Source organism: Actinophytocola sp. (assembly GCF_036378875.1).
Taxonomy (GTDB): Bacteria; Actinomycetota; Actinomycetes; order Mycobacteriales; family Pseudonocardiaceae; genus Actinophytocola.
Window position 1 is genome coordinate 56866 of sequence record NZ_DASUVO010000100.1, and the last position, 56832, is coordinate 113697.

Below are 56832 nucleotides of genomic sequence, written 5' to 3' on the forward strand. Positions count from 1 at the left end.
GCAAGGAAAGGCTCCAGACGCCGCGCCGTGTCCGGTGGCACCGGCGCACCAAGCGGATCCGCATGTGGGTCGAGGCGTTGCGGGAGAAGTGTCACCGCCACCCGAAATGGATGGTCGGCACGTACGGACTCAGCTCGGTGCTCGGCCTGCCGCCGTTCATGGCGACGTCGGTGCTGGCCGGCATGGTGCGGATGAGCCTCACCGCGTTCCTCGGCGCAGGCCTGGTCGGGCGTTTCATCAGGTTCAGCGCCCTGGCGGCGTCACCCGCCGTGTGCGCGGGCTGGTTCTTCTGAAAAATTCCTTGGCTGGGTTGTCGATCCGGTCGCGGCTCGTTCGACGTCGTGGTGAAGACGCCGAAACGCACCCGTTCGGAAGGACATCCAGTCATGACCGCGACCCTGCACACCCCGACCGCCACCAGCGTCTCCGCCGGCTCGCCCATCAGCGCGAAGCTGCCGTCCTGGGCAATCGCCGCGACCCGCGTGGTGGTGTCGTTCCTGTTCATCCTCCACGGCCTGGTCGGCCTGTGGGGCGCCTTCGGCGGTGTCGACGGCCAGGGCGGCACCATCGACCCGCTGAGCTGGCCGGGCGGTTGGGCCTCCCTCATCCACCTCGTCGCGGGCGCCCTGGTGATGGTCGGCCTGTTCACCCGCACCGCCGCGCTGCTGTGCTCGGGTGCGATGGCCTACGCCTACTTCACCGTGCACCAGCCGATCGCGCTGTTCCCCATCCCCAACGGCGGCGAGCCCGCCGCGCTGTACGCCTGGATCTTCCTGCTGATCGGTGTCCTCGGCCCGGGCGCGTTCGCCATCGACGCCCTGCGCCGCCGCCGCTGACCATCCGCGATGAAGCCCGGGTGACCGCTGGTCACCCGGGCTTCAGGCTTCCTCCCACGCGTCGCCGACGCAGCCTTCCTCGTAGGCCCAACGTTTGTCCTCCTCGCCCTCCCGCAGAAGCCGTTTCACCGCAACGAGGTCGGCGTCGGCCGGCACGTTGAGCGCGACCATGCCGTACTGCTCGACCCCCTCCCCCTCGACCCCGAGCGGCGCGAACGCGTCGAGCACCGCCTGTCGGTCACCGTGGAGGGGACCACTGCGGAACGGGATGACCCTGATGGTGCAGTTGCCGGACCACCTGATCGTCTTCTCCGCCCAGAAAACCCCCGCCTCGTCCTGGTTGACCGCGACGACGTCGAAGCACGCGACGCCACGCACGAAGAACGGGATGTTGTCCAGCACGACCACGTTGTCCCGCTGGGTCGTCGTGGCCCACATCCGCTCGACGGCCACCGGCGGCCAACCTTCCGCGTCCTGCTCCAACGCGAAGCAGACGCGCACCTGGTCCGTCATGGCGCACAGTCTGGCGTACGGGCGGCGGAACCGCAGATCAACCGCCCGTACCAGTGACTACACCAGGGCGACCTCTTCTTCCGGCACCAGTGCGACGCGAACCCGGTCCGGCTCGTACGCCAGCCTGGGCACCGCGAACACCGCGGTCGCCGGACCGGACGGGGTGCGGGCGGCGTAGGCCAGCAGGCGCCACTCTCCCTCGTCCCAGTGGTCCAGCAGGTCGGAGGTCAACTGCTCGACCACCGACTGGTACGCGGTGCTCTTCCACAGCTGCCGCACCGTCGACTCCACCGGCACCTCGACCGCGCGCGTCGTGGCCAGTGGATGCCGCACCCGGACCCGCCAGCGCCGCAACGGAAGCAACCACCGGTGGTCCAGTTCCGGCGACAGCGCGACCACGACGCCCAACTCGACGAGCACCACGCCCAGTGTCGCGAATGGACGGTCAGGTGCCCCGGTCGCCGTCGCGGCGAACGCACTCGTCACCAACAGCAGACCGGCACGCGCGAAACCGCGACCCCGCACGGGCGTGTGCTTCTCGCCGAGACAGCCACACGAGGAGTCCGGCGCCTTCCACTTGCCGTATGCCAGGTAAGCCAGCATGGCCGCGGACAGCACCGCCGCCGCGTACGCCTCCGCCGGATACGCGGGTGGCGCGAGCAGCAAAAGCGCGACGACGGCCTCGACGACACCGACCGCGCGGTACGCGCGAACAACCCTTTCCGTACCGACCAACTTGGCGAGCACGGACCGGCGCGCGGTCGCGGACGCGTTGCGGTGCAACAGTTTGAACCCGCTCGCCCACAGCAGCACCACGCCGACCACGACGTGTTGCGTGCTCGCGAGCCATTCGACGGCGACCATCAGGCCGCCGCGTAGACGGTGGCCAGCTCGACCTCGTTGGTGTCCGGCCGCCACGCGCCGATCACCTGCGCGTGTCTGCCCACCTCCAACAGCGAGAGGTCGCTGACCGCGGGCGTGTTGTTGTAGACCGCCGCGGTGGTACCGGAAACCACGTGCCCGACGATCCGGTCGCCGTGGTGGTCCATGTGCACCACGCTCCGGCCGATGGACGTGATGTGCACCTGGAGGTTCACGATGTTGAGCCAGATCGCGTCGGCGGCGAGCGTGCCGTCGGGCATCCGCACGCCGCGCGCGTAGAGGCCGTCGCCGACCTTGGCCGCGTCCGCGGTGGTCGGGCGCAGCTTCCACACACTGGTGGCCTTGGTGAGGTGGATCTGGTTGAGCGTGCGGTCCGACGAGGTGACGATCAACAGCCCGCCGGCGATGCCGGTGATCCGGCCCTCGACGAAGTTCGGGTCCGGTGCGCCGGCCTCGACGTCGAGCTTGGGATCGGCCATGGCCTCGGGGGCGACCGAGCCGATCGTCGTCGCCGTGACCACGGTCGCGGTCGTGCCGAGCACGGCGCTGGACAGGAAACGCCTACGTCCCAGGATGTCCGACATGGTCTCAGCTCCTCAGGGTGACGGGCATGATGCCGCTGGACAGGTTCCCGATCGCGCTGTACGCCGCCGGGGTCAGGTCCAGCAGGCGGTTGGTCGCACAGTTCCCGCTGCAGCACGAACGCTCGCCGCACCACAGGTCCGTCTGCGGCCCGCAGTCCGCGATCTTCACCGCGATTTCCGTTGTGCCGCAAAGGTTCTTGACGTAGAAGGTGTGCCCGCAGGTGCGGCGTAAGAGGTCGTCACCGCACTTGTCCGGCCTGGTGATGGCAAAGCACGCGTCGGACGTGTTGGGCCACGCGCAGTGCCGACTGCCGGAACTGCAGTTGCCACAGGCGCCGCCGCCCGCGGACCCGCACGGTCCCCAGCCTGCGCCGCAGCAGAACCACGACGCCTCGGACGTCGCCGGCGCCCTCGTATCTTGTGCCATGTGTCGCTCCCTTCGGGGATGCCCCGGGGAGCCACGTGCGTTCTCGGGCAGACGAGCAGGGGCGAACCCGCTCGCGCTCACGAGCGGACGCACCCTGATCTCTCGCCTGGCCCTCATCGCGCGTGGTCCCGGTTTGGGTGGGACTTTTGCACGAACAGACAAGAGTTAGTTATCAACTGACAGATCGACGCTACTTCGCGATCACCGATTCGCGCGCCCGCCAACTGGAGTAGTTCCGCATGTACCGAAGGGACCCTTCAGGACGTTGAGCCACCGATGGCTGGTGTCCTGAAAGACGCGATCGGGACGTTCAACGACACGAACGCGTCTTTCAGGACATCGCCCGAAACCGCTCAGCGGGACCACCGAGACCATCGGTGGTTGAGCGCCCTGAAGGGCCCCTTCGAGGTATGGGCGACTCAGAGCGAGAGGACGTTCTCCAGGCCTACCGTCAGGCCCGTGCGGTCCAGGATCTCTCGCACGCCGAGCAGGACGCCCGGCATGAACGACTTCCGGTCCAGTGAGTCGTGCCGGATGGTCAGGGTCTCGCCCTCACCGCCGAACAGGACTTCCTGGTGTGCCACCAGGCCGACCAACCGGACGGAGTGGACCGGGACGTCGTCGACCAGGGCGCCGCGGGCACCGTCCAGGGCGGACGTCGTCGCGTCCGGGGCCTTGCCGAGGCCGGCCGACGCGCGGGCGGCCGCGATCAGGGACGCCGTGTGGGCGGCGGTGCCGGAGGGGGCGTCCGCCTTGCCGGCGTGGTGCAGCTCGATGATCTCGGCCGACGGGTAGTACCGGGCGGCGAGCTCGGCGAACTTCATCGACAGCACGGCGCCCAGCGCGAAGTTCGGCGCGATCAGCACGCCAAGCGAGGGCTTGTGCGACAGCCACTCGCGGACCGTGTCCTGGCGGTCCACCGTGAAGCCGGACGTGCCGACCACACAGCGGATGTCGTGCTCCACGCAGAACCGGAGGTTGTCCATCACGGCGTCGGGGTGGGTGAAGTCCACGACCACCTCGGCGCCGGCGTCCGCGATGTCACCCAGCCAGTCGTCGGCGTCGACCTTCGCGACGATCTCCATGTCCGGCGCCGCCTCGACGGCGCGGCACACCTCCGCGCCCATCCGCCCACGGGCACCCAGCACACCGACACGGATCGGGTTGTCTCCAGACCGCGCCACTCGAGATCACCTCACCACTTCGGTCGGGACGTCGTCCGCGTGAGCGTAGGGGCCCACCAACGCCGTCGCGACCGGACGGTTCAACAGCTCCGCCGCCAGCTCGGCGACGTCGTCGGCACGGACCGCGTCGATCCGCTCCAGCGTCTGCTCCACGGTCAGGTATTCGTGGTAGCTCAGCTCGCCCTTGCCGATCCGCGACATCCGCGAGCTGGTGTCCTCCAGCCCCAGCACAAGGTTGCCCCGCAGCTGGCCCTTCGCCCGCGCGACCTCGGCGTCGGAGAACCCGTCAGCCGCGACCTCCGCCAGCACCGAGTGGACGACGCCCGCGACCGAACCGAGGCGGTCCGGCTGACAGCCCGCGTACACCGACAGGTGGCCGGTGTCCGCGTAGGACGCCACCGACGAGTACACCTGGTAGGCGAGCCCGCGCCGCTCCCGCACCTCCTGGAACAACCGCGAGCTCATCCCGCCGCCCAGCGCGGTGTTCAGGACGCCGAGCGTCCACCGGCGTGGGTCGTGGCGGTCGAGCGCCCGCATGCCGAGCATCAGGTGCGCCTGCTCGGTGTCGTCGCTGTGCAGCACGAACTTCTGCGGCTTGGCGATCCGCGCCCGCCCCGTCCGGGGTGCGTTCGGCGCCTGGTCGCCGGTCAGCCGGTCACGCAGCAACCGCCGCGCGTGCCGCAGCACGGTCGCGTGGTCGATGTTGCCGGCGGCGGCGATCACCATCTTCGGCATGGCGTAGCGGCGCCTGTAGAACCCGTTCAGCGCGGTCCGGCTCATGCCGGTGATCGACTCCTCGGTGCCGAGCACCGGCCGCCCGAGCGGGTGGCCGTTCAGCAGGGCCTCGCAGAACGTGTCGTGCAGCAGGTCCTCGGGGTCGTCGTCGCGCATGGCGATCTCCTCGAGGACCACGCTGCGCTCGATCTCCATGTCCCGCTCGGCGAGCACGGCGTCGAACACGACGTCGCACACCAGGTCCATGGCGAGCGGCAGGTCGGTGTCGAGCACGTGCGCGTAGTAGCAGGTGTGTTCCTTGGCGGTGAACGCGTTGAGCTCACCGCCGACCGCGTCGATCTCCTCGGCGATCTGCACCGCGGTGCGCTTCGCGGTGCCCTTGAACAGCAGGTGTTCGAGGTAGTGGGCGGCCCCCGCGACGGACTGCTGTTCGTCGCGGGAACCCACGCCCACCCAGACGCCGACCGAGGCCGACCGGACGCCCGGCACGTGCTCGGTGATCACTCGAAGACCGCCGGGGAGCACGGTGCGCTTGACCTCGCACCCGCTCTCGGTTCGCTCGAGCAGCCGGGTGCTTCCGTTCTTCGCCAACGTGGTTAGGCCTCGGCGGGGGTGTCGGACTTGGCGGGCTCGGCCTTCTCGGCCGGCTTGTCGCCCTCTTCCTTGACCGGCACCAGGCTGATCTTGCCGCGCTGGTCGATGTCGGCGATCTCCACGCGGAGCTTGTCGCCGACCTTGACCACGTCCTCGACCTTGCCGATGCGCTTACCGTTGCCCAGCTTCGAGATGTGGACGAGGCCGTCCTTGCCGGGCAGCAGCGAGACGAACGCGCCGAACGCGGCCGTCTTGACCACCGTGCCGAGGAACCGCTCGCCGACCTTGGGCAGCTGCGGGTTGGCGATGGCGTTGATCTTGGAGATCGCGGCCTCGGCGGACGGGCCGTCCGCCGCACCGACGTAGATCGTGCCGTCGTCCTCGATGGAGATGTCGGCGCCGGTCTCCTCGGTGATCGAGTTGATCATCTTGCCCTTCGGGCCGATGACCTCGCCGATCTTGTCGACCGGGATCTTCACGCTGGTGACGCGCGGCGCGTAGGCGCTCATCTCGTCCGGGCCGGCGATGGCCTCGGCCATGACCTCCAGGATCGTGTAGCGGGCGTCGCGGGCCTGGGCCAGCGCGCCGGCGAGCACGTCGGACGGGATGCCGTCGAGCTTCGTGTCCAGCTGCAGCGCGGTCACGAACTCCTTGGTGCCGGCGACCTTGAAGTCCATGTCACCGAACGCGTCCTCGGCGCCGAGGATGTCGGTCAGCGCGACGTAGCGGGTCTCGCCGTCGACCTCGTCGGACACCAGGCCCATGGCGATGCCCGAGACCGGCGCCTTCAGCGGCACACCGGCGTTGAGCAGCGACATGGTGGACGCGCACACCGACCCCATCGAGGTCGAGCCGTTGGAGCCCAGCGCCTCGGAGACCTGGCGGATGGCGTACGGGAACTCGTCCCGCTTCGGCAGCACCGGCACCAGGGCCCGCTCGGCGAGCGCGCCGTGGCCGATCTCGCGCCGCTTCGGCGAGCCGACGCGGCCGGTCTCACCGGTGGAGAACGGCGGGAAGTTGTAGTGGTGCAGGTAGCGCTTGTGCGTCTCCGGGGACAGCGAGTCGATCTGCTGCTCCATGCGCAGCATGTTCAGCGTGGTGACACCCAGGATCTGGGTCTCGCCGCGCTCGAACAGCGCCGAGCCGTGCGCCCTCGGGATCAGGGCGACCTCGGCGGACAGCTGCCGGATGTCGGTGAGGCCACGGCCGTCGATGCGGACCTTGTCGCGGAGGATCCGCTGGCGGACCAGCTTCTTGTTCAGCGACCGGAACGCGGCGCCGACCTCCTTCTCGCGGCCCTCGAACGCGCCGCCCTCGACCGCGCCCACCTTCTCCAGGGTGGCGGCCTTGATCTCGTCGATCTTCGCCTCGCGCTCCTGCTTGCCCGCGATCGTCAGCGCCTGGGCGAGTTCGTCGGACACGGCGGCCGTCACGGCCTCCAGTGCGTCCGGCTGGTACGCGGGGTAGGTCGGGTACTCGGCGGTCTCCTTCGCGGCGACCTCCGCCAGGCGCGCCTGCGCCTCGCACAGCACCTTGATGAACGGCTTCGCGGCCTCCAGGCCGGACGCGACGACCTCCTCGGTCGGCGCCTGCTGGCCACCGGCGATCAGGTCGAGCACGTTCTCGGTGGCCTCGGCCTCGACCATCATGATCGCGACGTCGGCGTTGTCGCCGTCACCGACCACGCGGCCCGCGACGACCATGTCGAACGCGGCCTTCTCCAGCTGCTCGTGGGTCGGGAACGCGACCCACTGCTCGCCGATCAGCGCCACCCGGACGCCACCGACCGGGCCGGAGAACGGCAGGCCGGCGAGCTGGGTGGAGGCGGACGCGGCGTTGATGGCCACCACGTCGTACAGGTCCTGCGGGTTGAGCGACTGGACCGTGATGACGACCTGGATCTCGTTGCGCAGACCGTCCACAAAGGACGGACGCAGCGGTCGGTCGATCAGGCGGCAGGTCAGGATCGCGTCGGTGGACGGCCGACCCTCACGGCGGAAGAACGAACCGGGGATCCGGCCCGCCGCGTACATCCGCTCCTCGACGTCGACCGTCAGCGGGAAGAAGTCGAAGTGCTCCTTCGGGTGCTTGGACGCCGTGGTGGCGGACAGCAGCATGGTCTCCTCGTCGAGGTAGGCCACCACGCTGCCCGCGGCCTGCCGGGCGAGCCGGCCGGTCTCGAAGCGGATGCTGCGCTTGCCGAAGCTGCCGTTGTCGATGACGGCGGTCGTCTCGTGAACTCCAGCTTGGCTGAAGTCGGTCATGTAAGAACTCCTCGTTTCTCACGGGCGCGCGCGCACCCCATACGGGGCAACAGGGCGTGGGATCGTGGTCCGAACGAGGCCGGTCTTCGATCGAAGTCCCCGGGGTTCTCATTCACCCGGAGACCACTACCGAGGACCGGCTATCTGATGATCCCCGCACGCGGCGAGCGCTCGCCCTATGTGTCTTTATCAGTCCGATATAGACGCGGGGGGAGCGGTCTTTGCTGACCACTCCCCCTCCGGGTCCCTATCGGCGCAGGCCGAGTCGCTGGATGAGCGACCGGTAGCGTTCGATGTCCACCTTCGTCAGGTAGTTGAGCAGGCGGCGCCGACGGCCCACCAGCAGCAACAGACCCCGACGCGAGTGGTGGTCGTGCTTGTGCACCTTCAGGTGCTCGGTCAGGTCGCTGATGCGCTTGGTCAGCATCGCGACCTGGGCCTCCGGGGAGCCGGTGTCCTTCTCGTGGACCCCGTACTCGCCCAGGATGCTCTTCTTCTGCTCGGTGGACAGCGCCACTCGTTGTTCTCCTCGGTTGAGATGTGCCGTGTCGGTTCCCGAAATCCGGGATATCGCAGGTGCCAGCCACCACGGACCGCAGCCGGACCCAAAGGCCAAGGTTAACAGGTGGGTAATCAGCGCTGCTTACCGGGCGCGCCGGACAGCGGCACCCGGTCCACCGGTGTGTACACCGGCCCGGCCGGTGTCAGGTCGCTTTGGAACAGCACCACCTCGTTGGTGAGCCACCACCGTCCACGATACCCGTCGAGCTCGGCGACCGCGGCCCTCGCGAGCTCGTTTCCTCCCCGCCCGCGCCGCCACCTGGCCACGGTGACGTGCGGGACGAAGTCCTCCTCGTCGGTGGGCGGGTCGATCAGAGCACCGGCCAGTGCGCGGAGGGCGGCGACGTCCTCGGTGTCGACGCCGATCCACAGCACACCGGAGAACCTGCCGGCCGAGCTCAGCCGCACCCGGCACGCGCGGTGTCCGGCGGCCCGCTCGCGGAACCAGGCGCCGCGCTGGTCGGCGTCCTCGTGGTTGCCGTAGAAGCCGAGCGTGATGTGCCACCGTTCCGGAGGCACCCACTTCAGTTCGGACGCACCGCCCCGCATGCCGGCCAACCGGTCGGCGAACTCGGCGCGGACCTCGTCCGGCAGCTCGATGGCGGAGAACAGTCGGGCCATGGACCGAGCATCCGCCATGTCCCCTACTGGGGCTGGCCGGCCCTCCGCAGCAGGTCCGCGAGCTCGGGGAACCGTCCGTTGAGCATGCCGGCCGCGGCGGTCAGGTCGGTGGCGTCGGCGACCCGGCGCAGCGCGGCGACCGCGACCCGGTCGTTGCGACCGATGTCCACGGGCAGGTTGTCCCTGGTCACCGACGGGCGGGAAGCGCGGACCTCGTCCAGCGCGCGGACCATGGCCTCCTTCTTGCCGGCCGCCACGTCCGGCACCAGGATCTTGCGCTCGAGCATGATCAGCCGGGCCAGCACCGCAGGGTTGCCGATCTTGGCGCGGCGGCCGCTCATCACCTGGCTGAGCATGGGCGCACTGATGCCGAGCACCTCGGCGAGGTATGCCTGGGAGATGTCGAAGGCCACGACGAGCCTGCGCACGCGGTCGCCAAGCGGCTCCCCGTACCACTCGCGTTGCAGCGCCAGGTTGCGCTGGACAATCTTGTGGTCCTCCACCTTTGGCAACTCCCCTGAGTCCCGCTCAGCTGACACAGTGCGTTCGTCCCCGACCTCAGAGCATCTTGCCAGTAGTGCGCCCGATACGTGGCAAATCCCGACAGCTGTTCGCATCTGTGCACGGTCACGACAGCAGGTCGCGAGTTCTCCGCACGTCCCGGTGCATCTCCTCCACCAGAGCCTGGGTGGAGGGGAACTTCTCCATGTCCCGCAGCTTCGCGACGAAGTCGACGGCGACCCGCTGGCCGTAGAAGTCCTCCTCGACGTCGAGGACGAACGCCTCGACGCGCCGCTCACGGCCGGAGAACGTGGGGTTGGTCCCGACACTGACCGCGGCCTTGAGCGGAGGCCGGCTGGGTGCGTTGAGCAGGGAGAACCATCCGGCGTACACACCGTCGGCGGGTATCGCGGCGTAGCGCGGGGTGGACAGGTTGGCGGTCGGGAAGCCCAGTTCGTGGCCCCGCCGGTCGCCGCGCACCACGATGCCCTCCAACCGGTGCGAGCGGCCGAGAGCGGCCGCGGCCGCGCCGACGTCGCCCGCGTTGATGCAGGCCCGGATGTACGTCGACGAGAACGTGATCTCCTCGCCGGCGCGGTGGTTGGGCACGGTCACGAGCTTGGCGCCCTCCACCGAGAACCCGAACCGCTGCCCGAGCTGGGTGAGCGTCGCCACGCTGCCGGCGGCCTGGTGTCCGAACCGGAAGTTCTCCCCCACGACCACGGCCGCGACGTGCAGCTTCTCGATGAGGATCTCGTGCACGAACTCGTCCGGCGGCACCTTGGACAGTTCGAGTGTGAACGGCAGCACGCAGAACACGTCGATGCCGAGCGCCTCGACCAGTTCGGCCTTGCGGTGCAGTGTGGTCAGCTGCGCCGGATGGCTGCCGGGACGGACCACTTCGGACGGATGCGGGTCGAACGTGAGCAGCACGCTCTTCACATCACGTTCCCGAGCGAGCGTCACCGCCCGGTGGATGAGCTCCTGGTGCCCGAGATGCACTCCGTCGAAGACCCCGATGGTGGCCACACATCGTCCCCAGCCACCGGGCAGGTCCTCGAGCCCTCGCCAGCGTCGCACGCGATCAGCCTACGCATCCCCGGTCGGCACGCGGGTGTGACGTCGGTCTGGACTCTCCCTCTGTAGGAGAGTCCATGCTGGCGCCGTGGACCCGGACCTGTTGCCGATCGGGCAGTTCGCCAGGTTGAGCCGGCTGAGTGTCACGCAGCTCCGGCACTACGACGAGCTGGGGCTGCTGGCGCCCGCCTATGTGGACGTCGGCACCGGCGCGCGCAGGGAAGGCAGGCGTTGTCGATCGGTCTGTTGCGCTCGCTGGACGTGCCGCTGCCGGTCATCGCCGAGGTGCTGTCGGGTTCGGCAGGTGCGCTGGACGGCGTGCGAGAGGAACAGGAGGCTGAGCTGGCCCGGCGCCGCCGAACCCTGGCCGCACTGGAACGAGTGCTGGCCGGGGGGTTGCCGACCCCGCCCGTGCGGGTGGTGGGTGGAGGATGAGCGGCCGGGCCTGGAGGTGCCACGCGAGCAGTGGCGGTGGCACATCCTGCTGCCGCTGTCGGCCGCGCCCGGGGAGGGCGCGGTGGAGTCGGCGCGCGAGGCGGCCCGCACGTCGTGCCGCGCCGTCGACCGGGTCCGGCTGGCCACGGTCACCGAGGGCCGGTGCGTCGAGTTGTCGCACGACGGCCCCTTCAGCGAGGAACACCTGTCGCTGAAGGTCATGGAGGAGTTCATGGTGGCGCGAGGGCTGGTCCCCAACGGCCCGCACCACGAGATCTACCTGACCGCCTTCGACGACCCGGCGCCGCGCACGGTCCTTCGCCAACCCGTGCGCGCCGCCTAGGAAACGCGGCGGCCGTTGTGCCAGACGGCGCGGATCCTGGTGTCCAGCGCCGACACGTCCAGGTCGGTGCCGTGCAGGACAACCAGGTCCGCCCGCTTGCCGTCGGCGATCTCGCCGCGGTCGTCGGACAGGCCGAGCAGGCGAGCGGCCTCCCAGGTCGCCGCACGCAACGCGCCGCCGGGTCCGAGTCCCGCCGCCGACATGTGGTGAATCTCGCGCAGTACCTCGGTGTGCGGCCGTTCCGGGTTGTCGGAACCCATGGCCACCGGCACCCCGGCGGCCAGCGCCAGCTCGACCGCCCGGCGGTGGGCCTCGGGGGCTCCTGGCGCGGCGGCGTCCGGGTCGGACTGGGTGACGGACAGGGTCGGCACCAGCCAGGTGCCGGCTTCGGCCATCGCCGCGGCGGCGTCCTCGTCCAGGTAGGTGCCGTGCTCGACACTGCGTGCCCCGGCCCGTGCCGCCGCCTCGATGGCACGGGCGCCGTGTGCGTGGACCATCACGCCACGTCCGCCCAGTCGCCGGGCCTCGTCGACCAGGGCGTGGAACTCGGCCTCGGTGATCTGGACGTCGTGTACCCCACGGCCCAGCGACATCGAGCCGCTGGCGGCCACCTTGATCCAGTCGGCGCCGGCCCGCACCATCCGCCGGACCACCGCACGCGCCTCGTCCGCCCCGTTGAACACCGGGTCGGGCATCGCCGGGTCACCGAAGAAGTCCACGGGCCCCGAACGCGGACCCCAGTGATCACCGATGCCGCCGGTGGTGCAGACCTGCCGCAACGACACGAGGATCTCGGGGCCCTCGACCCAGCCGCGCTCAACCGCGAGCCGCACTCCGGCGTCCGCGCCCCAGGCGTCCCGCACCGTGGTCACACCACGGCACAGCAACGTGGTCAGCACCGGGACCGCCGACAACGGACGGGCCGAGCGGGGCAGCCCGAACGGGTCCTTCTTCGTCTCCGCAAGGCAGACGTGGGTGTGGCAGTCGATGAAACCGGGCACCAGCAGGGATCCCGCGCAGTCCACCACCTCGTCCGCGTCCAGTCCCCGCCCCACCGCGACGATCCGCTCTCCCGCCACCACGACGTCGGCCTCGGCGACCTGTCCGGAACGGACGTCGAACACGGAACCACCGGCAAGCAGTTTCATGTCCTCGTTGGACTTTCTTACGAGGTCGTCAGCACGACGAGAGAGCGTGCGGCCGGGCCCTCGTCGACGGCGAGGGCGATCGCCCGGCCGTCCGGGTCGAACACGCCGTAGGTGCCCTTGATGCCGGCGGCAGGGAGGCGTTGCCCCTGCAGCAGTGCCTGCACCTGCGGGCGGGGCAGGTCGTGGCGCGGGAACGCGGCCGCCACCGCGTCGGACAGCGGCAGCGAGAGCGCGGGGTGCTCCGCCAGCTTCTCCAGCGTGGTGACCACGCGCAGGTCGAACGGGCCCACCCTGGTGCGGCGCAGCGCCACGAGGTGCCCGCCGACACCGAGGTCGGCACCGAGGTCCCTGGCCAGCGCACGAACGTAGGTGCCGGAACTGCACTCCACCATCACGTCCAGCTCCAGCCCGCTCTCCTCGCGCCGGGCGGACAGCAGGTCGAACCGGGACACCTCGACCGGCCGAGGCGGGATCTCCACCTGCTCGCCGGCGCGAACCCGTGCGTAGGCCCGCTTGCCGTCGATCTTCACGGCACTGACCGCACTCGGCACCTGCTGGATGTGCCCGGTCAACTTCGCGATACCAGCGGCGACGGCCTCGTCGGTCACCGCCGAGGTGTCCGAAGTAGACAGCGTCTCACCCTGGGCGTCGTCGGTCGTGGTCGAGGAGCCGAGACGGATCGTCGCGAGGTAGGCCTTGGTGTCCAACGCCAGGTGCCCCAACAGCTTCGTGGCCCGCTCGATGCCGAGCACCAGAACGCCGGTCGCCATCGGGTCGAGGGTGCCGGCGTGCCCGACCTTCCGCGTGCCCATGATCCGCCGCACCTTCGCGACGACGTCATGGGAGGTCATCCCATCGGGCTTGTCGATCACGACGAGTCCAGGAGGGACGATGACACGTTGTTTGGCGGCTGCGGGAGGCACGGTCAACTATCCTGACACATGCCCGAACGGCATTACCCCGCACGCCTGGCGGCGTTGCCCGGTGTGCTGTGAGCGAGCCGAACCCATGCGCTAGGCCGGGGCGAGGTCCCACGAGCGGCGGCGGATCTGGACCGGGACCTCCTCGCCACGGGAGGCTGCGTCGAAGACCGCCGCGCGGGCTCGGCGCCACCACACCGACGTGCGCCACAGGCCCAGTACCAGCACCGCCACCACCGACAGGAACGCGATGCGGAACCCGGTCGCCGGGCCGAGCGGTGCGGTGAGGTCCAACAACAGGCCCACGGCCAGCGCGGACACCGTGATCGCCACGAAACCGCCCACGTTGACCACGCCCGTCGCGGTGCTCACGCGTCGCATCGGGTTGTAGTCGCGGGCCAGTGCGAAGGCGATCGCCGAGGCCGGGCCGCCCATCGACAGGTGTGCGAAGGCGGCGACCAGCAGCCACAGCGGCACCTGACCGCCGGGCCAGCCGAGCAGCACGCCCCACACCGCCAGCGCCGACACCAGGTAGCCGACCACCATCGGGGTGCGCCACTCGGGGTGGTGGGTGATCACCGTGCCGATCGCGGGGCCGCCGACGATCGCGCCGACCACCAGGAGCGACAGCAGCAGACCGGCCGCCGGCTCGCTGAGGTACTGCGCCTGCACCAGGTACGGGAAACCCCACAGCAGGCCCAGCATCGCGGGCGCGAACATCGTGGAGAAGTGCACCCAGAAGCCGAGCCGCGTCCCCGGCGTGCGCCACGCCTCGCGGACCTGGGCGAGCACCGTGCCCAGCGTCTCGGTGCGGTCGACGGGCTCCGGCATGACACCAGCCGGGTTGTCCCGCACCCGCAGGAGCAGCACCACCGAGTACAGCGCCGTGACCGCACCGGCGACGGCGAACGTCCACGTCCAGCCTGCGTTCGCGAGCAGCAGTGACAGCGGCACGGTCGAGGCCAGGTTGCCGAGCGCTCCGATCGCCGCGGTGAACGAGGCGATCGCGGCGTAGCGGCGGACCGGGAAGTGCGCGGCGACCAGGCGCAGCACGCTCACGAACGTCATCGCGTCGCCGATGCCCAGCACCGCACGCGCGAGCAGGCCGAGCGGGTACGTCGTGGCGAACGCGAACAGGAGCTGCCCCAACCCCATGAGCACGGCGGAGGCGGTCAGGACCCGTCGTGCGCCGTATCGGTCGACCAGCATGCCGGTCGGCACCTGCATCGCCGCGTACAAGGCGATCTGGAGCACGGTGAACGTGCCCAGCGCCGCCGGTCCAAGGTGGAAACGCTCGCTCGCCTCGATGCTCGCCACGCCGAGCGAGGTGCGGTGGAACACCGCGGCGAGGTAGACCATGAGCGCGGTCACCCAGATGATGATTGCCCGTTTTGTGTGCTGCGGGGCCAAAACTCTCCGTTCACGGGTCGCCGGTGGACTGTCCACTTGCTAAAGCGCTTCAGAGCCGGAGATCGTTAGCCAAACTAACCGTGCGCTTCGCCACATCGTCACACCCGGACCGCGCCGACGACGGCCCAGCGTCCCGAACGTGTGCGGACGATCACCGCACCGAGGCGGACGAGCATGAAAAGCGACAGTCCACACCAGATCCCGGCGAGTCCCCAGTCGAACTCGAACGACAGCCACACGAACGGCAGGAACCCCACCGCCGCGGCCAGAATCGTTGCTGTGCGCAGAAAAGCGGCGTCACCGGCACCGAGGAGCACACCGTCCAAAGCGAACACCACCCCCGCGATCGGTTGCAGCGCCACGAAGAACCACCACGCGTGCGGGACCTCGCCGAGCACCGACGAGTCCGAAGTGAACACGTGCGGCAGCACCCCGGCCAGCACGGCGAACACCACACCGAGACCGCAGCCGAAGATCAGCCCGTAGCGAGTGACCTGCCACGCGAGACCACGGGCCTCCCGCTCGTCGTCCCGGCCGAGTGCCGCGCCGACGAGCGACTGCGCGGCGATGGCCAGCGAGTCGAGCAGCAACGCCAGGAACGACCAGAGCTGCAGGACGATCTGGTGCGCGCCGACGGCGGCCGTCGAGTGGTGCGCGGCCACGGTGGTCGCCGAGACGAAGCACGCCTGGAACGCGAGGCTGCGGAGCACGAGGTCACGCCCGACCGTCAGCTGCTCCCGCATCACGGCCGGCCGCGGTCGCAGCGGCACCCGCTCGACCCACAGCGCGCGGAGGAACAGCGTCGCGCTGATCACCTGAGCGACGACGTTGGCGACCGCGGACCCCTCGAGTCCCCGGTCCAGCCCGTACACCAGCACCGGACACAGCGCGGCGGAGATTCCGTTGCCCGCCAACACGTAACGCAGCGGCCGGCGCGCGTCCTGCACGCCACGCAGCCAGCCGTTGCCGGCCATGGTGACGAGGATGAACGGGATGCCGAACAACGCGATGCGCAGCCAACCGACCGCCGCGTCGGCGACGTCGCCCGGCCCCGCGAGGAGTTCCGCGACGGGTCGGGCGAGCAGCTGACCGATCCCGACGAGCACCAGACCGACCGCGATGGCGAGCCAGGTGGCCTGCACGCCTTCGGCGACCGCGTCGGCACGCCGGCCGGCGCCGTGCAGGCGGGCGGTGCGGGCGGTGGTGCCGTAGGACAGGAAGGTCAGCTGCGTGGAGACCTGGGCGAGCACGATCGCACCGATCGACAGCGCGCCGAGCGACACCGCGCCGAGGTGCCCGACGACGGCCGTGTCGACCAGCAGGTAGAGCGGTTCGGCGGCGAGAACGCCCAACGCGGGTACGGCGAGGCCGAATACCCGTTTCGGCGGCACGGTCACGACGCTCTCCCCGCGTAAGGTGTGCTCAGTAGCTTCACCCCTGACGGTAGCTGTAAGGATCGTTCATGGACAACGCCGATTACCTCGATGTGGCGCTCAGGTTGACGAACGCCACACTGCCGGACGTGCCGGCGCTGCGCGCGGCCCTGCACGAGGAGCCGTGGTGGTCGGAACGGGCTGGCGAGGAGGACCTGGCGGCGCTGCGGCCGGTGGCGGCAGGTCTGCGTAGGACACTCGCCCACGCGGTGGCCGCCGAGCACGACGGGGTGCTGCGCGAGATCAACGCACTGCTGGCGGCGCATCCCCTGCGACCGAGGTTGTCGGCCGGACACTCCGCGGAGCCGAACTGGCACATCCACATGGCGGACCCGACCGAGTCCCCCGCGACCGAGGTGGCGGCCGCGGCGGCGTGGGGGCTCGCCCACGGCATAGTCCACTATGGACTGGGCCGCTGGGGCCACTGCGGCGCGGACGGCTGCGACAACTACTACCTCGACACGTCGACCAACCGTGCCAAGCGTTTCTGCTCGCCCCGCTGCGCGAACCGCGTACACGTCGCGGCCTTCCGTTCCCGCCAGCGGGAAGGCTGACCGGCCGGCCTCCGGCCCCCGGTCACCAGCGTAGCGACCACCACCGACATTTCCGGCCCGCACCGCCCGCCCCTGTGGACAACTCGCGTGTCCAACACCCAGAACCCGCGTGTCCAACAGTGCGGACCGGTGAGTTCAACAAACCGAATTGTTGAACTCGCGGGTCTGGAGCGTTGGACACGCGAGTCGCTAGTCGTCGTCCTCCGGGGACGGGGTCGGGGCCTGTCGCTCGTAGGACTGCTGGATCTCGATCTGGGGATCGACGGCGGCCGGGTGCCAGATCTCGTCGATGACGGTCATGGCCGAGCTCATCGCCACACTGCCGACCCGGCGGCGCTGCATGCGCTTGCGCAGGCGGACGAGACCCCAGCACACGACCGACGTCCCGACCGCGACCAGCAGGAACGGCAACAACACGTCCATCTCAGCCCTCCGGGAAGACGACGGCGAGCAGGCCCGCCACGATGGCCGCGGCGTCGACCTCGGGGTCCATGCCGCGACGCAGGATCAGACCGCCGGCCGCCGCGCCCAGAAGCACGACCACGTCCGGCAACGGCAGCGCCGGGCGCAGACCCAGCCGGCGGCAATGTCGGTCCAGCACCGCGGCGATCTGCTCCTCGTGCCGGCGCTGCGCGGCGACGATCTCGGCGGCGGTGTCGGGACGACCGGCCACGGCGGCCACGAACTCAGCGGCCTCGACGCCCCACCGCGTGCCGTCGTCGGCGATCGTGGTCGGGGTGAGCGCCCGCACCAGACCCGGTTGGTCGGTCGCCTGCGCGAGGGCCTCGTCCAGCATCTCCAGGTGGGCTTCCGCCTGCGCGTCCACGATCGCCAGCCACAAGCCCTCCTTGCCGCCGAAGTGCTTGTAGACCGCGCCACGGGTGTACCCGGCCTCGGCCGCGATCTCGTCGACCGTCGTGGCGAGGAACCCCCGCTTCGCGAACACGGTCCGTGCCGCGCCGAGGAGCCGCTCGTGCGTCTGCCGCTGCTGTTCGACCCGCGTCAGCCTCGCCACCCGCACCTCATTCAGTAACGATGTGTTTCTAGAAACACTATGTTACTGGACGCGGCGAGTCGGTGCCCGGGTGCGGGTTCCGCCAGTGGCCTCGGGTGAAGTCCGGGAACGCGACCGACTGCCCCTTGAGCCGGATCGACTGCACGGACAGTGGGAACGGCGCGCTCAACGCCGCGCCGTCGTACACGTCGATGTCCGGCGGCAGGCCGAGGCGCAGTGTCTGCACGAGACGCCAGAACATGAGGTAGTCCATGCCGCCGTGCCCGCCCGGTCCCGGCCCGACGTCGGTCCACAGCCAGTGGTCGTAGGACGCGTAGGCGTCGAACGAGCCCCACTGGTGGTTGCTCTGCGCCGGCTCCAGGTAGATGCGGGGCGGGTAGTCCTCGAACACGCCCTTCGTGCCGGCCAGGTGGTTGAGCCGCGAGTACGGGTGCGGGGTGGACTCGCCGTGCACGAGATGGACGACCCGGCCGCGGGCGGTCTGGATCAGGCTCATGGTCACGTCGCCCTTGACGTAGCGCTCGCGCCAGGTCTCGTCGCCCGGCGGCATACGAGCGGTTCGGTACTCGGCCATCCCGAGTGCGGGGGTGCTCATCGACGTCATGTGCGTGAACCGGTCGCCGCGATGGAGGTCCATGTACGCGGCGACCGGGCCGAGCCCGTGCGTCGGGTACACGTCTCCGTTGAAACGGGTGTGGGCAGCCCGCCGCCACTGGCCGTGGAAGATGGTCTTGGAGAACAGCAGGGCACGCAGGTCGTGCAGGTAGGCGCCGGAGCCGTACAACAGTTCGCCGAACAGGCCGGCGTGCGCCATGCGCAGCACCCGCATCTCGTTGCGGCCGTAGCAGCAGTTCTCCAGCAGCATGCAGTGGCGACGGGTCGCCTCGGACGTCTCGACCAGGTGCCACAGGTCCCGGACCGTGATCCCGATCGGCATCTCGACACCGACGTGCTTGCCGGCCCGCATCGCGGCGAGCGCCATCGGCGTGTGCCACTCCCACGGGGTGGCGACGTAGACGAAGTCGACGTCGTCGCGCTGGACGAGGTTCTCGAAGTCCTCCTCGCCGTCGGTGTACAGCGCGGGTGCCGGGCGGCCGGCGTCGGTGATGATCTTGGCGGCCGCGCGCGCGTACGCGGGGCGGAAGTCGCACAGCGCGGTGACCCGCGCGCCGGGGACCCGCAGGAGCATCGGCAGTATCCCGGCGCCCCGGTTGCCGGTGCCGATGATCCCGAACCGCGGGTTGGCGAACCGCTCGAACGGCACCCCGATCATCGACGGGGCCCGGCGCGTGGACGCGGCGCCGGCGGTGCCCTCCGCGACGCCGAGCCCGAGCCCCGCGATGGCCGCACTCCGCAACATGGCTCGACGCGACACGTCCATTGCACGCTCCCTGATTACTTGTGCTTGAAAGTGCGCTGCTTCAAGCACTATCACACAGAGCGTGGTGGGGTGGCTACTATGTGAGGATGACCGAGCGGGTGAGATTGCGCGGCTCGTCGGGGTTCAGGCCGCGTGCCTGTGCCACCTCGGCCGCCAGCCGGTGGGCGCGAACCAGCGACACGAGCGGATCGCCGCCGAACAGTTCCAGGTGCGCGCCCGTGGCCAGCACATCCTTGGCCAGCCCGTCCGGCGCCTCGCCGAAGACCCACACCGCGCGACCCGGCGCGGCGATCGAGATCGGGCCGTGGCGGTACTCCATCGCGTGGTAGGACTCCGTCCACGCCTGCGCCGCCTCACGCAGCTTCAGCGCGGCCTCGTTGGCCAGGCCGATGGTCCAGCCGGTGCCGAGGAACGTGACCTGCTCGGCGGCCGTCAGCTCGGGTGCTAGCGGCGACTCGAGGGCCTGCCGCGCCGCGGCCGGTAACGCGGAGAGGGACTCCCCGAGCGAGGCACGCAGCAGGACCAGCGCCGTCGTGGCGAAGCGGGTCTGCACCACCGACTTCTCGTCCGCGAAGTCGAGCGGGATGACCGCGTCCGCGGCGTCGCTGACGGGGGTCGCCGGGTCGGCGGTCAGCGCCACCGTCGGGATCGAGCACTGGGACAGCACCGAGAGCACCTCGGTCGTGGTGCCGGAGCGGGTCAACGCGACCACGCGGTCGTAGTGCCGCCCGAAGGGGAACTCGGACGCGGGGAACGCGTCGGTCTCCCCCAGCGCGGCCTTCTCACGCAGGGCCGCGTACGCCTGCGCCATGTAGTACGACGTCCCGCACCCGATCACCGCCACCCGCTCGCCGGGTTCCGGTAGCCCCGAAACCGACATGTCCAGTGCGCGCGACCAGGTGTCGGGCTGGCTGGCGATCTCGTCCCGCAGGTACGTCATGTGCTCTCCCTCGTTGCTCGAACCTGCATGAACAGTATCAATTTCAATCATCATCGAGCAGTGGGCAGGGACAGCAAAAGGGGCCCGGGTCACCCCGGGCCCCTTTTGGGAAAACGAGATCAGTCAGGCAGGCGAGCGCCGGTCTCCGCGTCGAACAGGTGCACCGCACCCCGCTCCGGCACCAGACCGACCTTCTCGCCGCGCTGGAACGCCGACATGCCCGGCGCGCGCACCGTGATGGGCGGCGGGGCGGCCGTGTCGGCCTCGGACCCGTCGGAGTCCAGGTGCGCCGCGGTGGTCGAGCAGTACAGGAACTGGTCGGAGCCGAGCTCCTCGACGACCTCGACGGTCGCTGAGATGCCCTCGCCGGCCGGCTTCAGCGTCCAGCCCTCTGGCCGGATGCCGACGACCACGTCCTTGGTGGTCAGCGCCGAACGCTGCTCCGCGGTCAGCTCGATGGTCTGCCCGCCGATGACCGCGCCGTCACCGTTGACGGTGGCCGGCAGCAGGTTCATGGCGGGCGAGCCGATGAAGCCCGCGACGAACAGGTTCTTCGGCTTGCCGAACAGGCCGATCGGCGTGTCGCACTGCTGCAGGATGCCGTCCTTCAGCACGGCCACGCGGTCGCCCATGGTCATGGCCTCGACCTGGTCGTGCGTGACGTAGATCGTGGTGACGCCGAGACGGCGCTGCAGCGAGGCGATCTGGGTGCGGGTCTGCACACGCAGCTTCGCGTCGAGGTTCGACAGCGGCTCGTCCATGCAGAACACCTGGGGCCGGCGCACGATCGCGCGGCCCATGGCGACGCGCTGGCGCTGACCACCGGACAGCTTGGCCGGCTTGCGGTCCAGGTACGGCTCCAGGTCGAGCAGCTTCGCGGCCTCCTGGATGCGCTCCAAGCGCTCGGCCTTCGGCACCTTCTTGATCTTGAGGTGGAAGCCGATGTTGTCCGCCACCGTCATGTGCGGGTAGAGCGCGTAGTTCTGGAACACCATCGCGATGTCCCTGTCCTTCGGCGGGAGGTCGGTGACCTCGCGCTCGCCGATCCGGATCGCGCCCTCGTCGACGCCCTCGAGACCAGCGAGCATGCGCAGGGTGGTCGACTTGCCACAGCCGGACGGCCCGACCAGCACCAGGAACTCGCCGTCCTCGACCTCGAGGTTGAGTTGGTCGACCGCGGGCTTCTCCGTCCCCGCGTAGAAACGGCTGGCGCCGTCGAAGGTCACTGTCGCCATGGTGATCCTTTCCATTCGCCGGTCACAAGACCGCACCTCGTCGTCGCGGCCCGGTCGACAACCGGCGCGCGATGCCAATCTAGAACAACAAACAACTGAACACCACGATTCAGAATCACAAATTCGCGGAGCTTGCGGAGCGAATCATGGAGCACAGTCACTTCACCCCGCCCGCGGTCAGCCCGGACACGAGGTGCTTCTCGATCATGGCGAACAGTGCCACAACGGGCAGGATGCCGATGATCGACACCGCGAACACGTACTGCCACGCCGACTCGTACTGCCCGATGAACCTGGTCAGCGCCACGGTGAGCGGCTGGTTGGTGTCCGTCGGCAGCAGGATGAGGCTCGCCGCGAACTCGTTCCAGCACGCGATGAACGTGAAGATGACCGCGGTGACGATGCCCGGCCACACCAGCGGCAGCATGATCCGCCGCATCGACTGGGTACGGCTGCAGCCGTCCAGCCACGCCGCCTCCTCGATCTCCTTCGGCACGGTCGCGAAGAAGCTGTGCATGATCCACACCGCGAACGACAGGTTGAACGCCGCGTTCACGAGGATCATGGCGAGCCAGGTGTCGTTGATCTCCAGCGAGACGAACTCGCGGAAGAGGCCGGACGCGAGCACGGTCGGCTGCAGCATCTGCGTGACCAGCACGAGCAGCATGAACGGCAGCTTCAGCCGGAAGCTGTGCCGCGCCGTGTAGTAGGCGGCCGGCAACGCCGCGACCAGCGCCAACGCGGTGCCGCCCAACGAGATCACCACGGTGGAGAGCAGGTTGCTCGGCAGCGGCGTCTCCGGCGTGCTCCACATGTTGACGAAGTTGTCGAACCGCCAGTCGCCTGGCAGGTAGTCCGGCGGCACCTTCAGGATCTCGCGGCGGGACTTGAACGCGCCGGAGAGCATGATCAGGTACGGCGCGAGGAACACCAGCGCGACGATGGTGCCGACGATCGTCAGGCCCCACCGCTTCCGCTCCGGCTTACGCGGCACCGGCGGCTTCGCGGTGACGACGGTCTTCGGCGGATCGAGCACTGCTCCCCTGGTCACGCGTTCACCTCCCGCATCGGCTTGACGACCTTCAGGTAGATGCCGATCACCACGAGGATCACGACGAAGTTGACCACCGACAGTGCACTGGCCGTGTCGATCTGCCGGTCGGCCTGGATGAGCTTGAACATCAACGTGGTCGTGGTGTCGGCGTCGTTGCCGGGGATCGAGCCGGTCATGGTCTTGAGGATCGGCAGCGAGTTGAACACGTTGATGATGTTGATGATGGCCGCGACCGCGAGCGCGGGGCGCAGCATGGGGAACACGACCTGCCAGTACGTCTGTACCTTGCCCGCGCCGTCGATCTGCGCCGCCTCCAGCACGTCGCCGGGGACGGTCTGCAGGCCGGAGAGCACGACGAACGTCGTGAACGGCACCGACACGAAGACCGCGACCGCCATGGCGGACAGGAACCCGGACGTCGCGTTCTTGAGGAACCCGTACGGCTCGTCGAGGATCCCGAGGTCCACCAGGAGGTGGTTGATGATCCCGTAGAACGGGTCCAGCCCGTAGACGAACACGGTCGAGGTCATCACGACCGACGCCGCCCACGGCACGATGATCACCATGCGGAGGATCTTGCGGCCGGGGAAGCGTTTGTTCAGGAACTGGGCCAGCACCAGGGAGAGGAGCACGGTCGCCAGCACCGTGCCGAACGTCCAGATGAGCGTGTTGGTGAGCACCTTCGGCAGCGGGTCGAGCCCGAACACCCTGCTGAAGTTCTCGAAGCCGGCCCAGCCGCGGTCCTTGCCGAACCTCGACAGATCGCGCAGCGAGGTGTAGATCATGAAGCCGACGGGGAAGATCACCACCCCGCCGATGAGGATCAGCGCCGGTGCCAGCCACGGGAGTGCCTGCAACGTCGTCTGCCGGCGTGCGTGCCGTTTCAAGGCTTTGTTACGTGTGGTCGCCACGGAGCGCCTCCTGGGTGTCGGCGCGGGGTCCCGGTTTCGACCGGGATCCCGCGCCACCCGTTTCTCGTTCGTCCGCGGCTCAGCCGCTCGCGTCGGCCTTTTCCTGGATCGTCGCGAGGACCTCGTCGACCGGCTTCGTCTCGATCGAGCCCACGTCCGACTTGAACGCGCCGGAGGTCTGGGCCCACGCCGGGTTGGTCGCCGGGTAGAACTTGGCGTCCGGCAACGACTCGAGGAAGATCTTCAGCTCCGGCTTGCTGGCCGCCGCCTCTGCGCCGGACTTGGTGGCCGGGATGAAGCCCTCGTTGTCGTTGAACTTGACGTAGTTGTCCTGCTGGTAGAAGAAGTCCAGGAACTTGGCGATCGCTTCCTGCTTGTCGCCGCCGTTGTCGAAACCGACGAAGTAGTCCGCGACACCCAGCGTGACCGGCTCACCGTCCTTTGTGGGGCTCGGCGCGATGTCCCAGTCGAGATCCGGGTTCTTCTCGTTGATCTGACCGACGATCGGGGGCAGGCCCTCGATCATGCCGATCTTGCCCTGGATGAACACGTCCAGCAGGTTCGTGCGGTCGGTCGCGCCGGGGTTCGGCTGCGTGGCACCCTCGTCGATCATGCGCTTCATGAACGTGAGGGCTTCCTTGGCCTCCGGCGTGTCGATCGTCATCTTGCCGTCCTTCTCCCAGGACGCGCCGGCGCCGTACGCCCAGATGGACGTCTCCGCCTGCGCTTCCTCTGAGCCGAGCGGCATGCCGTAGCCGTACGTGCCGTTGCCGAGCGCCTGGATCTTCTTGGCCGCCTCGAGCAGCTCGTCCCAGGTCTTCGGCGGGGCGGTGATGCCGGCCTGCTGGAAGAGGGTCTTGTTGTAGAACAGCGCGCGGGTCGACGCGACGGTCGGCAGGCCGTACGCCTGGCCGTCGATCTTCGCGCTGTCGATGAACGACGGCTCGATGTCCGCGTAGGTCTCCTTGGAGACGATCTCGTCCGCCTTGTAGAGCATGTCCTCCGCGCCGTACGCGGGGCCGGCGGCGTCGAGTTCGAGGATGTCCGGCGCCTTGTCGTTCTGGATCTTGGTGTCCAGGACGGTGTAGATGTCGTCCCAGCTCTGGATCTCGAGCGTGACGTCGATATCCGTGTTCTTGGCCTCGAAGTCCTTCACCAGTTGCTCCCAGTACGGCTTCGTCTTGTCGCCGTACGAGGGCACCAGTAGGTCGAGAGCGACTTTGCCGTCGCTGCCGCTGCCTGAGTCGCTGCCGCAGCCGGCGAGCCCGAGCGCCGCGGCGGTCGCCACCGCGACAACTGTTGTGACGCGCCTCAAGATGTCCTCCGTTTCCGCCTGGCCGGTCCGGTCCGCCTGGCTGGGTCACCGTCCCCGACCGTGAGGTCCCGAACGGCAGATTGGTTTATACCACTTGTTCGCCACGCCGCCCTCCGATCGTCCTCAACTGGTTACGTGGGCACCGATTTTCGCAACACGACGCGAACACGTTGCGTCACCTCGTCGACGGTGCCGGTGGTGGTGAACCCCGCCGCGAGCCGGTGTCCGCCACCGCCGAGCGCCACGGCGACCGCCCGCACGTCGACCGCGCTCCTCGCCCGCAACGAGCCCGTCCACTCACCGGGTGTCATCTCCTTGAGCACCAGGGCGACTTCGGCTTCGACGGTCGTGCGTAGGACGTCCACAACCGACTCGACCTCCTCGAGCCGCACGCCCGCCATGTCGTCGCGATGGACCGACGTGTGCACGAAACCGAGCCCGCCCGCCTCGTCCGGCTCCAGCACGGCGCGGGCGAGCACACGCCCGAGCATCGGCAGCCACGCGAACGGGTGCGCGTCGAGCAGAGTCATCAGGCCCGGATCCGCACCGGCCTCGATCAGCCGGGCCGCGATCTCGTGGGTCCTCGGGGTGGCGCGGCGGAACGAGCTCGTGTCGGTGGCGAGCCCGACGTACAGGCAGCGGGCGATGTCCGCGTCCAGTTGCTCACCGAGCTCGTCCAGCACGGCGAGCACCAGCACGGCCGTGGCCTCGGCCGTGTCGTCGACGACATGGTGGGTGCCGAAGCGGGTGTTCGAGGCGTGGTGGTCGATGACCAGCACCTGGCCGCTCGTCGCCACCCGGTTCTCGAGCCAGCCGAGCCGGGCGGCGCTGGCGGTGTCGAGCGCGACGAGGAGCTTCGGATTCTCCGGGACCTCGTCCGCCGGCACGACCAGGCCGGCCACGTCGAGCACACGGAGCGTCTCCGGCACCTCGGCGGGCGGCCCGAACGACACCCGCACGGTCGCCCCGCGTCTGCGGAGGGCGAGACCGAGCGCGAGGGCGCTGCCGAGGGCGTCGGCATCGGGGTTGACGTGCGCGAGCAGGGTCACGTCGGTCGCGGTCCTGAGCAGCTCCGCGGCCGCGCGAAGATCGGCGGTCAGCACTCGCACAGCCTCACGCAACACGGGTGTTGGCGTCCAGCGCAGGATTTTGACAGGTACCTGTCAATGTGGCTAGTTTGTCCCGAGTGACCGGACTGAGCCCAGGTGGTTGGGCATTCACCGAGCTGCTGGTGGAGGTGTTCCGCGTCAACGGACTGCTGCTCGCGGCGGGGGACGAACTGGCCCGGCCGGCCGGGCTCACGAGCGCGCGCTGGCAGGTGCTTGGCGTGGTCGACCACGGCCCGTCGACCGTCGCGCAGGTGGCCAGAGCCATGGGGTTGACGAGGCAGTCGGTGCAGCAGACCGCCGACGCGCTGGTCCGCGACGGTCTGGTCGAACTCACGGACAACCCGAAACACCGCAGGGCGAAGCTGATGACGCTCACCCCGGCGGGCCGCTCCGCGCTGCGGTACGTCGAACGACAGCAGGCGGCGTGGGCGAACGCGGTCGCCGAGCGCCTGCCACACGCCGAGCTCCGCGCGTGCCTGAGCGTGCTCCGCGACCTGGGCGACTTACTGGAGGCACCCGATGGCGAATGAAGTGACCATTCCGCTGCTGCCGCGCTCGTCGATCGACGAGATGGTGGCGTTCTACGAGGTGCTCGGCTTTCGCCGCACCTACCGGCAGACGAAGCCGAACCCGTACGCCGTGGTCCGCCGCGAGGACTGGGAACTGCATTTCTTCGGCATCGACGGTTTCGACCCCGAGACGTCGTACGGCACCTGCGTCGTCCAGGTGCCGGACATCGGCGTGGTGCACGCGGCGTTCGCGGAGGGTTTGCGTGCCCGGTACGGAAAAGTGCCGGCACAGGGCATCCCCCGCATGACGAGACCACGCCGCCGCAAGAACGTGGACGAGGTGTCGGGGTTCTCGGTCGTCGACCCGGGCGGGAACTGGATCCGAATCTTCCCGGCCGGCAAGCCGACGGAGGATGCCGAGCCGGCGAGCAAACTGCGCGTGGCACTGGACAACGCGGTCGTACAGGGCGACAGCAGAGGCGACCACACCCAGGCAGCCAAAATCCTGGACGGTGCCCTGACCCGAAGCACCGACGCGCCCGCCGTGGATCGGGTGGAAGCACTTGCCTACCGAGTAGAAATCGCCAGACGAACAGGCGACACCACCCGTGCCGAGGCAGCACTGGCAGACCTACACGCCGTCCCCTTAACCGACACCGAACGCGCACAGGTAGCCGAGACTCTGAACGCCCTCGAAGACCTGACCTGCCCCCGCAAGTGTTGCCGCGCCCGCCGGACACATCGACATGCCCTCGGTTGCCGCACATGTCGCCAGCTCGCGTCGCCCCGCATGTCGCAGCTCGCCCCGAGGCCCCCGTTCTTGTCGGTGCCATGCCGTAACGTGAAAACCGGGGGCCCCCGGCGCACGAGAGTCCCATTCGCTCGGGTTCGCCGGGTGAACTCGTCCCCAGTTACCTTCCCGGAGTCACAAACCGTCGGTGGTTTCCGCTAGTGAGGAGCACCGGCAGTTCACCCCACCCAACCCGAGCGAAAGTCCCACTCATGCCGCCGGGGGCCCCCGATTTCCAGCCTAGTCGCGGGCACCGACAACCACGGCCAGGACAGTGCGTGGCTGTGGACAACTGGGGCAGCTGTGGACAACCGCGGTCTCGAGCAGCCGAAATGTCGGCGGCATGCCGTAGGCTGGAAACCGGGGGCCGGAGGCTACTCCGCTGTCAGGCACGGGGACTCCGCGCTCAGCAGCAGCTCGCCCTTCTCGTTGTCCCGCAACGACATCCGGAAGCCGTCCGACGCGCTCTCGACCCACACGTAGTGCCGTTCCGGGCGCAGGTCGTCCAGTAACTCGAAGCCGTGCGACTCCCACCACGTGAGCAGGCTGTCGAAGTGCCGGTCCTCGCTGACGACGCCGCGCACCCAGTAGGTGCTGGTGACCATCACCCGCTCCGGCTCACCCTCACAGGCCACAGAGGACGGTGGCGCGGCCGACTGCAGTTGGGCTTCCGAGGGCAGCGCCTCCGCGGCGCGCCGCACGTAGCTCTCCACGCGGTCGTAGGCCTCCGACTCGGTCACGGAGTTGGGCTCGGCCCGGCCCGCCCCGCAACCGGTCAACAGAAGAGCGACGATGAGCGCCGAGAACCGGCGCCTCATCGCGGGCGGTCTGGCCACGGTGCCCGCCTGCCGCCCTTCCGTGCCGCCGAGCCGAGTAACGCCGTCGAGACCACGAATGCCGCAACCACAAGCACAACCACCTTCATCGGGTCCAGTACGAGCCGTGCGTCGAGGGCGGAGACACGTGAATGATGTCGCTAACCGCGGCCGAGGTATAGACCTCGCCCGGCAGAACATCGCCAACGCCGGCAACGATTGGGACGCGCCCGCTGATGCGCTGGTGCCCGCCGGGGCGGAACTCGAGTAGAAATACCCCGGGCCGCGATGTCCACAGTAGACGGAGCCAAGTTCACGAAAACGCGGGGTTTAGGGCGTGAACAGGACTTTTGCCACCTCGCGGGCCGACGCGGTGACGTCTTCGCCCAGGTCGGCGGGGAGGGCACCCGTCTGCCAGAGGGTGGCGAAGCCGTGCACCAGGGACCACGCCGCCACGCCCGTCACCCGCGCGTCCCGGCCGGTGCGGGCGGTTTGGGCGTGGACGCCTGCGGTCAGCGCCTCCCGTGCCCGGTTACGGGCGGTTACCACCGCCGGGTCGTCGGGGTGGTAGGCGTCCGGGCGGAACATCACCTCGAAGTGCGCCTTGTACGTGACCGCGAACCGGACGTACGCGACCCCCGCCTCGACGAACTCGTCACCCGCCGCCGCGAGGGCGTCTGCCAGCAGCTCGTAGCCTTCCGCCGCCAAAGCGGTGAGCACGCCCGCCTTGTCACCAAAGTGATGGATCGGCGCCGCGTGGGAAACACCAGCGCGCCGGGACAACTCCCGCAGGCTCAACCCCGCCGACCCGTGCGCGGAGATCGACTCGATCGCGGCATCCAGAATCGCGCGACGCAGATCGCCATGGTGATACGGCATAGCCGCCATCTTACCGTTGTAAAGATAACGGTCATCACCCGATCGTGGACCGCAGTCGCCATGATGCACTTAGGAGACGTTGCAGCTGTTCGATTGGAGGCGAGCATCGTGTCGGTCGCGTACGAGCACCCCATCGGCCCGACCACGGTCGATGACTGGCTGACGCGAGAACATCCGACGGATGACTCGCGCCTCGAGCTGATCTTTGGATATCTTCACGTGAGCCCAGCACCAACCTCGAACTCGTCGTCGAGATCTGGTCGACGGGCAACACGCGAGCCGAGCGGGACACCAAGTCCGCCGTCTACGCCGATGCGGGCGTGCCCTACTTCTGGGAGATCAGCGACTCTCTCACGCTGGCTACGCACGTGCTCAAGGACGGTCAGTACGTCGAGGACCTGACCGCCGGGCCAGGGACCACGGTGACTGTCAACGCCGCGCCCGTGCCGGTGACCTTCGACCCGGCGATCCTGCATCCCTGAGCGTCAGTCGGCGTCGTCCTCCGGGCGGGGGGCCCGGTACGGGTCCGGGTCGCCGGCTGGTTTCGCGCCGTTGGCGAGGCGGGCCACCTCGGCGTCCGCCGCGGCAGCGCGGGCCAGGAGGTCGTCGATGTGCTTCGCGTCCTCCGGGACGGTGTCCGCGACGAACGTGAGGGTCGGGGTGAACCGGACGCCGGTGCCGGCGCCGACCATCGAGCGCAGCACGCCCTTCGCCGACTCCAGTGCCGCCGCCGCGCCCGCGAAGTCCGGTGCGGCGTCGATCTTGTCGCCCAACACGGTGTAGTACACGGTCGCGTCGTGCAGGTCACCGGTGACCTTGGTGTCGGTGATCGTCACTCGGGCGAGCCGAGGGTCCTTCACCTCGTGTTCCAGTGCGGACGCCACGATCTGTCCAATGCGCTTGGCGAGCTTGCGGGCGCGTGGTGCGTCAGCCACGACGAAACTCCTTAGTCCTCGGGGCCCAGCCAGCGACGGCGTGCCGACAGCAGATCCAGTTCGGGCCTACCCGCGACAAGCCGCTCACACGCGTCCAGCACGTCGTCCACGTGCGCCGCGTCGGCTGCCACCACGGCGACGCCGATCAGCGACCGGCGGTGCTTGTCCAGGTGCCCGGCCTCGGCCACGGTCACTTCGAACTTGCGCTTCAGTTCGGCGATCACCGGCCGCACGGCCGACCGCTTCTCCTTCAGTGAGCGGATGTCGCCGAGCAACACGTCCAGCTCGAGAGCCCCCACGTACAACGGAAATCCTTTGAGGAACGAGCCCGGTGCCGCCCGCGAAGGCGGCACCGGGGAACAGTCAGTCGCGTGGCTTCTCGCGCAGCTCGTAGGTCTCGATGATGTCGTCGATCTTGAGATCACCGTACGAACCGAGCGTCAGACCACACTCGAAGCCCTCCCGGACCTCGACCGCGTCGTCCTTGAACCGGCGCAGCGAGCTGACCGGCAGGCTCTCCTGGACGACCACGCCGTCGCGGATGAGCCGGGCCTTGGCGTTACGCCGGATCTCGCCGGAGAGCACCATGCAACCCGCGATCGTGCCGACCTTCGAGGACTTGAACACCTCGCGCACCTCGGCGCGCCCGAGCTCGACCTCTTCGTAGACCGGCTTGAGCATGCCCTTCAGAGCCTGCTCGATCTCGTCGATCGCCTGGTAGATGACCGAGTAGTACCGGATGTCGATGCCCTCGCGGTTGGCCTGCTCGGAGACCTTCGCCTCGGCGCGGACGTTGAACCCGAGGATGATCGCCTCGGAGGCGATCGCCAGGTCCACGTTGGCCTTGGTGATGCCACCGACACCGCGGTCGATGACGCGCAGCTCGACCTCTTCGCCCACGTCGATCTTCGTGAGCGCGTCCTCGAGTGCCTCGACGGTACCCGAGTTGTCGCCCTTGATGATCAGGTTGAGCTGGCTGGTCTCCTTCAGCGCGGAGTCCAGGTCCTCGAGGCTGACCCGCTTGCGGCGCTGGGCGTTGGCCGCGTTGCGCATGCGGGCGGCGCGCCGCTCGGCGATCTGCCGGGCAGTGCGGTCCTCCTCGACCACCAGGAAGGTGTCACCCGCGCCCGGCACCGACGTGAAGCCGATGACCTGGACGGGCCGCGACGGGGTCGCCTCGATGACGTCCTCGTTGAACTCGTCGACCATCCGGCGCACGCGGCCGTAGGCGTCGCCGGCGACGATCGAGTCGCCGACCCGCAGCGTGCCGCGCTGGACCAGCACCGTGGCGACCGGGCCGCGACCGCGGTCCAGGTGCGCCTCGATGGCGACGCCCTGCGCCTCCATCTCCGGGTTGGCCCGCAGGTCGAGCGCCGCGTCCGCGGTGAGCACGACCGCCTCGAGCAGCCCGCCGATGTTGATGTTCTGCCGCGCGGAGATGTCGACGAACATCGTGTCGCCGCCGTACTCCTCGGCCACCAGCCCGTACTCGGTGAGCTGCTGGCGCACCTTCTGCGGGTTGGCGCCTTCCTTGTCGATCTTGTTGACCGCCACCACGATCGGCAGGCCGGCGGCCTGCGCGTGGTTGATGGCCTCCACCGTCTGCGGCATGACGCCGTCGTCGGCGGCGACCACGATCACCGCGATGTCCGTGGAGTTCGCGCCTCGGGCACGCATGGCGGTGAACGCCTCGTGACCCGGGGTGTCGATGAAGGTGATGAGTCGCTCGTTGCCGTCGACCTCGACCGCGACCTGGTAGGCGCCGATGTGCTGGGTGATGCCACCGGCCTCGCCCTCGTGCACGGTCGTCTTGCGGATCGTGTCCAGAAGTCGCGTCTTACCGTGGTCGACGTGACCCATGACGGTCACGACCGGCGGCCGCGCCTGCAGCTCCTCCTCGCCACCGGCGTTCTCGCCGTAGGAGATGTCGAAGGAGTCGAGCAGCTCGCGGTCCTCCTCCTCCGGGCTGACGACCTGCACCTTGTAGTTCATCTCGGTGCCGAGCAGCTCGAGGACGTCGTCGGAGACCGACTGCGTCGCGGTGACCATCTCACCGAGGTGGAACAGCACCTGCACCAGCGAAGCCGGGTTGGCGTTGATCTTCTCGGCGAAGTCGGTCAGCGAGGCGCCACGCGGGAGACGGATGGACTCGCCGTTGCCCTTGGGCAGGCGAACACCGCCGACGCTGGGCGCCTGCATGTTCTCCATGTACTCCTGGCGCTTCTGCCGCTTCGACTTGCGGCCACGCCGGGACGGCCCACCGGGCCGACCGAACGCGCCCGCCGCGCCACCGCGACCACCGCCGGAGCCGGGACGGCCGCCGCCACCACCGCCGCGGTAGCCACCGCCACCGCCGGCCGGGGCACCGCCGCCACCGCCACCGCCGCCACCTGGGCGGAAGCCACCGCCGCCGCCACCGCCGCCACCGGGACGGAAGCCACCGCCGCCACCGCCACCGGGACCACCACGGGCGCCGCCACCGGGACCGCCTCGAGCGCCGCCACCAGGGCCGCCTCGGGCGCCGCCACCGGGACCACCACGTCCGCCGCCACCGGCGGGACGGGCCGGGCGGGGCGGCATCATGCCTGGGTTGGGCCGCGGCGGCATGTTGCCGGGCGACGGCCGGGGGCCGCCGGCGGGCGCGTTGCCGCCGCCACCGCCACCGCGCGGGCCGGGGGCCGGGCGGTTCTCACCTGGTCGGGCCGCGCGCTCGCCACCGGGCGCGCCCTGTCCACCCGGCCGGGGGCCGGGGGTGGGGCGAGCCGGCGGGGCGCCGGCGCCGACACCGAACGGGTTGTTGCCGGGCCGCGGCGCACGCGGGCCGGGCTTCGGCGACTGCCGCTTGGGCGGCACGACCTGGCCACCGCCCTGGTGGGCGCCACCGGCGTTGGGCCGGCTGGTGCCACCTGCGTTGGGCTGCTCGTCCCGCGCGGCCGCCGCCGGCTGCTGCGGCTGCGGTTGCTGCTGCGGCTGCTGCTGGTGCGGCGGCGTTGGCGCCGGCGGTTTCGGCCCCGGCCTGGGGCCGGACGGGCGGGGTGCCGCGGTCTCGGTCTTGGTCTCGGTCTCGACCTTCGCGGGGGCCGGCGTGGCCGGCTTCGGTTGCGCCGGACCCGGCTTGGCAGCCGGCTTCGGGACGACACTCTGTGGTGCCACCGGTTGGGTGACCTCCGGCATACTGGGCCTCGCCGCCGGCTTCGGCTGCGTCGGGGTGGGGGTGGGGGATGACCTGCGTGCGGATGCGTCGGACCTCGCCGAGCCACCCGCCTTGGGGTATGCGTCACGCAACCGCCGGGCCACGGGGGCCTCGACGGTGGAGGACGCCGACTTCACGAACTCACCAAGCTCCTTCAGCTTCGCGAGCACGTCCTTGCTGGTTACACCGAGCTCCTTCGCAAGCTCGTGTACTCGGGCCTTGCCTGCCACTGCTCTCCTCGTCCGAGTGAGGCCGGCGGCACACAGCCCGCGCGACCTCGTCCTATCGTCTGGCGTTCATGGCTTCAGCTTCACGGCTGACTCATGACGGGTCGACCTGCTTTCGTTCGTCCAGCCCGGCTCGAGAAGATCCCGTGCCGGTCGTGCGGTGAACCAGCGCCTCCAGCTGGGCTTGGAGGCGACCAGTGTCGAGCTCACCCGATGCGCGTAACGATCTGGCAAACGCGCGCCGTCGCTCGGCCTTGCTCAGACATCCGAGATCGGGATGTACCCACGCTCCGCGACCCGGAAGTGACCTTCTCAGATCGAGAGCGAGTTCCCCACCCGATTTCACGACTCGGAGCAACTCACCGGCCAAAGCCCTGTCCCGACAGCCGACACAGGTGCGCACCGGGCCGTTGGCCGGTGCAGACTCGTGCGGGGACGCCGGTCCAGTGCGATGAACCACTAGTGAGTCTATCTCGTCCCCCTCAGTCAGCCGAACCCGATGCCGGTGCGACCTGTCCCACTCCTCCGGACGGCCGGTGAGGGCCAGGTGAGTCGGTCGGGTCAGGTGGCGCGGCGTCGCTTCGGATGTCGATCCGCCAGCCGGTCAGGCGGGCGGCCAGGCGGGCGTTCTGGCCCTCCTTGCCGATCGCCAGCGACAGCTGGAAGTCCGGCACGATGACCCGGGCGGTCTTGGCCCGCTCGTCGATCACCCGTACCGAGATGACCTTCGCCGGCGACAGCGCGTTGCCGACGAACGTCGCCGGGTCGTCCGAGTGGTCGATGATGTCGATCTTCTCACCGAGCAGCTCGCTCATCACGTTGCGCACCCGTGCTCCCATGGGGCCGATGCACGCGCCCTTGGCGTTGACGCCCGGGACGGTGGACCGGACCGCGATCTTGGAGCGGTGCCCCGCCTCGCGCGCGACGGCCGGGATCTCGACCGTGCCGTCGGCGATCTCCGGGACCTCGAGCGCGAACAGCCTCCGCACGAGATTGGGGTGCGTGCGTGACAACGTGATCTGGGGTCCCCTTGTTCCCCGGCTCACGCCCAGCACGTAGCACTTGATGCGGGTGCCGTGCTCGTAGCGCTCGCCGGGCACCTGCTCGACCGCGGGCAGCACGCCCTCGGTGTCGCCGACCTGGACCACGACCATGCCACGCGAGTTGGCACGCGCGTCCCGCTGCACGACGCCGGCGACGATCTCGCCCTCCTTGGCGGAGAACTCGCCGAAGGTCTTCTCGTTCTCCGCGTCCCGCAGGCGCTGCAGGATGACCTGGCGCGCGGTGGTGGCGGCGATCCGGCCGAAGCCCTCTGGCGTGTCGTCCCACTCGCCCTGCGGCTCGCCGTCCTGGCCGAGCTCGTAGGCGACGACGCGGACGATGCCGGTGCGCTTGTCGATGTCGATGCGGGCGTGGGGCTGGTGGCCCTCGGTGTGCTTGTACGCGGTGAGCAGCGCCGTCTCGATCGCCTCGATCACCGTGTCGAAGGGGATGTCCTTGTCGCGCTCGATCGCACGCAGCGCCGCGATGTCGACATTCACCTCGATCCCTCCTCATGTGCCAGTTTGGCGATCTCGGCCGCTGGTGGCTCTTTGAACTCCACCTCGATGACGGCATGCTCTATCTCGGTGTACCCCACTCGGCGTAATTCACCGTCCACCAGTAGCTCGACTCCCGTGTCGTCCGCTTGGCCGACACGGGCGGTGAACTTCTCGTCGGCGCAGCGGACGGCGACCTTGCGCAGCCGTGCGCGGCGCCAGTGCCTCGGCTTGGTCAGCGGGCGGTCGAGTCCCGGGGACGTGACTTCCAGCGTGTAGGCGCCGGCGAGGACGTCGTCCTGGCTGTCGAGAGCCTCGGAGACGATCCTGGACACGTCGGCGACCTCGTCGAGCCCGATGCCGTCGTCACCGTCGACGACGATCTTGACGAGCCGGGTGCGGCCCGCCTGCTGGACCTGCACCTGTTCGAGCTCGAACCCGGCACGCGCGACGGCGGCCGCGACGAGCGGCTCCAGCCGTTCGCCGACGTCACCTGTGCTCTGCCGCTGACCGGGCACCTGCTGCTCCTTGCTCTTGTGGACGTTCACCTTGCGTGGTTGCCAAGCGTATCTCGTCTGCCCCGACCGCCTGGGTCCGAGCAGGCATGGTGCGTCCGACCGGGTGGTGGTGGGCCTGGCAGTATGACGGCCTGTGATGGTCTCCCGTCGTACGGTGCTGCGGTTGGGCGCGGTGGCGGCCCTGGTCCCGGTGGTGGCGTGTACGCCAGAACCGGAACCTCCCCCGCCCCCGGACCCGCTTGCCGACCTCGCCGCCCAGGCCCGTGCCGACGCGGCGCTGGCGAACGCGATCGCGTCCGCGCAGCCCGCCGTCGCCGCCGCGGCCACCGAGATCGCGCAGGCGCGTGCCGAGCACGCGAAGGTGTTGCAGGCCGAGGTGGACCGGGCCCGACCGCCCGTGTCCTCGTCGTCCTCGAAGGCGCCGACCGCGCCGCAGGCGCCCGCGGACGGCGTCACCGCACTGGTCGACGCCCTCACCACTGCGGAGAAGCAGGCCGCAGACCTGGTGCCGTCGGTGCCCCGCTACCGCGCCGGCATGCTGGGCTCGGTGGCGGCCGGGTGCGCGAGCCTGAAGGTGGTACTGACATGACCGCGCCCATGGACGCCGGGGCGGCGTCGGCCATTCAGGACGCGCTCGGCGCCGAGCATGGCGCGCTGTGGGTGTACCGGTTGGTCAGCGCGTTCCTTCCGAACGACTTCGACGCGGCGGTCCAGGAGGGCACGAACGCGCACCGCGCCCGCCGCGACGCGACCGAGTTGCTGCTCGGCAACGCCGGGCAGAACCCGAGGTCGGCCGAGCCCGCGTACGTCACGCCGCAGCCGGTGACCGACCAGGCGTCGGCGATCGCCGTGCTGGTGGTGGCGGAGGCGGACGTGACGGTCGCCTGGCGGGCGGTGCTGGAGCGCACGGACGACAAGGATTTGCGCTCATCGGCGCTGGCCGGGCTGACAGACGCCGCCGTGCGGGCGACCCGCTGGCGCCGCGCGGGTGGCCAGTCACCGTCCACTCCCCCGCTGCCCGGCGCACCCGCCTGAGAAGTCAGCTCGAGCCGGACTCGGCGTCGATCTCGGGGCCCTTGCGCAGCGCGTCCTCGCAGACGGCGTCGAGGATCTTCTCGTCGGCCGTCTCGTCGCCCTTGTCCTTCGGGTCGAAGTCGGCCTCGACGATGATCACGTCGCGCCCCTTCTGCGTCGACGCGTAGCCCCCACCGCCGGCGAGCGAGGTCAGGCCGTCGATCTTGACCAGCTGGTCCTTCACCACGTCACTGACGTTGCCGGTGCCGTTCTTGTCGGTGAGGTCGCGCAGCTCCGCGGCCTTGTCCTCGCTGGGCATGGTGACCACCGAGACCGACGCGTAGACCATGCGGCCGCCGTCGACCTCGGTCTGGAACAGCTGCCGGGTCAGGCGCTCGCACGGATTGGTCTGCAGGAACCGCTGGATGTCGTCGTACGCGTGCTTCGCGCAGTTCGTGTCGACGTCCGGCTTCGGCGTCCCCTTGTGCGGCTCCAGCGGGTACAGACCCGTGGACTGTGTGGGTTTCTCCTCGCCGGCCGGATTGGTCGGGGTCGTCGTGGTGTCATCGATGAAGTAGTTCCAGACCAGGCCGGATATCACCGCGACGGCGACGAGGCCGGCGATGCGAAGCGTCCACTGAAGGCCCTTGTTCTTGGCCGGTGGCGGTTCTTCCTGGCGGAACTGGATCGGCGGCGGCTGTTCGGGCCGCCACTGCGGTTGTTGCCCAGGGTGGTAAGGAGCCGACACGGAAGGCACCGTAACCGCATACACAATTGTGAACCAGGCGAGGCCCCCGATCGGCCCTGTGTCACGGTCATCTGGTAGCCAGCGCGCCGAGTACGCGGTCGACGTCGTCCTCGGTGTTGTACAGGTGGAAGGACAGGCGTGTCCTGCCCGCGCGGATGCTGCCGACCACGCCGGCCCGGGCAAGTCGTTCTGCCTGGTCAGTGCTCAGGTCGAGGGAGATGATCGCCGAGTCGGCCGTGTCGTGTCCGAGCTCGGTCAGCACCGTGTCGGCCAGTCCGGCGCAGTGGTCGCGCACCCGCGCCAGATCGAGGCTCGCCAGCCACTCCGTGGACGCGGCGGCACCCACTTGGGTGAACCATGCCGGGGACAGGTCCAGCCCACGCGGGCCGGCCGCGAGACGCAGCGGCAGGCCGTAGACGCTGTCCCATGGGTCCTCGCCGGCATACCAGTTGGCGGCGTGCGGGGTGAGCGCCCACGCGTCCTGGTGCACGGCGAGCCATGCCGCACCACGCGGGGCGAACAACCACTTGTAGCCGGCGCCCACGACGTAGTCCGCCCAGTCGAGCCGCAGCGGCAGCCAGCCGGCGGCCTGGCTGACGTCGAGCAGGACGGGCTTCCCCATGGCACGCAGGGCGTCCAGGTCGACGAGGGCACCGTCGGCGGACTGGGCCACACTCACGACGACGAGATCATGCCCGGCCACCGCGTCGAGCAGGTCCCTCGCCGGCGCCTCGGTGACCTTGACGCCCCGGTTCTCCTGCGCGGCGAAGGGAAACGTGACGCTGGTGAACTCGTTCTCCACGGCCAGCACACGCGTCCCGTCCGGCACACTCGCCGCCACGAGCCCGACCACTTGCGACACGCTCGCCCCGCTCGCGACACGCTCGGCCGGCACCCCGACGAGCCGCGCCCACCCCGCCCTGGCAGCGGCGACGTACCGGTCGTACTGCGGCGGCACCGTCGCCCCGACACGCCACTCGGCGACGGCCAGAGCCACCGCGTCCGCCACGGTGACCGACGGAATGCCGATGCTGGCCGTGTTCAGGTATCCGGTCGGCACGTCGAACCGCTCCCCGAAGGCGACCCGCCTCGTTGTCTGCGCCATGAGCTAATAACAGCATGGAAACCACCGAGATCCAGGTGCGGACCGGCGACCGCGAGGTCGTGCACGACCTGACCCGCGAGTGCGCGATATTCCTGTCGTCCGTCGACGCGTCCGACGGTCTGCTGAACGTCTGGGTGCCGCACGCCACCGCCGGTATCGCGGTCATCGAGACCGGCGCGGGCAGCGACGACGACCTGCTCGCCGCCCTTCGCGACCTGCTCCCCGCGGACGACCGCTGGCAGCACCGGCACGGGTCGCGGGGCCACGGGCGGGACCACGTGCTGCCGGCCCTGGTCCCGCCGTCGACCACCGTCCCCGTCGTGGGCGGTCAGCTGGCGCTCGGCACCTGGCAGTCGATCTGCCTGGTCGACACGAACGTCGACAACCCGACGCGGACAGTGCGGCTCAGCTTCCTGAGTTGACCAGCTGCCGCGTCTCGGCCGGGGTCTCCGTGGCCTGCCCGCGGACCGGCCACAGCATCACCACGAGCCCGGCGACGGCCATCGACGCGAGGACGATGACGCCGGTCCGCACGTCCGGCGCGTCGGGCACCCCCTGGAGCAGGCTGCGCAGCCCTTCCGTGGAGAAGCGGAACGGCGTCCACGACCACAGGATCGCGCGGTAGGCGGGGTCCAGCATCTCGGGCACGGTGCCGGCGACCGCGGGCGCCAGCAGGTACATCGGCCCCAGGATGGCCGCGGCACGCACGCTGAGCAGCCGCACCAGCGCGCCCTGGACGGACGAGAACGCCACGGCGGTGAGCACGAGGAAGCCGATTACCTCCCCGCTGATGTTCAGCGACGAGTCCCAGAGCTTCAGCAGTCCGACGACGGCGCCGGTGGTGAGCACGCTGACCGACGCCACCAGTGCGAGTCGTGCGCCGACGGGTCGGATGTCACGTCGCGCCAGTAGCAGGGCGAAGGCCATGGCCGCGGCCAGGCCGCCGATCCAGAGCAGTGCGCTGGCGGCGAGCGGTCCGGTGCGGCCGGCCGTGCTAGCTGGGTGGACGGTCTCCACCTGCGGTGGCGCGAGGCGGACGTTCGACTGCTGCTGGGCGAACCCGCTGAGGAGTCCCTGCGCGGCACCGGTCAGCACCTGTGTGGCGACCTGGGTGCCCTGCGGGTTGACGGCGCCGGAGGTCACGATCGTGATCGCCAGGCCCTGGTCGATCTCCAGGATGCCGTAGACCTCCTTGTCCTCGAGGAGATCGCGGGCGCGTGCGGGATCGGTGACCTGCCACTCGACGGTGTCGCCGCCGTGGCTCGCGATCTGGTCGGCGGCCTGGCGCAGGGCGGGGTTGTCCGGGGTGGCGACGGCCAGCGGGAGGTGGTCCGGCGCGACCGTGGCCTGAACGCCGAAGGTGAGCAGCCCCAGCACGGTGGCGACCACCGCTCCCACCAGGCCGAGGCCCACCGCGACCATGGTCGGGTTACGCATCGTTGCCTCGATTCATCGTGTGTTGAATTAGGGGAACGGTACGCCCGTCCCGCCCATTGGGTCAACCCGTGTTGAATTTCTGCTCCCGTGTCACGATGGCCAGGTGAGAACGCTCGTACTCTGGGACATCGACCTGACTCTCGTGGACTACTCCGGCGTCGGCAGGCGCTGGTACGAGGACGCGCTGGCCACGGTGGTGGGGGTGCCGCTGAAGCGGCTGCCGTCGTTCCCCGGCCGCACGGAACGGTCGCTGGCCCGCGAGTTCCTGGCCACACACGGCTTCGAGCACACCGACGAGCGGGTGGAGCAGTTCTTCGCCGCACTCACCGAGCTGGCGGAGCAGGACCGCCCGTCCTTACCCACGCTCGGCCGCGCACTGGCGGGCGCGGCCGAGATCCTCGCCGACCTTGCCGGCCGCGAGAACGTCGTCCAGTCGCTGGTGACGGGCAACCTGCCGCTGCTGGCGAACTACAAGCTCGCCGCGTTCGACCTGCACCACCACATCGACTTCGAGATCGGCGGCTACGGCTCCCTGTCCGAACACCGCCACGACCTGGTCGGCGCCGCGATCTCCCAGGCAACGGCGAAGCACGACGAGTTCGACTCGGTCGTGGTCATCGGCGACACCCCGCACGACGTGGCCGCGGGCCTACACCACGGCACGACGACGGTCGGCGTGGCCACGGGCCGCTTCACGGTGACGGAGCTGGCGGAGTCCGGCGCGCACGTCACCCTCACCGACCTGGCGGACACGCCCGCGGTGGCGCGGGCACTCCTGCCCTGAGTTGTCCACAACCACGCATGGCACCGACCGTGACTGTCGGTGCCATGCCGTAGCGTCGAACCCGGGGGCCGGAGGCCGGCCCCCGGGTACTCGCCCAGTTGCCGCGTGACCGCGACCAGCAGACCCAGGCACGCGAACGCCGCCGGCACGAACCAGGCCACGCCGAGCCCAGGACCGTCCACGAGCGCGCCCGTGACCACCTGCCCGATCGCGGTACCGACCGGCCCACCCGCGCCGAGCATCGCCAGGGCGACCGGCAGACGGGCCGGTGGCGCGATCATGTCAGTGAGCGCGTAGAGCGTGATCATGTACGGCGCGATGCAGCATCCCGCCACGAGAATGCCCAGCCGCCGCGGGCCCAGCGGCAACGCCGCCATGCCGAGCACCAGGGTCACGCTGAACACGACGTAACCGGTCTCCACGCGGAACGACCTCGGCAGCCACCCGTAGCCGACGCCGGACACCGCGCTGCCGACACCGAGGCACGCGTAGAGAACGCCGGCGTCGCTCGCCGAGTACGCGGTGGTCGCCGTCTGTATGGCGCCGAAGATCGCACCGACCGCGACCATCGACGCGACCGGGGACGCCATGCCCCGCAACCGTCCCGGCCGAGGCAGCGCCTGGACCACGCCGTGGGTGTACATCGCCGCGAACGGCAGCGTGGCGGACAGCAGCAGGAGCCCCATGCCCAGCAGCGGCCCGTCACCCGGCCGGACGGCGGCGAAGAACGCGACGACGGCCGGACCGATGACGAAGCTCAGCTCGTCGACCGCGCTCTCGTAGGCGAACGCCGTGCGGAGACCGGCGGTGCCGCGACCGAGTGCGCGCGACCAGTGCACCCGCACGAGAAGGCCGACGTGTGGCTGGGTCAGCCCGACCAGGACGGCGCAGCAGACCATCGCGGGTCGCGACCCGGACGTGCTCGCGGCGACGAGGAGCGCGACAGCCGCCGCGTTGAGCACGGCCAGTGTGAGACCGAGCCGGCGGGCGCCGACACGAGCGACGAGCCCGCCGGCGGTCAGCCCCGCCGCGGCGATGGCAACGCTCTGTGCGCCGGCGGCCAAGCCCGCGAAGGTGTGACTGCCCGTCGCGTTCCGCAGCACCAGCAGCGAGCCGAGCGGCGTGATCGCGTACGGCAGGCGGGCGAGTAACCCGAGGGGAAAGAAGGCAGCAGGCGCTGAGCGCGCCAGCACGCGGTAGGACATGCGCGTCTCCGTGACATGCGTCGGAAACGCGCCTGCCCAGCCACCTGGCGCGTGTCTGTCCCGTTTCTGGGGTCGAGACTACGCGCGGACGAGCTCCGTCAGGTGCCGCACCGCGTCGTCCACCGCGACGTCGGAGCGTTCACCGCTGCGACGGTCCTTCACCTCGACGACGCCCTTCGCGAGCCCTCGGCCCACGACGACGATCGTCGGCACGCCGATGAGGTCCGCGTCCGCGAACTTCACACCCGGCATCGCGGTGCGGTCGTCCAGCAGCACCGACAGGCCCGCCGCGTCCAGGTCCGCCGCGAGCTTCTCGGCACCGGCGCGGATCGTGTCGTCCTTGCCAGCCATGACCACGTGCACGTCCGCGGGCGCGACGCCCCTCGGCCAGATCAGCCCGTGCTCGTCGTGCGACTGCTCGGCGATCGCGGCGACCAGGCGGGAGACGCCGATGCCGTAGGAGCCCATGGTGATCCGGATCGGCTTGCTGTCGGCGCCGAGCGCGTCGAGCTGGAAGGCGTCCGCGTACTTGCGGCCCAGCTGGAAGATGTGGCCGATCTCGATGCCCCGGGCGGCGACCAGCGTGCCCTGACCGTCCGGCGAGGGGTCGCCCTCGCGCACCTCGGCCGCCTCGATGGTCCCGTCCGGGGTGAAGTCACGGCCGACGACGAGGTCGACGATGTGGTGGTCGGCCTTGTCCGCGCCGGTCACCCACGCGGTCCCGGTCACCAGCCTGGGGTCGACGAGGAAGCGAACCCCGTTGTCCTGCAACGCCTTCGGCCCGATGTAGCCCTTCACCAGGAAGGTGTTCGCCGCGAAGTCGGCCTCGTCGAGGATCGCGACCTCGCGTGGAGCGAGCGCGGCCTCCAGGCGCTTCATGTCGACCTCGCGGTCGCCGGGCACGCCGACGGCGAGCAGCTCCCACTTCTCCTCGCCGGGGGCGCGGGTCTTCAGCAGGACGTTCTTGAGCGTGTCCGCCGCCGTGAACGTCCGGCCAAGGTCCGCCTTGTTGAGGAAGTCGACCAGGGTCTCGATGGTCGGGGTGTCGGGCGTGTGGTGCACCTGCGCGGCCGGCTTGTCCTCGATGGACTGCGCGGGGGGCACGGGGGTCAGGACCGCCTCGACGTTGGCCGCGTAGCCGGACACCGTGCTGCGGACGAACGTGTCCTCACCGCTCTCGGCCTCGGCCAGGAACTCCTCCGACGCGGACCCACCCATGGCCCCGGACATGGCGGAGACGATCACGTACTTCAGGCCGAGCCGGTCGAAGACCTTGATGTAGGCGTCGCGGTGCTTGTGGTAGCTCGACACAAGCCCGTCGTCGTCCAAGTCGAACGAGTACGAGTCCTTCATGAGGAACTCGCGCCCGCGCAGGATGCCAGCGCGGGGCCGCGCCTCGTCGCGGTACTTCGTCTGGATCTGGTACAGGATGACGGGGTAGTCCTTGTACGAGCTGTACTCGCCCTTCACCGTGAGGGTGAACAGTTCCTCGTGCGTCGGGCCGAGCAGGTAGTCGGCCTTCTTGCGGTCCTTGAGCCGGAACAGGCTGTCGCCGTACTCGGTCCAGCGGCCGGTCGCCTCGTAGGGCTCGCGCGGCAGCAGCGCGGGGAACTGGATCTCCTGCGCGCCCATCGCGTCCATCTCCTCGCGGACGACGCGCTCGATGTTCCGCAGGACCCTGAGGCCCAGCGGCAGCCAGGAGAAGCCGCCCGGTGCAACTCGGCGGACGTAACCGGCGCGCAGCAGCAGCTTGTGGCTGGGCACCTCGGCGTCCGCCGGATCCTCACGCAGCGTGCGCAGGAACAGCGACGACATCCTGGTGATCACGGCAGTACTCCTCGATAGGAAACGTGCGATAGAGGGTAGTGAACGCCGGTCTGCCAGCGCATGCGGGTTACGCCGGACGCTCTCCCAGCGCCGGGCGCACGAGCCGGTCCTCGGTCACGATGGCGGTCACCAGGTCCGCCGGCGTGACGTCGAAGGCCAGGTTGAGCGTCTGTGTGGCCGGCAGGTCGCCGAGTATCTCCCGCCCGTCACGCACCTCGATCTCCACGTCCGCGCCCGCGGTGAGCGCCGGGTCGATCGTCGACTCCGGCGCGGCGACGAGGAATGGCACCCCGGCTCGCGCGGCGGCGAGCGCCAGCGGGTACGTGCCGACCTTGTTGACCACATCGCCGTTCGCGGTGATCCGGTCCGCACCGACGACCACGGCGTTCGCGAGCCCTCTGGCCAGCACCGTCGCGCCCGCGGAGTCGACGACGAGCGTGTGGTCGACACCCATGCCGGCCAATTCCCACGTCGTGAGCCGGGCTCCTTGGAGCAGCGGTCGGGTCTCGTCGACGTAGACGTGGCGGAGCAGCTTGCGCTCGTGCAGCGACCGCACGACGCCGAGCGCCGTCCCCCATTCCACGCAGGCGAGCGCGCCCGCATTGCAGTGCGTCTGGACCGCGATGGGGCCGCTGACCTGCTGTGCCAGCCACTCAGCGCCACGGTCGCCCAGGGCCCGGTTGCGTGCCGCGTCCGACTCGAGGAGATCGAGTGCGGCGGCGAGGACGGCGTCCACACCTTCCGGCAGCTTCGCCAGCACGCGGTCGACACCCCAGGCCAGGTTGACCGCGGTGGGCCGGGCGTTGCGCAGGGCGGCGAGATCACGTTCGCGCTGGGACGGTTCGTCTCGCACCGCCATGGCCGCGCCCAACGCTCCCGCTACTCCGAGTGCCGGAGCCCCCCGAATGGCGAGTCGCTGGATCGCGGCAACGAGGTCCTCAACAGTGAGAATCTCCAGGATGATGACTTCGCTCGGTAGTTTCGTCTGGTCGATCGCCACGATGTGGTGATCCTGCCAATCAATGGTCCGCACGACGCCCATTTTTGTCGGTGCCCGGCCGTAACGTCCCGCCCATGAACAAATCACTTGCGGTCCGGCAGCGGTGGCTGCCATCCTGCTCGCCAGTTCGTTTCGCGCCGGTGGGTTTCGCCGGCGGACGTGAGGGAGGTGCCCTGTGGCTAAGACGGTCGCCTGGACGTGGCACGCCCGCGTCCGCCCGCCCCGCTGAGTGCGGTCTGCCTTCTGGCACACGCCTTTGGTGGGGCGTCACATCCTTTCTTGAGGGAGAACCCACCAGTGCGTCTGCACGACATCGAAGATTTCTACGACGACGAAGACGGTTTCGAGGGCCGCCGCTCGCGCCCACGCAAACCGAAGCGCAGCGAGGCCGACCGCTTCGCCGCCTCCTCCGGCGACCCCGAGGAGGTGTTCGACCCGCAGTCACCCCGTTCCGGCCGGCTGACCGAGCAGGAACGGGCGAGGCTGGCCGCGGTGCGCGAGAGCGCGCTCGCGGGCCCACCCTTGCCTCCGGGCGCGGACCGCTGGTCCACCTGGGGCGACGGTGAGCAGGGTCCGCACCCGAGGCCGGAATGGGTGGTCACGGAACTGGCCGCCGCCGACAGCGAGCTGGGCATCCTGAAAACAGGCAAGGAGGCCGACGTCTTCCTGATACAGCGGGCGGTGCCGGACACCAACCGCGGCTGCCTCATGGCGGCGAAACGCTACCGCTCGAGCGAGCACAAGCTGTTCCACCGGGACGCGGGCTACCTCGAGGGTCGGCGTATGCGCCGCAGCCGCGAAATGCGGGCCATCGCGAACCGCACGTCGTTCGGCCGCAACCTGATCGCCGAACAGTGGGCGGTGGCGGAGTTCGCCGCTCTGTCGAGGCTGTGGTCCATCGGCGCCCCGGTCCCGTACCCCGTGCAACGCAGTGGCACGGAGTTGCTGATGGAGTACCTGGGCGACGACGACGGGTCGGCGGCCCCGCGCCTGGCGGAGCTGCGCCCGGACCAGGAGGAGCTACAGGACCTGTGGCTCCAACTGGCGGAGGTGCTGCGGCTGCTGGCGGGCGAAGGGCTGGCCCACGGCGACCTGTCGGCATACAACCTGCTGGTCCACGAGGGCAGGCTGATGCTGATCGACCTCCCCCAGATCGTGGACCTGGTGGCCAACCCGAGAGGCCTGGAGTTCCTGTCCAGGGACGTGGCGAACGTGGCGTCCTGGTTCCACTCGAAGGGCCTCCCGGAAGAAGAGACCGACCCCATGACGTTGACCGAGGAGCTGATGGAAACAGCAGGTCTGACCTAAGACCACCGAACGGGGGAGGTGACCCCCGCCGGCCGGCCACCACACGCCGGTCGGCGGGGCCACCCTCGCCAGCCACCGACAGCTCACCGAGTGTGTCGAACATCATGATCCGGATCCGTCCCCGACGTCGTGGCCACTGGTTCTTGTTCTGTCGAACCACTCGGGAGCAGGCCGGAAGGCGCCGGAGGTCGACTCCGGAGCGTGATCCCGCTCCCGCCCCACACCGGGCGGTCGGCGGGTCGAGTACTCTGGTGATCGCCACCGCGAGCGGACCCTGTGCCGCTCTCCTGCCCGGCACGAGGCCGGTTCGGCGGAAGCGGTGACCACCACACATTTCGGCGTAACGTGCGCCGGGCTCGTCCGTGTCCCTGTCCTGCCAGGGTTCCCCGGGACGTGCCATGTCCTGAGAGGACCCTAGTGACAGTGATGCACGACCGGTCGGCGTATGCCGGCCGCGGCCCCCGCTCGACGCGCAACCGCGCAGGCGGTGGCAAACCCAACGGCACGCACAACCGGCGCCCGCGTGCTGACCGCACGCCCGCTCCGCAGCTGCCGGTGCTCGACACCATCCCCACCTCGCCGATTCCGGACGTGGACTCGTTCGACGAGCTCGGTCTGTCGCCGAAGCTGTCCGCCGAGCTCGCCAAGGCCGGCATCGCCAAGCCGTTCCCCATCCAGGCCGTGACGCTGCCCGACGCCCTCGCAGGCCGGGACGTGCTCGGCCGCGCCCAGACCGGCTCCGGCAAGACGCTCGCGTTCGGACTCGCGCTGCTGTCCCGGCTCGAAGGCGGCAAGGCACGCCCGAAGTACCCGCGTGCCATCGTCCTCGTGCCGACCCGTGAGCTCGCGATGCAGGTCAGCGACGCGTTGACGCCGCTCGCGAAGTCGCTCGGCCTGTGGTGCCGGACCGTCGTCGGCGGCCTGTCCTTCTCCAAGCAGGCCGACCAGCTCCGCCGGGGCGTCGACCTGCTGATCGCCACCCCGGGCCGGCTGTCCGACCACGTCCGGCAGGGCACCTGCGTGCTGGACGAGGTCCATTTCACCGCCCTGGACGAGGCTGACCAGATGGCGGACATGGGCTTCATGCCGCAGGTCCGCGCGATCCTCGACCTGACGCCGGACGGCCAGCGCATGCTGTTCTCGGCCACTCTCGACAACGACGTCCAGCAGCTCGTCCAGCGCTACCTGCACGACCCGGTGACGCACTCGGTGCAGCCGGCGACGGCCAGCGTGACCACGATGGACCACCACGTGCTGCTGGTGTCCAAGGAAGACAAGCCGGACGTGATCGCGGAGATGGCCGCGCGCGACGGCCGCACGATCCTGTTCCTGCGCACCAAGCACCACGTGGACCGTCTGACGGCGAAGCTCCGCTCGATCGGCGTCCGCGCCGGCGCGCTCCACGGCGGCAAGACGCAGGGCGCTCGCAACCGGGTCCTTGACGACTTCCGCGAGGGCTCACTCCCCGTCCTGGTAGCGACGGACGTGGCCGCACGTGGCATCCACGTGGACGGCGTCAGCCTCGTCGTGCACGTCGACCCACCCGCCGACTCGAAGGCGTACCTGCACCGCGCCGGCCGCACGGCACGCGCGGGCGAGTCGGGCACCGTGGTCACCGTGGTCACCCACCAGGAGCGCCGCACGGTGTTCCGGATGACCGAGCAGGCGGGCGTGCGCCCGACGAGCACGAAGGTCAGCCCCGGCGCCGACGACCTGGTGCGCATCACGGGCGCCCGCATCCCGAGCGGCGAGCCGATCGTCGAGCAGGAGCAGGCGAAGCGCCCACCCCGCACCCGCCAGACCGGCGGCGGCTACCGAGGCCAGGGCGGCCGCAAGCGCTTCACCCCGCGTCGCCCCCGCTCGGACGCCTGAGCGAACGACCACACAGCAGCCGCGCCGGGGTTCCCGGCGCGGCTGCTGTCGTCAGGGCTCCTCAGTCACCCAGTGCGGCGACCGGGCCGATCACGATGATGGCCGGAGGGCGGATCTCGTGTGCGGCGACGTCGGCCGCCACGGTGTCCAACGTGGACTTCACGACGCGTTGGCGGGCCGTGGTGCCTTCCTGGATCACGGCCGCCGGGGAGTCGCCCGGGCGGCCGCCGGCGAGGAGGGCCGCCGCGATCGCGCCAATACGGTCGACCGCCATCAGCAGGACCAGAGTTCCGCGCAGCGCGGCCAGCGCTGGCCAGTCCACAAGCGACGACGGGTCGCCGGGGGCGACGTGGCCGGACACGACCACCACCTCGTGAGCGACCCCGCGGTGGGTCACCGGCACGCCGGCAAGCGCCGGCACCCCGAACGCCGACGTGACACCCGGCACCACCGTGACCGGCACGTCCGCCGCAGCGCAGGCCAGCAGTTCCTCGAACCCCCGGCCGAACACGTACGGGTCACCGCCTTTGAGGCGGACCACGAAGCGACCTTCGCGGGCGTGCGAGATCAGCAGGGCGTTGATCGCCTCCTGGGACGCCGCCCGCCCGTACGGGAGCTTCGCAGCGTCGATGACCGTCACTGACGGTGATAACTCCTCGAGAAGACTGGCCGGGGCCAGGTGGTCGGCCACGACGACGTCCGCCTGCCCGAGCAGCCGGCGGCCACGAACCGTGATCAGGTCCGGGTCGCCCGGACCACCGCCGACCAGCGCGACCCCGGTGGGGCGGGCCAGGTCGACCGGCAGCGAGCCGGCGCGAAGGGCGGCCAGCAACCCGTCGCGGACCGCGGCCGACCGCCGGAACGCACCGCCCGCGAGCACCCCGACCAGCAGCCCGTCGTGGTTGCCGGTCGCGGGTGTGACGGCGGTGCCCGCCTCCCCCGCGTCGGCACGCACGCAGAACACCCGGCGGCGCTCGGCTTCGGCCGACACGGCCTCGTTGACCGATGGCGACGAGGTGCAGCAGAGCACGTACCACGCGCCGTCGAGGTCACCGTCCACGTAAGACCGCTGGTGCCACACCACGGCGCCGGAGGTCACGAGCGCCTCGACGGACGGCGTGACCGACGGTGAGATCACCTCGACAACGGCTCCGGACGACACCAGCCGGGGCAACCGGCGCTGGGCAACCGTCCCACCGCCGACCACCACGACCCGACGTCCGGCCAACGCCAACCCAGCCAGGTAGTGCGACTCAGTCATGGCCGACAGCATGCCCCACGGGCGCGAGCGCGGTGAGGTCATGGTCGCCACACCCCCACCGGGCGGCCTCCGGCCCCCCGGTCACCAGAGTACCGACGAGCACCGACAATTCCCGAGCCACGAACGCCCACTGGCAACGAATTCACCCACCAACCCCGACGAAAGTCCCATTCATGCGCCAGGGGCCCCCCGATTTCCACGCTACCAGCGAGCACCGACACTCCACGGCACACGAACCCCACCTGCCCACAACCCCCGCGTGTCCAACACTCCAGACCCGCGTGTCCAACGCTCCAGACCGCTGAGTTCAACAAAACGCGTCATCCGAACAGCGCGAGCGACCTCGCGGCCCAACCCGCATTGTTGAACTCAGCGGTTCAGAATGTTGGACACGCGGGTCCGTGGTGTTGGACACGCGAGGTGTTCGCGGGCGCTACCACTGGGGGCCGACAGTCCGCGGTGCTGTGATCTCCGCTGTGGACAGTCGCCTGGGCTGTGGACAACCCGGGGCCGCGAGGGCTTCCGCGCCGGTCCGTGTCGGTGCTCCACGGTAGGCTGGTGATCGGGGGCCGGCGGCCGCCCGCGCACCGGATTTTCCTGTTGGGCAAGGGTAAGGCCGCCCCACAGCGGCGGAGCGGCCTTCCCAGAATGCGAACTCAGCCGATCTGGTCCTGCAGCACGTCGTGGAACGCCGACACGCGGCCGTAGACGCCGTAGAAGTCCGGCTCCGCGCAACCCTGGCCCCACGACACGATGCCGATCAGCTTCCGGGTGCCGTCGGCGGCGGCTCCCACCAGCGGGCCGCCCGAGTCACCCTGGCAGCTGTCCTTGCCGCCTTCGGCCAGCCCGGCGCACACCATGCTCGCCGCGTCGAACGAGTCGGCGTACGACTCGGCGCACGTGGCGTCCGCCGTCACCGGGATGTCGACCTTACGCAGGGTGTCCGAAGTGGAGCCACTTTCGGTGACGCCCCAACCCAGCACCGTGCTGTTCGCGCCCGCCGCGTACAGGTCCGCATCGGACGGTGACGCCAGCGCGACCGGCGCCTCGGACAGCGACGCGTCGAGCGTGAGCACCGACGCGTCGTTGCTCAGTGCCTCCGAGTCCCAGTCCGGGTGGATCCAGATGTCGGTCACACCCGCCGTCGTGCCCCCTCCGGCGCTGAGCGACGTGCGGCCCGCCACCACCTTGATGTCCGACGGCGACTGGCCCTCCGTGCAGTGCGCGGCGGTCAGCACCTTCGTCGGCGCGACGATCGTGCCGCCGCAGAACTGGAAACCGTCCGGTGTGGTCAGTGCCACCACAAACGGGTTCTCCTCGATCGTGGTCTCCTCGCCCCCGATGATCATCGGCTGGAAATCCGACGACGGCTCCGCCGCGCTCGCGGTGGACACCGACGCGGCGACGCCCAGCGTGGTGAGGGCCGCTGCGGCAACCCCGATAAGGCGATACACACGCCTTGCCTCAGCCATGCCTGCCTTCTCCCTTGTTCAGGCTCGTTGTGGCCACGAGCTCACTCATAGCTACAAGGCGCTCACAAGGCACCACAACGGCTGAAGGTCGTAGGCCGAACGGGTGAAAAAGGTCAAAAACGAGGCCCTGACCTGGGAGAAGGCACCAACCCGACGAACGGATGGACTTTGCTGGCCGGGCGTGGCGCACCCGGCCAGCAAGTGCCTCAGAGATCGGCTTTCTCGAACACGATGTCCTTCGCGGCGTCCGAGGTGAAGTTGTACTTGACTGTCTTGAGGCCGAACGGCTTCGTCGGGTCGACCGCGAAGATCGTGCTCGTCCTCGGCGGGTTCCTGGTCTCCGCGGGACCGTACTTGTAGTCGCCGGTGAGCCCGTTGAACTTGACCGTGCCGAGCTCGTTCGACGCCTTGAGGATGCCCTCGCGCGACAGGTCGCCCAGCTCCACGGCCTTCTCCAGTACCGCGGTCATCGCGCGGGCCTGGTTGTAGCCGAACGCGAAGTAGTAGTCCGGTGCCTGGTCCGGCGCGTACTTCGTCACCGCGGCAACCATTTCCTTCATCCCCGGCACCGACTCGTCACCCCACTCGGTCCCCTCGGCGACGATCAGCACCGACTGCTGCATGTACGGCGCCACAGCGGACTTCGCGAGCGCACCCGTATAACTCGGCGACTGGCCGAACCACTGCGGTGCGAACCTGGCCTGCGCCGCGGTGCCCCAGATCTTCGCCGCGTCCGACGGAGTGGCCACGAGGAACACGACCTGGCACTTGGCACCGGCGAGCGCGCCGATCTGCCCGGCGTAGTTCTCGGTGCCCACCTTGAACCTCTGGGTGTTGGCGACCTTGAAGCCGTACTTCTCGGCGGCGAAGTCGATGCCCGACTGCCCCGCCTCGCCGTACACGTCGTCCTGGATCATCGTGCAGATCGTGTCGCTCTTCGACCCGCCGCCGTCGGTGAAGTAGTACTCCATCGCGTTGACGGCCTGGACCTGGTACGGCCCGCCGACCGGCAACAGGTTCTCCTCGCGGACCCACAACGCGTCCAACGACGCGGGCGCGGCAAGCATCTTGTCGGTCTTCAACTGTGGCAGCACGGCGAGCGTCGGCGCGGTGCCGAGCACCTGGGTGAACGCGACCACGTCGCCCTTGATCTTGTTGTACTTCTGGACCGCGACGTCGGTCTTGTACTGCGAGTCCTCCTGTACCAGCTCGACCTTGTACTTGCCGGCGACGCCACCGGAGGCGTTGAGCGCCTCGAAGAACACCTCGTTGCCCGCGGTCAGCGGCTGGCCGATCACCGCGACCGTGCCTGTCAACGGGGTGAGGACACCCAGCTTGATCGTCTTGCCGTCGAAGCCGGCCGTGTTGCTCGGCGCGCCTGCCGCGCCGCCACCCGCGTCGTCGTCCTCCCCCGCACCACCGCAGGCCACCAGGATCAGCGAGAAGCCGATCGCCAATGCACCTTTGAAAACCCGCATGTGACGCCTCCTTGCGTCAGTAGGAAAACGGCCAGGCCTTGAAGTAGGCCTTGACCCGAAACCAGATGCCGGCGAGTCCTCGGGGCTCGAACACGAGGAACAACACGATCAGCAAGCCGAAAATGGCCTGGTTGAGCGCGAACACCGAGATGAAGCCGTCGCCGCCCGCCTCGGTCGAGACACCGGGGATGACACCGGAGTACTCGTCGATGAGCGCGGGCAGGGCGCCGACGAAGATCGCGCCGAGGATCGAGCCGAAGATCGTGCCGAGGCCGCCGACGATGATGATCGCGATGTACTGGATGGACAGCAGCAGCGTCCAGTCGTCGGGACTCACGTGTTGCTGGTAGGAACCGAAGAGCGCGCCGGCCATGGCGGCGATCGCGCTCGACACCATGAACGCGCCGATCTTGTACCGGCCGGCGCGGACGCCGATGACCTCGGCGGCCTGGTCGTGGTCGCGGACCGCGCGCAGCGCCCGGCCGGGCCGGGTACGCACGAGGTTCTTGGCCAGCAACGCGACGATCGCGACGAGCCCCCACACCAACCAGAAGTAGCCCTGGTTGCGTGAGTAGTTCTCGCCGGCGATCTCCAGCGCGCCGAGGTCGACCGGGCCGAGCGTGGCCTGCGCGCCGACCGAGGTGCCGTTGTTGCCGCCGGTGACGTCGCGCAGGTTCCGCCACAGGTGCTCACCGATGAAGATCAGCCCGAGCGTGACGATCGCGAGGTAGTGGCCGCGCAGCCGCAACGTGAACGGCCCGATGAGCCCGCCGAGGACCGCGCCGATCGCGGCGGAGGCCAGTAGCCACACGGGAAGCGGCAGCTCGAGGTCGCCGCCGACCACCGCCGCCGCGTACGCGCCGGCGCCGATGAAGAACGCGTGGCCGAGCGAGATCTGTCCGGTGTAGCCGGTGAGCAGGTTGAGACCGATGGCGCCGATCGCCGTGATGCCCGAGTAGATGAGGACGGACAGCCAGAAGTCGTCCTGGACGATGGTCGGCAGCACCACGAGGGTGCCGAGCATGAGCGCGAGACCGACCTTCGCCATGGGTGAGCCGAACAGGCGCAGATCTTGGTCATACGACCGTATGAGGTTCCTGTGGGGCTTCATATCCGCCTCACCTCCTTCGTGCCGAGTAGCCCATACGGTCGTATCAGCAAAATGACGATCATGAGCAGGTACGGCACGATCAGTGAGACGTTCGCGCCGGCCCAGGAGAACAGGTCGTCCTGGTAGCCGCGCGTGAGGGCTTCGGCGAGTCCGATGATCACGCCGCCGAGCACCGCGCCCGCCGGCGAGTCGAGGCCGCCGAGGATCATGGCGGGGAACGCGGCCAGCGCGATGAAGCTGATCGACGGCTGGAGCCCGCCGGGCCCGGCGGCGAGCGTGATGCCGGCCAGTGCGGCGAGGGCGGCGGCGATCGCCCAGCTCGTGGCGTACACCCGGCGAGCGCTGATCCCTTGTGCGAGCGCTGCTTCCGGATCGAACGCGGTGGCCCGCATCGCGAGCCCCATACGTGTGTACCGGAAAAAGAGGAAGAAGCCGATCACCACGACGGCGGTGATGCCGATGGTCCACAGGTCACGCACGCCGAGCACGAGCGATCCGATTTGGACGGTCTGGATGTTCCACGGGTTGTCGACGGGCCGGTTGTCGAATCCCCAGATCGCGGTGATGAGCGGTTCGATGACGAACAGCAGACCGATCGTGATCATGATGACCGCGAACGGCGGCTGGCCGACCATCCGACGCAGCACGAGCCGTTCGACACTCGCGCCGACGACGGCGGCGGACGCGCAGGCGAGGAGGATCGCGACACCGAACGCGACCGCGAGGTCGTTGGCGAAGGTGTACCCGAGGTAGGCACCGAGCGCGAGCAGTCCACCCTGCGCGAAGTTGATGACACCGGTGGATTTGTAGATGACGACGAACCCGAGCGCGACGAGCGCGTAGGTGGACCCGAGCGCGAGCCCGGCGAACACGTTGGTGAGAAACCCGGTCACCGGCCCACCCCCGAGTTGTCCACAGCGACCGAGCTGTCCACAACCAACCAGTAACAACCCGGAACTGTCACCCCCACCCGGTAGACTGGCACGGCGGGACGCCCCCGGGATCGGGTGGGGGCTGCAGTGACATACTGCATAGGGCCGCCGCCTTTTGTGATCATTTGTACATCGCCTCGATTTCGGGGTCGAAGCGTTGTTCCAGCGCGCGGCGTTTGACCTTCTGCGTGGCGGTCAGCTCGCCGTCCTCGTGGTCCAGTTCCTTGCTGATCAGTGTGAAGCGCTTGATGCGTTCCACCTGTGCCAGTTCGGTGTTCGTCTCCTGCACCACGCCGTCGATGAGACGCCGGACCTCGTCCTTTGTGGTCAGATCGGCGTAGGTCGTGTAGGCCAGGCCGCGCCGGGAGGCCCAGTTGCCGACTGTGTCCAGTTCGATGCCGATCAGCGCCGTCACGTACCTGCGGCGGTCGCCGATCACCACCGCCTCCCGCACGTACGGGGACACCTTCAGGCGGTTCTCGATCTCCGACGGGGAGATGTTCTTGCCGCCCGCGGTGATGATGATGTCCTTCTTGCGGTCGGTGATCCGCAGGAAGCCGTCCGCGCTCAGTTCGCCGACGTCGCCCGTGTGCAGCCAGCCCTCCTCGTCGACCGTTGCCTTCGTCGCCACCGGATCGTTGAGGTAGCCCTGGAACACGCCCGCCGAGCGGGTCAGGATCTCGCCGTCCGGCGCTATCCGCACTTCCACCTCGGGGAGCGGCTTGCCCACCATCCCCAACCGGATGTCGCCTTCCGGGGTCAGCGTGCAGACCGCCGTGTTCTCGGTCTGCCCGTAGCCCTCGCGTACGGGAATTCCTATGGCCCACAGGTATTCCAGCACCTGCGGCGCGATCGGCGCGGCGCCGCTGATCGCCGACCGCACCCGCGACATGCCCAGTTTCTCCCGCAGGGCATGGAAAACCAGCACCTCGCAGGCGGCCAGCACGAACCGGTCGAACACGGTCAGCCGCTGTGCCATCCGGCGGGGCGCGATCCGCCGGCCCTGCCGCATGCATGCCCGGTACAGCAACCGCTTCAGCCGTGAGGCGTCCGCCATCCTGATCTCGACAGTCGCCAACATCTTCTCCCACACCCTTGGCACGCCAAGGAAAACGGTCGGCTGCACGTCCCGGAGGTCCTGTGGGAACGATGGTCCACCCTCGCCGAAGTTCACCACCAGGCCGACCCACACACCGTCGACCACGGAGATCAACCGCTCCGCGACGTGGCACAGCGGCAGGTAGCTCAACACCTCGTCGTCCCGCCGCGCACCGAGCACCACCGCGGTCTCGCCGGCCGCGACCAGGTTGGCGTGCGAGATCATCGCGCCCTTCGGCGGCCCGGTCGTACCTGAGGTGTACACGAGGATCGCGGTGTCGTCCGGGTCGAGCGCCGCCACCGACTCCTCGTACGCCGCAAGGGATCCGCCGCGCTCCTCCAGCGAAGCGAACGTCGGCACGTCGCCGGACACGCCACGCGGGTCGATCACCACCACGTGCCGCAGCAGCGGCAGTCGCGACCGCACCTCCAGGGCCTTGTCCAGCTGTTCCTCGTCCTCGGCGATCAATACGGTCGTCTCGGAGTGCGCGAGCACGTACTCCACCTCGGCGGCCGGCGACGTCGGGTACACGCCGACCGTGCACGCGCCGATGCCCTGCACGGCCAGGTCCGCGATCACCCACTCGGGCCGGTTCTCCGAGTGGATCGCCACCCGGTCCCCCGGCCCCACTCCCAGCGCACGCAAACCTTCGGCCACCGATGCGATCCGCTGCGCGTACTCCGCCCATGTCCACGAGCGCCAGACCCCGCGGTACTTCTCGCGAATGGCGACCTCGCCGCCCCGCTCCCGCACGTGCTCCAACAGCCGCGCGCACAACGTCGCCGTCATGCCGCACCTCCGAGATAGGCCTCGACCACCTTGGGATCGCGCTGGATGTCCTCCGGGCTTCCGGTGGCTATCGGGGTGCCGAAGTCCAGCGCCAGCACCCGGTCGGCGAGGTCCATCACGAGTCGCGTGTCGTGCTCCACCAGGATCATCGCGAGGTTCAGCTCTCGGCGGACCTCAACGAGGTAGCGGGCCATGTCCTCGGTCTCCTCGACGTTCATCCCGGCGACCGGCTCGTCGAGCAACAACAGCGTCGGGTTCATCGCCAGCGCCCGCCCCAGCTCGGCGCGCTTCGCCACGCCGTACGGCAGGAGCCCGGCAGGCGTGCGGCGGAACGGCTCCAGCTCCAGCAGCTCGACGATCTCCTCGACGGCGGCACGGTGCTCGACCTCCTCGCGCTTCGCACGGCCCCACCACGCCATCCCGGCGAGCATCCCGGTGCGCATGAGGTGGTGGCGGCCGAGCATGAGGTTCTCGATGAGCGTCAGCTGCTCGAACAGGCCGAGGTTCTGGAACGTCCGCGCGACGCCCATGCCGGCGATGGTCGCGGGTGAGCGGCCGTTGAGCCGCTTGCCGTCCAGGGTGATCGTGCCGCGCTGCGGCCGGTAGACGCCGTTGAGGCAGTTGAAGATGGAGGTCTTGCCGGCACCGTTCGGGCCGATGACGGCGAACAGCTCGCCCTTCCCGACGGTGAAGCTGACGCCATTCAACGCGGTCACGCCGCCGAAGCGCAGCGTCAGGTCCCACACGTCAAGAAGGGGCTCCCGCTCTACGCGCTCCATCGCTTCTTCCTCCGGTAGCTCTTGACCTCCGCGAACGAGCGCCTGCCCGCGTCCGGGGTGGCGCCGAGGTAGAACTCGCGGATGTCCTCGTCGTCGAGGAGGTCGGCAGACAAGCCGTCGCGCACGACCTTGCCGACCTCCAGTACGTAGCCGTAGCTCGCGATGGACAGCGCCATCACCGCGTTCTGCTCCACCAGCAGGACGCTGGTGCCCTGCCCGTTGATC

The 56832-nt window shown here is 69.6% G+C and carries 60 protein-coding genes and 1 pseudogene (2 of these 61 cut by a window edge); 16 read left to right on the forward strand and 45 right to left on the reverse strand.

Going from position 1 to position 56832, the window contains the following annotated elements:
* A protein-coding gene (locus VF106_RS28475) for a hypothetical protein (RefSeq protein WP_330842938.1) crosses the window boundary here: on the forward strand, positions 1–293 show its 3' portion. The gene continues 217 nt to the left of window position 1, outside the view; only the last 293 of its 510 coding nucleotides appear in the window; the start codon falls outside the window, past its left edge; its stop codon occupies positions 291–293.
* 93 nt (positions 294–386) lie between these two features.
* A complete protein-coding gene (locus VF106_RS28480) occupies positions 387–836 on the forward strand; it encodes a DoxX family protein (RefSeq protein WP_330842939.1) in 450 nt (149 codons plus the stop codon).
* 42 nt (positions 837–878) lie between these two features.
* Here VF106_RS28480 and VF106_RS28485 read toward each other — a convergent pair whose 3' ends face one another.
* The 11 genes from VF106_RS28485 to VF106_RS28535 all read right to left on the reverse strand — a co-directional run bounded on the left by VF106_RS28485 (position 879) and on the right by VF106_RS28535 (position 10782).
* Positions 879–1349, reverse strand: coding sequence for a DUF4265 domain-containing protein (locus VF106_RS28485; protein WP_330842940.1), 471 nt, complete (start codon positions 1347–1349; stop codon positions 879–881).
* A 57-nt stretch (positions 1350–1406) separates the two neighbouring features.
* Positions 1407–2213 carry a MauE/DoxX family redox-associated membrane protein gene (locus VF106_RS28490; RefSeq protein ID WP_330842941.1) on the reverse strand — a complete coding sequence of 269 codons (807 nt, stop codon included), beginning with the start codon at positions 2211–2213 and terminating at the stop codon, positions 1407–1409.
* Positions 2213–2815 carry a cell wall protein gene (locus VF106_RS28495; RefSeq protein WP_330842942.1) on the reverse strand — a complete coding sequence of 201 codons (603 nt, stop codon included), beginning with the start codon at positions 2813–2815 and terminating at the stop codon, positions 2213–2215. Before VF106_RS28495 ends, VF106_RS28490 begins: the two co-directional genes overlap by 1 nt.
* Positions 2816–2819: 4 nt before the next feature.
* Positions 2820–3242: an RlpA-like double-psi beta-barrel domain-containing protein gene (locus VF106_RS28500; protein ID WP_330842943.1), complete on the reverse strand. Its 423-nt coding sequence runs from the start codon at positions 3240–3242 to the stop codon at positions 2820–2822.
* A gap of 419 nt (positions 3243–3661) precedes the next feature.
* Positions 3662–4426: a 4-hydroxy-tetrahydrodipicolinate reductase gene (gene dapB, locus VF106_RS28505; RefSeq protein ID WP_330842944.1), complete on the reverse strand. Its 765-nt coding sequence runs from the start codon at positions 4424–4426 to the stop codon at positions 3662–3664.
* 6 nt (positions 4427–4432) lie between these two features.
* Positions 4433–5752, reverse strand: a complete 1320-nt coding sequence (locus VF106_RS28510) for a M16 family metallopeptidase (RefSeq protein ID WP_330842945.1) — start codon at positions 5750–5752, stop codon at positions 4433–4435.
* 5 nt (positions 5753–5757) lie between these two features.
* Complete coding sequence (locus VF106_RS28515; RefSeq protein WP_330842946.1) at positions 5758–8019, reverse strand: polyribonucleotide nucleotidyltransferase; 2262 nt, start codon at positions 8017–8019, stop codon at positions 5758–5760.
* Between the two features lie 247 nt (positions 8020–8266).
* Entirely contained in the window at positions 8267–8536 is a 270-nt protein-coding gene (gene rpsO / locus VF106_RS28520; protein WP_330842947.1) for a 30S ribosomal protein S15, read from the reverse strand.
* A 116-nt stretch (positions 8537–8652) separates the two neighbouring features.
* Positions 8653–9201, reverse strand: a complete 549-nt coding sequence (thpR, locus tag VF106_RS28525) for an RNA 2',3'-cyclic phosphodiesterase (protein ID WP_330842948.1) — start codon at positions 9199–9201, stop codon at positions 8653–8655.
* A 23-nt stretch (positions 9202–9224) separates the two neighbouring features.
* Positions 9225–9704 carry a helix-turn-helix transcriptional regulator gene (locus VF106_RS28530; protein WP_330842949.1) on the reverse strand — a complete coding sequence of 160 codons (480 nt, stop codon included), beginning with the start codon at positions 9702–9704 and terminating at the stop codon, positions 9225–9227.
* 124 nt (positions 9705–9828) lie between these two features.
* Positions 9829–10782, reverse strand: a complete 954-nt coding sequence (locus VF106_RS28535) for a bifunctional riboflavin kinase/FAD synthetase (protein ID WP_330842950.1) — start codon at positions 10780–10782, stop codon at positions 9829–9831.
* A gap of 85 nt (positions 10783–10867) precedes the next feature.
* On the opposite strand from VF106_RS28535, the pseudogene VF106_RS28540 reads away from it, so the two are divergent.
* The 3 genes and pseudogenes from VF106_RS28540 to VF106_RS28550 form a co-directional block, all read left to right on the forward strand.
* A pseudogene (locus tag VF106_RS28540) lies at positions 10868–10954 on the forward strand (MerR family DNA-binding transcriptional regulator); the annotation flags it as partial.
* Positions 10955–11010: 56 nt separating this feature from the next.
* Complete coding sequence (locus tag VF106_RS28545) at positions 11011–11214, forward strand: hypothetical protein (protein ID WP_330843055.1); 204 nt, start codon at positions 11011–11013, stop codon at positions 11212–11214.
* Positions 11204–11557, forward strand: a complete 354-nt coding sequence (locus VF106_RS28550) for a hypothetical protein (RefSeq protein WP_330843056.1) — start codon at positions 11204–11206, stop codon at positions 11555–11557. Before VF106_RS28545 ends, VF106_RS28550 begins: the two co-directional genes overlap by 11 nt.
* Here VF106_RS28550 and VF106_RS28555 read toward each other — a convergent pair.
* From VF106_RS28555 to VF106_RS28570, 4 genes are all read right to left on the reverse strand, one after another.
* The gene (locus tag VF106_RS28555) at positions 11554–12705 is read right to left on the reverse strand and encodes an amidohydrolase family protein (protein WP_330842951.1); all 1152 of its coding nucleotides are present in this window, start codon (positions 12703–12705) and stop codon (positions 11554–11556) included. The two genes, VF106_RS28550 and VF106_RS28555, sit on opposite strands and share 4 nt — an antisense overlap.
* A 17-nt stretch (positions 12706–12722) precedes the next feature.
* Entirely contained in the window at positions 12723–13628 is a 906-nt protein-coding gene (truB, locus tag VF106_RS28560) for a tRNA pseudouridine(55) synthase TruB (protein ID WP_330842952.1), read from the reverse strand.
* A gap of 90 nt (positions 13629–13718) precedes the next feature.
* Positions 13719–15035: an MFS transporter gene (locus tag VF106_RS28565; RefSeq protein WP_414639078.1), complete on the reverse strand. Its 1317-nt coding sequence runs from the start codon at positions 15033–15035 to the stop codon at positions 13719–13721.
* 98 nt (positions 15036–15133) lie between these two features.
* A complete protein-coding gene (locus tag VF106_RS28570) occupies positions 15134–16432 on the reverse strand; it encodes an MATE family efflux transporter (protein ID WP_330842953.1) in 1299 nt (432 codons plus the stop codon).
* A 65-nt stretch (positions 16433–16497) separates the two neighbouring features.
* On the opposite strand from VF106_RS28570, the gene VF106_RS28575 reads away from it, so the two are divergent.
* Positions 16498–17022 (forward strand): CGNR zinc finger domain-containing protein, encoded by a 525-nt coding sequence (locus tag VF106_RS28575; protein WP_330842954.1) that lies wholly within the window; start codon positions 16498–16500, stop codon positions 17020–17022.
* Between the two features lie 189 nt (positions 17023–17211).
* Here VF106_RS28575 and VF106_RS28580 read toward each other — a convergent pair whose 3' ends face one another.
* The 9 genes from VF106_RS28580 to VF106_RS28620 form a co-directional block, all read right to left on the reverse strand.
* A complete protein-coding gene (locus VF106_RS28580) occupies positions 17212–17445 on the reverse strand; it encodes a hypothetical protein (RefSeq protein ID WP_330842955.1) in 234 nt (77 codons plus the stop codon).
* A gap of 1 nt (position 17446) precedes the next feature.
* Positions 17447–18037, reverse strand: coding sequence for a TetR/AcrR family transcriptional regulator (locus VF106_RS28585; protein WP_330842956.1), 591 nt, complete (start codon positions 18035–18037; stop codon positions 17447–17449).
* A gap of 37 nt (positions 18038–18074) precedes the next feature.
* Positions 18075–19418, reverse strand: a complete 1344-nt coding sequence (locus tag VF106_RS28590) for a Gfo/Idh/MocA family protein (protein WP_330842957.1) — start codon at positions 19416–19418, stop codon at positions 18075–18077.
* A gap of 76 nt (positions 19419–19494) precedes the next feature.
* Entirely contained in the window at positions 19495–20358 is an 864-nt protein-coding gene (locus VF106_RS28595) for an SIS domain-containing protein (protein ID WP_330842958.1), read from the reverse strand.
* A gap of 119 nt (positions 20359–20477) precedes the next feature.
* Positions 20478–21593, reverse strand: coding sequence for an ABC transporter ATP-binding protein (locus tag VF106_RS28600; RefSeq protein WP_330842959.1), 1116 nt, complete (start codon positions 21591–21593; stop codon positions 20478–20480).
* 157 nt (positions 21594–21750) lie between these two features.
* Positions 21751–22644 carry a carbohydrate ABC transporter permease gene (locus VF106_RS28605; protein WP_330842960.1) on the reverse strand — a complete coding sequence of 298 codons (894 nt, stop codon included), beginning with the start codon at positions 22642–22644 and terminating at the stop codon, positions 21751–21753.
* Positions 22641–23558, reverse strand: coding sequence for a carbohydrate ABC transporter permease (locus VF106_RS28610; RefSeq protein WP_330842961.1), 918 nt, complete (start codon positions 23556–23558; stop codon positions 22641–22643). Before VF106_RS28610 ends, VF106_RS28605 begins: the two co-directional genes overlap by 4 nt.
* Positions 23559–23637: 79 nt before the next feature.
* Positions 23638–24846: an extracellular solute-binding protein gene (locus tag VF106_RS28615; RefSeq protein WP_330842962.1), complete on the reverse strand. Its 1209-nt coding sequence runs from the start codon at positions 24844–24846 to the stop codon at positions 23638–23640.
* A 158-nt stretch (positions 24847–25004) separates the two neighbouring features.
* The gene (locus tag VF106_RS28620; RefSeq protein WP_330842963.1) at positions 25005–25982 is read right to left on the reverse strand and encodes a DHH family phosphoesterase; all 978 of its coding nucleotides are present in this window, start codon (positions 25980–25982) and stop codon (positions 25005–25007) included.
* Positions 25983–26059: 77 nt separating this feature from the next.
* Here VF106_RS28620 and VF106_RS28625 point away from each other — a divergent pair, with 77 nt between their 5' ends.
* Positions 26060–26512 carry a MarR family winged helix-turn-helix transcriptional regulator gene (locus VF106_RS28625; RefSeq protein ID WP_330842964.1) on the forward strand — a complete coding sequence of 151 codons (453 nt, stop codon included), beginning with the start codon at positions 26060–26062 and terminating at the stop codon, positions 26510–26512.
* Entirely contained in the window at positions 26502–27443 is a 942-nt protein-coding gene (locus VF106_RS28630; protein ID WP_330842965.1) for a bleomycin resistance protein, read from the forward strand. The genes VF106_RS28625 and VF106_RS28630 overlap by 11 nt, the downstream gene beginning before the upstream one ends.
* 212 nt (positions 27444–27655) lie before the next feature.
* Here VF106_RS28630 and VF106_RS28635 read toward each other — a convergent pair whose 3' ends face one another.
* Positions 27656–28099, reverse strand: a complete 444-nt coding sequence (locus tag VF106_RS28635) for a hypothetical protein (protein WP_330842966.1) — start codon at positions 28097–28099, stop codon at positions 27656–27658.
* A 145-nt stretch (positions 28100–28244) separates the two neighbouring features.
* On the opposite strand from VF106_RS28635, the gene VF106_RS28640 reads away from it, so the two are divergent.
* Complete coding sequence (locus VF106_RS28640) at positions 28245–28367, forward strand: hypothetical protein (protein WP_330842967.1); 123 nt, start codon at positions 28245–28247, stop codon at positions 28365–28367.
* A 59-nt stretch (positions 28368–28426) separates the two neighbouring features.
* Here VF106_RS28640 and VF106_RS28645 read toward each other — a convergent pair whose 3' ends face one another.
* The gene (locus tag VF106_RS28645; protein WP_330842968.1) at positions 28427–28984 is read right to left on the reverse strand and encodes a TetR/AcrR family transcriptional regulator; all 558 of its coding nucleotides are present in this window, start codon (positions 28982–28984) and stop codon (positions 28427–28429) included.
* 200 nt (positions 28985–29184) lie between these two features.
* Between VF106_RS28645 and VF106_RS28650 the strand changes: the two genes are divergently transcribed.
* Positions 29185–29457 (forward strand): Uma2 family endonuclease, encoded by a 273-nt coding sequence (locus VF106_RS28650; RefSeq protein WP_330843045.1) that lies wholly within the window; start codon positions 29185–29187, stop codon positions 29455–29457.
* 3 nt (positions 29458–29460) lie between these two features.
* Here VF106_RS28650 and rbfA read toward each other — a convergent pair whose 3' ends face one another.
* The 6 genes from rbfA to rimP all read right to left on the reverse strand — a co-directional run bounded on the left by rbfA (position 29461) and on the right by rimP (position 35416).
* On the reverse strand, positions 29461–29910 hold the full coding sequence (gene rbfA / locus VF106_RS28655) for a 30S ribosome-binding factor RbfA (RefSeq protein ID WP_330842969.1): 450 nt from the start codon (positions 29908–29910) through the stop codon (positions 29461–29463).
* 11 nt (positions 29911–29921) lie between these two features.
* Positions 29922–30215, reverse strand: coding sequence for a DUF503 domain-containing protein (locus VF106_RS28660; RefSeq protein ID WP_330842970.1), 294 nt, complete (start codon positions 30213–30215; stop codon positions 29922–29924).
* A 58-nt stretch (positions 30216–30273) separates the two neighbouring features.
* Complete coding sequence (gene infB, locus VF106_RS28665) at positions 30274–33333, reverse strand: translation initiation factor IF-2 (protein WP_330842971.1); 3060 nt, start codon at positions 33331–33333, stop codon at positions 30274–30276.
* A 91-nt stretch (positions 33334–33424) separates the two neighbouring features.
* The gene (locus VF106_RS28670) at positions 33425–33790 is read right to left on the reverse strand and encodes a YlxR family protein (protein WP_330842972.1); all 366 of its coding nucleotides are present in this window, start codon (positions 33788–33790) and stop codon (positions 33425–33427) included.
* A gap of 22 nt (positions 33791–33812) precedes the next feature.
* Entirely contained in the window at positions 33813–34871 is a 1059-nt protein-coding gene (nusA, locus tag VF106_RS28675; protein ID WP_330842973.1) for a transcription termination factor NusA, read from the reverse strand.
* Positions 34868–35416 (reverse strand): ribosome maturation factor RimP, encoded by a 549-nt coding sequence (rimP, locus tag VF106_RS28680; protein ID WP_330842974.1) that lies wholly within the window; start codon positions 35414–35416, stop codon positions 34868–34870. The genes nusA and rimP overlap by 4 nt, the downstream gene beginning before the upstream one ends.
* Before the next feature lie 106 nt (positions 35417–35522).
* On the opposite strand from rimP, the gene VF106_RS28685 reads away from it, so the two are divergent.
* Both VF106_RS28685 and VF106_RS28690 read left to right on the forward strand, forming a co-directional pair.
* Entirely contained in the window at positions 35523–35975 is a 453-nt protein-coding gene (locus VF106_RS28685; protein ID WP_330842975.1) for a hypothetical protein, read from the forward strand.
* Positions 35972–36421, forward strand: a complete 450-nt coding sequence (locus tag VF106_RS28690) for a ferritin-like domain-containing protein (protein ID WP_330842976.1) — start codon at positions 35972–35974, stop codon at positions 36419–36421. Before VF106_RS28685 ends, VF106_RS28690 begins: the two co-directional genes overlap by 4 nt.
* Positions 36422–36425: 4 nt before the next feature.
* On the opposite strand, the gene VF106_RS28695 is transcribed toward VF106_RS28690, so the two are convergent.
* Positions 36426–37148 carry a hypothetical protein gene (locus VF106_RS28695; RefSeq protein ID WP_330842977.1) on the reverse strand — a complete coding sequence of 241 codons (723 nt, stop codon included), beginning with the start codon at positions 37146–37148 and terminating at the stop codon, positions 36426–36428.
* Positions 37149–37215: 67 nt separating this feature from the next.
* Positions 37216–38253 (reverse strand): aminotransferase class V-fold PLP-dependent enzyme, encoded by a 1038-nt coding sequence (locus VF106_RS28700; protein ID WP_330842978.1) that lies wholly within the window; start codon positions 38251–38253, stop codon positions 37216–37218.
* 14 nt (positions 38254–38267) lie between these two features.
* Between VF106_RS28700 and VF106_RS28705 the strand changes: the two genes are divergently transcribed.
* Positions 38268–38675 carry a secondary thiamine-phosphate synthase enzyme YjbQ gene (locus VF106_RS28705; RefSeq protein ID WP_330842979.1) on the forward strand — a complete coding sequence of 136 codons (408 nt, stop codon included), beginning with the start codon at positions 38268–38270 and terminating at the stop codon, positions 38673–38675.
* Here the strand turns inward: VF106_RS28705 and VF106_RS28710 are convergent.
* Positions 38659–39690 carry an ABC transporter permease gene (locus VF106_RS28710; RefSeq protein ID WP_330842980.1) on the reverse strand — a complete coding sequence of 344 codons (1032 nt, stop codon included), beginning with the start codon at positions 39688–39690 and terminating at the stop codon, positions 38659–38661. The genes VF106_RS28705 and VF106_RS28710 overlap by 17 nt on opposite strands.
* A gap of 103 nt (positions 39691–39793) precedes the next feature.
* Between VF106_RS28710 and VF106_RS28715 the strand changes: the two genes are divergently transcribed.
* Positions 39794–40474, forward strand: coding sequence for an HAD family hydrolase (locus tag VF106_RS28715; protein WP_330842981.1), 681 nt, complete (start codon positions 39794–39796; stop codon positions 40472–40474).
* 1283 nt (positions 40475–41757) lie between these two features.
* Here VF106_RS28715 and VF106_RS28720 read toward each other — a convergent pair.
* On the reverse strand, positions 41758–43506 hold the full coding sequence (locus VF106_RS28720) for a proline--tRNA ligase (RefSeq protein WP_330842982.1): 1749 nt from the start codon (positions 43504–43506) through the stop codon (positions 41758–41760).
* Between the two features lie 67 nt (positions 43507–43573).
* A complete protein-coding gene (mtnA, locus tag VF106_RS28725) occupies positions 43574–44548 on the reverse strand; it encodes an S-methyl-5-thioribose-1-phosphate isomerase (protein WP_330842983.1) in 975 nt (324 codons plus the stop codon).
* A 255-nt stretch (positions 44549–44803) separates the two neighbouring features.
* On the opposite strand from mtnA, the gene VF106_RS28730 reads away from it, so the two are divergent.
* Together VF106_RS28730 and VF106_RS28735 are read left to right on the forward strand one after the other, a co-directional pair.
* Positions 44804–45814, forward strand: coding sequence for a serine protein kinase RIO (locus VF106_RS28730; protein WP_414639079.1), 1011 nt, complete (start codon positions 44804–44806; stop codon positions 45812–45814).
* A 426-nt stretch (positions 45815–46240) separates the two neighbouring features.
* On the forward strand, positions 46241–47686 hold the full coding sequence (locus VF106_RS28735; RefSeq protein ID WP_330843047.1) for a DEAD/DEAH box helicase: 1446 nt from the start codon (positions 46241–46243) through the stop codon (positions 47684–47686).
* A gap of 61 nt (positions 47687–47747) precedes the next feature.
* Here the strand turns inward: VF106_RS28735 and cobA are convergent, their stop codons facing one another.
* From cobA to VF106_RS28775, 8 genes are all read right to left on the reverse strand, one after another.
* Complete coding sequence (gene cobA / locus VF106_RS28740) at positions 47748–48947, reverse strand: uroporphyrinogen-III C-methyltransferase (protein ID WP_330842984.1); 1200 nt, start codon at positions 48945–48947, stop codon at positions 47748–47750.
* Between the two features lie 656 nt (positions 48948–49603).
* A complete protein-coding gene (locus VF106_RS28745; RefSeq protein ID WP_330842985.1) occupies positions 49604–50419 on the reverse strand; it encodes a S1 family peptidase in 816 nt (271 codons plus the stop codon).
* 206 nt (positions 50420–50625) lie between these two features.
* Positions 50626–51897 (reverse strand): ABC transporter substrate-binding protein, encoded by a 1272-nt coding sequence (locus VF106_RS28750; RefSeq protein ID WP_330842986.1) that lies wholly within the window; start codon positions 51895–51897, stop codon positions 50626–50628.
* 16 nt (positions 51898–51913) lie between these two features.
* A complete protein-coding gene (locus VF106_RS28755) occupies positions 51914–52945 on the reverse strand; it encodes a branched-chain amino acid ABC transporter permease (protein WP_330842987.1) in 1032 nt (343 codons plus the stop codon).
* A 59-nt stretch (positions 52946–53004) separates the two neighbouring features.
* Complete coding sequence (locus tag VF106_RS28760) at positions 53005–53901, reverse strand: branched-chain amino acid ABC transporter permease (protein WP_330842988.1); 897 nt, start codon at positions 53899–53901, stop codon at positions 53005–53007.
* 160 nt (positions 53902–54061) lie between these two features.
* On the reverse strand, positions 54062–55828 hold the full coding sequence (locus VF106_RS28765) for an AMP-dependent synthetase/ligase (protein WP_330842989.1): 1767 nt from the start codon (positions 55826–55828) through the stop codon (positions 54062–54064).
* Entirely contained in the window at positions 55825–56607 is a 783-nt protein-coding gene (locus tag VF106_RS28770) for an ABC transporter ATP-binding protein (RefSeq protein WP_330842990.1), read from the reverse strand. Before VF106_RS28770 ends, VF106_RS28765 begins: the two co-directional genes overlap by 4 nt.
* Positions 56595–56832, reverse strand: partial view of an ABC transporter ATP-binding protein gene (locus VF106_RS28775; protein WP_330842991.1) — the 3' end only. 566 nt of this gene lie beyond the right edge of the window; 238 of the gene's 804 nt are visible here — the last part of the coding sequence; its start codon lies off the right edge, out of view; its stop codon occupies positions 56595–56597. The genes VF106_RS28770 and VF106_RS28775 overlap by 13 nt, the downstream gene beginning before the upstream one ends.

Excerpts from the sequence above, each read along its gene's own strand:
- VF106_RS28480 (WP_330842939.1), top strand. The coding sequence starts at position 387 with ATGACCGCGACCCTGCACACCCCGACCGCCACCAGCGTCTCCGCCGGC.
- VF106_RS28485 (WP_330842940.1), bottom strand. The coding sequence starts at position 1,349 with ATGACGGACCAGGTGCGCGTCTGCTTCGCGTTGGAGCAGGACGCGGAA.
- VF106_RS28490 (WP_330842941.1), bottom strand. The coding sequence starts at position 2,213 with ATGGTCGCCGTCGAATGGCTCGCGAGCACGCAACACGTCGTGGTCGGC.
- VF106_RS28495 (WP_330842942.1), bottom strand. The coding sequence starts at position 2,815 with ATGTCGGACATCCTGGGACGTAGGCGTTTCCTGTCCAGCGCCGTGCTC.
- VF106_RS28500 (WP_330842943.1), bottom strand. The coding sequence starts at position 3,242 with ATGGCACAAGATACGAGGGCGCCGGCGACGTCCGAGGCGTCGTGGTTC.
- VF106_RS28515 (WP_330842946.1), bottom strand. The coding sequence starts at position 8,019 with ATGACCGACTTCAGCCAAGCTGGAGTTCACGAGACGACCGCCGTCATC.
- thpR (WP_330842948.1), bottom strand. The coding sequence starts at position 9,201 with ATGGCCCGACTGTTCTCCGCCATCGAGCTGCCGGACGAGGTCCGCGCC.
- VF106_RS28555 (WP_330842951.1), bottom strand. The coding sequence starts at position 12,705 with ATGAAACTGCTTGCCGGTGGTTCCGTGTTCGACGTCCGTTCCGGACAG.
- VF106_RS28575 (WP_330842954.1), top strand. The coding sequence starts at position 16,498 with ATGGACAACGCCGATTACCTCGATGTGGCGCTCAGGTTGACGAACGCC.
- VF106_RS28580 (WP_330842955.1), bottom strand. The coding sequence starts at position 17,445 with ATGGACGTGTTGTTGCCGTTCCTGCTGGTCGCGGTCGGGACGTCGGTC.
- VF106_RS28590 (WP_330842957.1), bottom strand. The coding sequence starts at position 19,418 with ATGGACGTGTCGCGTCGAGCCATGTTGCGGAGTGCGGCCATCGCGGGG.
- VF106_RS28595 (WP_330842958.1), bottom strand. The coding sequence starts at position 20,358 with ATGACGTACCTGCGGGACGAGATCGCCAGCCAGCCCGACACCTGGTCG.
- VF106_RS28600 (WP_330842959.1), bottom strand. The coding sequence starts at position 21,593 with ATGGCGACAGTGACCTTCGACGGCGCCAGCCGTTTCTACGCGGGGACG.
- VF106_RS28630 (WP_330842965.1), top strand. The coding sequence starts at position 26,502 with ATGGCGAATGAAGTGACCATTCCGCTGCTGCCGCGCTCGTCGATCGAC.
- VF106_RS28635 (WP_330842966.1), bottom strand. The coding sequence starts at position 28,099 with ATGAGGCGCCGGTTCTCGGCGCTCATCGTCGCTCTTCTGTTGACCGGT.
- VF106_RS28645 (WP_330842968.1), bottom strand. The coding sequence starts at position 28,984 with ATGGCGGCTATGCCGTATCACCATGGCGATCTGCGTCGCGCGATTCTG.
- VF106_RS28685 (WP_330842975.1), top strand. The coding sequence starts at position 35,523 with ATGGTCTCCCGTCGTACGGTGCTGCGGTTGGGCGCGGTGGCGGCCCTG.
- VF106_RS28690 (WP_330842976.1), top strand. The coding sequence starts at position 35,972 with ATGACCGCGCCCATGGACGCCGGGGCGGCGTCGGCCATTCAGGACGCG.
- VF106_RS28700 (WP_330842978.1), bottom strand. The coding sequence starts at position 38,253 with ATGGCGCAGACAACGAGGCGGGTCGCCTTCGGGGAGCGGTTCGACGTG.
- VF106_RS28705 (WP_330842979.1), top strand. The coding sequence starts at position 38,268 with ATGGAAACCACCGAGATCCAGGTGCGGACCGGCGACCGCGAGGTCGTG.
- VF106_RS28710 (WP_330842980.1), bottom strand. The coding sequence starts at position 39,690 with ATGCGTAACCCGACCATGGTCGCGGTGGGCCTCGGCCTGGTGGGAGCG.
- mtnA (WP_330842983.1), bottom strand. The coding sequence starts at position 44,548 with ATGGGCGTCGTGCGGACCATTGATTGGCAGGATCACCACATCGTGGCG.
- VF106_RS28735 (WP_330843047.1), top strand. The coding sequence starts at position 46,241 with ATGCACGACCGGTCGGCGTATGCCGGCCGCGGCCCCCGCTCGACGCGC.
- cobA (WP_330842984.1), bottom strand. The coding sequence starts at position 48,947 with ATGACTGAGTCGCACTACCTGGCTGGGTTGGCGTTGGCCGGACGTCGG.
- VF106_RS28745 (WP_330842985.1), bottom strand. The coding sequence starts at position 50,419 with ATGGCTGAGGCAAGGCGTGTGTATCGCCTTATCGGGGTTGCCGCAGCG.
- VF106_RS28750 (WP_330842986.1), bottom strand. The coding sequence starts at position 51,897 with ATGCGGGTTTTCAAAGGTGCATTGGCGATCGGCTTCTCGCTGATCCTG.
- VF106_RS28755 (WP_330842987.1), bottom strand. The coding sequence starts at position 52,945 with ATGGCGAAGGTCGGTCTCGCGCTCATGCTCGGCACCCTCGTGGTGCTG.
- VF106_RS28765 (WP_330842989.1), bottom strand. The coding sequence starts at position 55,828 with ATGACGGCGACGTTGTGCGCGCGGCTGTTGGAGCACGTGCGGGAGCGG.
- VF106_RS28770 (WP_330842990.1), bottom strand. The coding sequence starts at position 56,607 with ATGGAGCGCGTAGAGCGGGAGCCCCTTCTTGACGTGTGGGACCTGACG.